Here is a 44,380-nt window from a genome sequence, read left to right as displayed (position 1 = left end):
AACGGCGATTCAACACAAAGTCGAAGAAATGGCCCATTATGCAGGTATACTATTTCTAGAGTCCATCCTCGAAATAAGAAAATCGCTTGTTTCTGCGAAGTAGCTCTAAGTAGCTTTCCTTCCTGCGATTACTCGGGGTAAAAACTCCGAAGATTACTCGATGAAGCTCTTTTGCTGGAGCTAGACAAATTTTATACTTTTCTTTTAAAAAAGACCTTGCCACGTTCACTATGGGCAAGGTCTATCATGCTGATCTGTCAGCTAGTTATAATATAGCAGCTCGTTATTTTATTCAGGCATATCAAAAATCCATGTCTGAAAATTCATGGTTGTCCTTGCAGACAAAAGTTCCTGTAGTGGCAAAAAGAACATCACAAACTTTATCTTCGTTAATTAGTCTTAATCGCGCTTGTTTTGCACTGTATTCAAGATAAGGGATGCTCCATCAAATTACGTAAGCAATTGGTTGGAGAGGTTCACTGGGACAAGTCTTTATACTGAATCATTAGATTGGATAGGGAGAATTATTATTCTTCCTCATCTTCCTCCATGATAGCATCAAATGCCTCCGATACTTTTTCAAATTCTTCTTCACTTTCAACAGCATCGAGGTCTCCCTCTTCGTCCACTTTTAAGAAGAAAACATCTATATCGTCTTCTTCTCCGACTTGTAGATCTTCAACAAAGCTGACTGCCACGTAATCTGTTCCTTCTAGAGTGACAACTGCTAGCACTTCAACCTCATTCTCTTCTCCATTTTCCTCTTCAATTGTAAAAACTTCACCGACTTCAATTTTTTCCATTTTAAAACCTCCCTGAATTAAAAACTATTCGTCGCCTTCTTCTTCCTCAATTTCAGTAAAAAGTTCATCAAAAGCCTGTGTTACTTTTTCGAATTCCTCATCACTATCGATTGAGTCTAGATCTCCGTTTTCATCTACCTTTAGAAAAAATACATCAACTTCTTCTTCTGCATCATCTTGTATGTCATCGACAAAACTAACGCCAACATAATCAGTACCTTCCATGGTGGCTACTGCTAGCACCTCTACCAATTGCTCTTCGTCTGATTCATCTGCAATTGTAAAAACTTCACCGACTTCAATTTTTTCCATGATTAAACCTCCAAATAAATTATGTAAAACACATATCCTTATGTTTTCTACCATTTATGAAAATCATACATGCAATGACCATAACACAAAAATTTTATATATGGTAATTTAGTTCAGTACAATTTAGTGTTTTTTTGGTAATGTCCAAAAATTACTTTACCTGTCGTAGTAGTTGTGACATTTTTAAATTAGAAGGGTGGATTTTGCAGATGGATACCATCATTAATTATCTGGACAATATGTTTGCACATTGGCAAAGACAAGGAAGTAGAGAATTTAAAACAAGAATTGCTAGCCAATATGGAAGACAAATATAACGAATTAAAGGAAAGTGGAAAACAGAAAATGAAGCTATCGGAATTGTCATTTTAGAATTTGGAAATATTGATGAGCTTATTCAGTTAGGAATTGAGGAGAATAATAGTTGATGTACTATAATAAAATGCCGAAATAGCTTGAGATGAACTCAAGCTTTTTATCGTCATAAAGCCATATATAGAACAAAGATCAAAATACCACCAAGGACAATTATGTACGTAAGAAAAACTGGGTTAAATATGCTGGATTTCTTAGCTAGTTCCGTTGCTTTCGTTTCGTAATCATATTCACTTTTTCTCCTCGCAACATTTCTGCCTATCCATATAGTCAATAGAAGACCTGTGACAAGAATTATAACGACCGCTAGTTGTAAAGTGTTCATTACGTAGCCCCTTTTTTAAGGGTATTTTTTGCACAAGGGCAATTAATATGCATATTTATTTGAACATGGTTAATATTGGGTTAATATTAATTAACATCTGTGAAGGTTGCTAATGAATACTACATCCTATCTCAATAAAATTAGACAAGAATATCCTAATCTTGTTATTACAGATTGGGAGAAGAATAAATTGGGTCAGAACAGTGATGTGATGATCACCAATGGCATACTTGTTTTTGGATTTCCAAAGTTTAGCCAAGGTGCTTTCCAACTGAAACAAGAAATGCCTAACCTAACTTCAAAACTAAATAGTTTTCCCTTTTTTCTTTGCATCGGCATCTAGGGATGTTCCTAGTGCTATTCCAAAGACCATTCCAATTGGTAGTCCAAGGGCAAGATTGTCGAATATAGTTAGACCAAAGACTAAGCCTATGCTCATCCCTAGTGTCATATAGATACTCATGTAATGACCTTCTTCTACAAGTTTGTGAGTACTTTGTAAATGTGAGACGCTTTTTTTGATTAATAAAGAATGATTTTTTTTATCAGTATCATTTGGAGAAGATGCTTTTTCATGGAGTTCAGAGAGTGCACTTTCCCATTCGTTAAGCAATTCAGTGCATTCCTCACATTCTGATGAATAAGCATCTAATCTAGCCAAGATTCGTTTGCTTTTGTCTAGTTGTAATTTCCTCTTTGTTTTATCATAGGTCTCCAGTTCTATTTTGTGGATTAAGTCTAGAAGCCTTTCCATTCTTGCTTTACTCATAAACAATCAACTCCGATCAATTTATATATAAAATATACGATTTACAAGGTAAAGTAGTTTCATAAGAAACCCTGCCAAAAGTGAGCAGGAATGGACAGGATTTTATTTTTTAGTGGAGATAGAATTGAAGTAAGGAGTGAAGGCCATGACGTTTATTGAGTCGTTGCAAAAATCTATTAATTATATGGAAGATCATTTGTTGGAGGATATCTCTCTTGAGGAGATAGCGGAACAATCGAATGTATCTCCGTTTCATTTTCAAAGAACGTTTACAATCTTAACGGACATTTCTGTGGGAGAGTATTTGAAACGGAGGAGGCTGACTTGTGCTGCGGAAGAATTAACAAGAACAGATATCAAAATTATTGATCTTGCCTACAAATATGGCTATGAAACTCCAGAAGCTTTCACTAAAGCTTTTCGTAGACTTCATGGTGTTTCACCAAGTGAAGCTCGAAAAGGAGAAGGAAAGCTACAATTCTATCAACGCCTGATGATTCAGGTGAATTTGAAGGGAGCAGATCCAATGAGGTACAGAATGGTGGAGAGAGAAGCATTTCAGGTTGTTGGGATTAGACGGGAGTTTTCTTTAGTAAATGAGGAAAACTTGGTGGGGATTCCAAAGTTTTGGGACGAGTTTAATGCAAGTGGATCATCTGATTCATTACTCCCGTTCATAAAAGGAGAGATCAAGGGGTTTTTGGGTGTCTGTGTGGACAAAACAACGCCACAGTCTAAGGTGATTGATTATTGGATTAGTGTGGAGCATGAAGGTGGGGATTCAGGAGAATATGAGCTTCTTGATATTCCAGCAGCTAAGTGGGCAGTTTTTGAAGTACATGGTGCTATGCCACATGCCATCCAAAAGGTATGGAAGCAAATATTTTCTGAATGGTTTCCGTCTAGTGGATATCAGCCAGCAGGCGGTCCTGAGTTAGAAGTTTATACAGATGGAGATACGTCTAGTTCAGATTATTATTCTGAAATTTGGATTCCGGTAAAGTAGTAGTTTTGAAAGAGTGCTTGGATTAACTTCTAAGCACTTTTTCCTGCTGAAGGGTGGATGAAACATATTTGGAAAAGAATCGTAGATAGAAAAGGTATCCATAAACGAATCTGTAAGCAAATTCCATATAGTGTTACAATTAATGGAATAGAATGAATCGAGCGTGTCAACTGACCAATAAAAGGAGAGATTTCTGATGGAAACCATTCAAAGGATGTTTAGCCATTTAAAATGGTCGAACGAGCGCATCTTAGGAAATTTTCAATCCCAAGATAATGACGAGGCTAGGAAGTTGTTTGCTCATATTCTCTGTGCTGAACAGGTTTGGTTGGCGAGGTTAGAAGAGAGGGATAGTTCAGAACTTCCCATATGGGCAGAGTTTAGTTTAACGGAGTGTCAAGGTCTTTCGGAAAAAAATCAAGAAGGATATCGCCAATACCTTAATCAGTTAACTTTTACGGATTTAGATCGTATTGTAAGCTACAGAAATAGTAGAGGAACAGAATTCCAAACGTCAGTTAAAGACATTCTTATTCATATAGCATTGCATGGTCAGTACCATCGAGGGCAGGTCAATAGGAAGTTAAGAGAAAATGACCTTGAACCCATTAACGTAGATTATATTACTTTTGTGAGATAAAGGGGGTAGGGTAGCATCATGGCTAAAAAAGCAGAAAAAACGAATGCAGTACGTTTGGTGGAGCAGAAAAAGGTTCCTTATGAACTGTTGAGATACGAAATTAAGGATGGGGAATCGGTAGATGGGATTTCTGTTTCTGAAAAAATTGGTTATTCTTATGAGTACGTTTATAAAACTTTGGTAGCTAGGGCAGGAAGAAATGACTTTTACGTCTTTGTTGTCCCAGTCGCAAAGGAACTTGATTTGAAAAAGGCAGCTAAAGTAGTGGGGCAAAAGAAAGTAGAAATGATTGCGGTAAAAGAACTCCTTGGAATCACTGGATATGTTCGTGGTGGCTGCTCGCCAATTGGAATGAAGAAGTCCTTCCCTACCTATATAGAAAAGACCGCAACAGCGCTTGATTTTATTATTGTTAGTGCAGGGAAAATTGGGATGCAATTAAAATTGAGCCCACAGGATTTAGCTGAAGTATCGCGAGCGGAATTTGCTGATATTGTATAAACCTTTTCTAAAATCAAACGAGCTTGGGAATATTCAAGCTCGTTTGAAGTCAAGACCTTTGTAGGTTGCTTTTACTGCGTAATAAAGTTAGCAATCGATTTTTGGATATCGTAGATGTTATCGTCTTTACGGAATTGCTTAGAGATTGGCTCAGGTGTTCCAGAAATCCAAATTTTCAGTTCTGCATCCATGTCAAATGTTCCAGCTGTCTCTACGCTAAAATGAGTAATAGACTTGTAGGGGATAGAGTGGTACTCTGCTTTTTTTCCAGTAACCCCTTGTTTGTCCACGAGAATTAACCGCTTGTTTGTAAAAATAAGCATGTCCCTGATGACTTGATAAGCTTTTTCAATCTTCTCGTGATCCGCGATAATACGCTCTAACTGTTTCTCTACATTTTTCAAATCAACTTCTGATGCATTCCCAATAAATCCATCTAGGAATCCCATAATATCACCTCTCCTGTTCTTAGTTTATCATAAAGTGAAACTTCAATCAGTGGCCGTCCCCACTGATTGTTAGCACCTAAGGGTATTACCTAAAGGCCCTTGAACCAATCGGACGTTAACGTTTTAGATGAAGAATGGTGATAAAAACATATGTTTCTCCACCTATGATACGAACACCCGGAGGGACAGGAACACCGGTAGGGGACAGGAACCAAAAGACCCAAAATAACCATAGGGATTTAATTCAGTAGTTAGGAAGACCCCGGGAAAAGGATTACCTTTTCCCTTTTTTTATTTATCAGAAGGATAAACTTCTTGTATCCAAATGAAATTTTTTATTTTCTAGTGGAGGAGGAATTACCATAGGGAGAGTAGAAATTAGGTATAAGTTAGATAGTATTCAATGACCACTTTAAAATGCCCCCAAAATTTTTTCTGTTCCTTTTGAACACTCAATTTCCCTCTATCCTTAGACTTTCTTTAGCTAATCCATTACTAATTAAATGTGGGACAGCAGTTCCTGACCCCAAATACCCAAAATAAAGTGAGGTGCATTTATGCCAAGAGGAGCAAGGAAGAAGAGTTGTAATGGTGTGTATCATATTATTTTTCGTGGTGTTAATCGGCAGGTTATTTTTGAGGGAGAGGAGGATAAGTTGAGGTTCTTGTCTACTGTTGTTCGCTACAAAAAAAGTTGTGGTTTTAAGCTATATGCGTATTGTTTAATGGATAATCACGTTCATTTATTGTTAAAAGAGTCAGAGGAGTCGGTATCGAGAATTGTCCAACGAATATGTGCAAGTTATGTTCTTTGGTATAACAATAAATATGATCGTAGTGGACATTTATTTCAAGAGAGATTTAGAAGTGAGAATGTCGAAAGCATACCATATTTTCTTTCAGTCCTTCGTTATATTCATCAAAATCCTGTCAAAGCTGGATTAAGTAAGGACGTATTCACTTGTCAATGGACAAGTATCCATGAATACTTCCACCATTCCACGATCATAGACACTTCATTAGCCCTTCAATTGTTATCTCCAGACCCAGAAAAAGCCATTTCTATGTTTAAAGAGAAGATGAAAGTATCTTTAGAAGATCAATTCTTAGATGATGTACCAACCCCTAAATTAACTGACCAGGAGGTCTTGGAAGAATTGAAATGTCTAGGAGTAGAAAATAAAAGTAATCTGCAAAAAATGAACAAACACCAAAGGGACTCGATAGTTTTAGAATTAACAAAATTAAATGGAATAACTACCCCTCAATTAACGAGAACCACTGGTCTATCCAAAACAACCATAAATCGGATAAAAAAAGAGGGGAGGCATCTGCTGGGTGAGAATGGTTACTCTGGGGACAGGAACAAGGAGACCAAGGTGGATGAGCCTCTAATATTTCAGGGCAATATGACTAACTAAAATCATCTTAATTGTGGAACCGTATTCTCTCAGTAAAGGTAAGAGGATAAAAATAAGAAGCAAGCATTTTCGATTAACCTCCATTATAATTTTCACAACAAAAAAGAGCTTGAATCCAAGCTCTTTTTTTATTATCTTAAATTCTTTGATAGAGAGTTTTTTGCATTGTTTTTGACGTAGGGACTATGAAAAGGATGGAAAATGAAACGCCCGTTCCTGTCCCTCCCGGTGTTCCTGTCCCCTAGGAACGGAAACGGCTCAGGAATGATTCGATTCGTTCGTTGTTGGAGTGTTCTAGTACTTGTTCAGGTGTTCCTTGTTGGGCGATAACGCCTTCGTCGAGGAATAATACTCTGTCTGCAACGTCGCGGGCAAAGTCCATTTCGTGAGTGACAAGGACCATGGCCATTTCACCTTCTTTGGCAATGTCACGAATAACTTCAAGAACCTCTCCTACTAGTTCAGGGTCAAGTGCGGATGTAACTTCGTCAAAAAGCATTACTTTTGGACGCATAACTAATGCACGAGCCATGGCCACACGCTGCTTTTGTCCCCCAGAAAGTTGATTCGGATAGTTTTCCAACTTATCACTTAAGCCGACTTTTTCTAGCATTTCAATCGCACGTGCTTGAACCTCATCCTTAGATTCTCCTTTTACGTGGATAGGCGCCGTCATACAATTTTCTAGAATGGTCATATGAGGGAAAAGGTTAAAGTGTTGAAAAACCATGCCAATATCTCCTCGAATGCTACGGAGATGCTTTTCGTTGGCTCGCACCATTTTACCCTTTCTCTCCATTTGCCACAAGTTTTGACCATCAACTTCGATCACGCCAGAGGTTGGTTCTTCTAATGTCATTAACATACGGATAATTGTTGTTTTACCTGATCCGCTGGGACCGATAACGGCAACTTTTTCTGCGGGTTTAATTTCTAAGTCGATGCCTTTTAATACCTCGACATCTCCAAAAGATTTATGAACGTCTTTGTATCTTACAATCGGTTCAGCCATGCATCAAGCCACTCCCTTACTAAGTTTTTTGGCGCCGCCAGAACTGTTCTTATCAAAGCGTCTGTTCATCTTAATTTCCAATCTCTTAATGAGAAGAGCAGATGGGTAGCTTAAGAGTAAGAATAAGAGCGCGACTAATGTGTATGGTTCTAAATAAGCATAGTGATCTGCTCCGAATTCTTTTGCCATTAATAGCATTCCAGCCACACTGACCGATGAAGTAAGTGGGATTTCCTTAAACATGATGATTAAGTAGTTTCCAAGCATCGGAATGGTTGGCGGGATGGCCTGCGGTAGAATAATTTTAAACCATTTATCTTTTGTTGATAGATTTAATGCGGTAGATGCTTCCCATTGCCCCTTGTCAACTGCCTCAATACCAGACCGATAGATTTCAGAAATATAGGTACTAAAATGCACACCTAATCCAAGGATAGCAACCGTAATGGGACTTAGTGTGATCCCTCCACCTGGAAGCATTGGTAGTCCAAAGAATAAGAAAAATAATTGAACAAGGGGAGGAGTAGAGCGAATAAACTCCAATACTAAAGCCACAAGCCATTGCAGTGGTTTAAAGGGTATTCTTTTCAAAATAACCCAAACAAATCCAAACAGCATAGCAAAAACATAACAGGCAATGGTTAAACCGAGCGTTACCCACATACCTTGAAAAACAGCAGGGAATGACTCCCAAAATAAATCCCAATTAAACTTTTCCATTAGCTAGCCACTCCTTTCGATGATTGCTTTTCGAACCATTTAGTCAGTCCAATGAAAGGAAGTGCAATGATAAAGTAGACTACTAGAATTAGAAAATAAACGGTAGGCGTTTGAGATAAATTGATATTTGTATATTTTTGCCCCTGAAAGACGATGTCAGATAGTCCTACTAGGGAAATAAGCGATGTTGCTTTTAATATTTGAATAAAATAGTTTCCGAACTCTGGAAGCATCATACGGACAGCTTGAGGGAAAATAACAATTCGCATCCGTTGAAACGAAGACATATTTAAAGCAATTCCAGCTTCTGTTTGGCCGGGAGCAACAGCAAGAATTGATCCACGAACCGTTTCAGACATATAACTTCCGTAGTTCATTGCAATTGCGATGACACACGACCAAAAGATGGAGTCGAATTGAATTCCAAAAAGAATAGGAACAGCATAGACAAACCAAAACAGTTGGACAATTAAGGATGTGCCTCGAAAAATTTCAATGATGATTCCTGAAATTGTTCGAATCAAGAATTTTTTAGACAAGCGCCCAAAGCCTAAGATAAAGGCAACGAGATAGGAAAAGATGGCAGAAACGATAAGAACTCTAAGTGTGATGTCTAGACCTTTGAGTAAAATGGGTAGAATTGTACCAATATCACTAATTGGACTCACCTCTCTCTAATTAGGAAAAAGGCCTCCCAGATAGGGAGGCCTGTTGTTGATGTTGTATTTCCCCTGTTGTTAGTTTAAATCTTCGATTACTTGTTCAGTTGTTAGATCATTCGGAACTAGGTTTCCTTCGCCAAATCCAGATGGGGTAATTAAATCAAGGATTTCTCCGCTTTCTTTTAACTTCTTAAGTTCAGCATTGTAAGCCTCTCTCAACGCATCACTATCAGGAGAAAAGGCAGCAGCTCCATAACTTGGCACACCTTTAATATCCGGCTGTTCAAAGTCCTCAACAAATTCTAAAGCATCTTGGTCAGAAGACTGAAGGGCCATTTTTACAGTCATTTCAGTACCAGTTGTTGCATCAGCACGACCAGATTGGACTGCAGAGAAAGTAGCAGGAATATCATCTACAGTGATAATTTGATCTTCACTAACTCCCATTTCCTTCAAGAAATCAACTTCTGTAGCACCAGACATAACAGCAACGGTTACATCAGGGTTATTCGCAATGTCAGCATAACTGTGGAGATCTAATGGATTCCCTTTTTTAACAATTAAACCTTCACCATATTGAATTTCTGGCTCACCAAAATCTACTTGCTCTGCACGTTCAGGAAGGATAGCCATAGCAGCTGTGACGACATCAAAGTTACCAGCTTTTACACCAGGAATGAGGTTATCCCATTTCGCAATGTTACCTTCGACATTTTCAATTCCCATGTTATGGAATACTTTTGTTGCAATTTCAACGGCAGCACCTTTAAGTTCACCGTTCTCATCTTCATATGCATAAGGAGCTTCGTTCGCAAAACCGATAGTCACCGTATTTTCTTCTTTAATCTGATCTAACAACGTTTGTTCGCCATCGGAGTTATTTGAATCATCGCCTGATGCACCTTCGTCAGACCCGCAAGCTGAAATAACTGCTAGTACTAAAACCATAAACAGAATGGATAGAATTTTTTTTATTTTCATGAATTAATTGACCTCCTAAGTATTTTATAAACATGTAGTGGTATGTTATTCATAGAACCTCATTCTACAAGTTATATAAAATCACCCCCTAAATTTAGACACTTTCATCCCATACCCTGAAAATCGCAGACAAAACCCTATTAAGTTTTCTGAATACATCTAAGGGTAATCGTGAAACAGAAAAGAAATGCGAAGGGTCGCGGATGCGGATGGGTAAGAATGATGCCTTTTCGACAGCTTGTACATAGCTATCAGGCAAATCAAAAGACTATGAAATTTTTAATCACAATTCTTCAAAAATAAGTATTTTAATCAGATAACTATTATGTTACAATTATATGTCATTTTTAACAAACGTAGTGAGGCGTGATATGGAATAATAATTCCTCAAATTATCTGATTATTTAACCTCATGTATAAAATCCTTACATATTGACCTATATACTCCCAGATTGTCATAAATCCTCCTTATTTGCTCATTCTAAACCAATTTTCTCCTCGACTATCGACCTGTGGGGACAGGAACCACAGGTCCACCAATACATGATCAGCTAGAATTCACTAACTGAAAATAATGAAAGCCAAATGAATGCATGGTTCGTCTAATAGATTAAGGGATGCAGGAGGTGGAGTTATTGTTAGATTTAGTTAAGAAAGCTCAAAAAGGTAATGATAAGGCGTTTACAACTTTATTTCAGCAATACGAACAAGATATTTATCGAATGGCTTTTGTATATATGAAAAATCAACCCGACGCACTAGATGTGGTTCAAGAAACGGCCTATCGCTCTTTTAAATCGATTAAAAGTCTAAAAGAACCTCAATACTTTAAAACCTGGCTCCTTAAGATTGCTATAAGCTGCTCGTTAGATTTACTAAGGCAGCAAAAAAAGGTTGTTTTCTTAAATCCAGTAATTGAGGACAGGTTAACTGATGAAATTAATGAAGATATTGATTTAGAATTGACCGTTCGTGACTTAATTGAACAGTTAAACGCAGAAGAGAAAAGTGTGGTTCTATTAAGATTCTATGAAGGTTTCACACTTAAAGAAGTATCAGAGACTCTAAATATTCCCTTAGGTACAGCTAAGACGATATTGTATCGAGCTTTAGCTAAGCTTCGTAAGAATTTGAAAAAGGGGGATGGGACGCATGAGTAACAAGGTGAAGCAGGAGATGGATCAGATTGAAATTCCAAAAGAAGTAAGTGAAAGAAGCAAAATGGGTATTGCTCAAGCGAAAGATGAAATGAGAAAGGAAAGAAAAAGTCTTCCTATGAAAGGTATCGGCATTGCGGCTGCTTTAACCATAACTCTTGGAACATATATGTTGTGGAGTAATGGTTTTGGGCCAAATGAATCAGCAGATAGTCCAAACCAAGTAGAAGTAACTGAAGATGGTGGAGTGGTGATCCCGGCTCTTGAACTGCCAGAGAATACGGAGACTGTGACTGCTGATATGATTGGCTTGATTGTCTATAATGGAAAAATTTACACCCAAACAGCAACGGAAATTAGTTCTGAAGCTGCAAAGGCAATGGTTGGTGAAAAACTCGGTACAACAAAAGGATCCATTGATGAATGGAGCGAGCAGGAAGCTTATGAAGAGGAGTTTGCTTCAACCGTTGGAGTTGCTGAAGTTTATTCAGTGAAAGGGTACGATAAAGATTTTCGCATCATGACTTATGCCGAAAGTGGCGGAGAAATTTACGCGGAATTTTTCGAGAACGTGAATGGCTTTACCGTATATAGTGGAGCGGACGTTTTTGGCAAATTAAATTTAACTGGAAATATTTCAGAGGTACAGTATAGGACATATAGCGACTGGAATAACAGCATTGATCAATTTCATCCAATCGAGGACACGGAATTAGTAAATGGTTTCGTGGAAGAACTGAATAATGCAAAACCTCTTCCGCGTAGCCAAAATTCGGACCCGATTGGCACCTCGCGAAGCGAAGAGCAATTTAAAGGGGTTAGTCTTTATTTAAACGATGGATCGGTCGTCAGATTAATCCTACTTAAAGAAGGATATATATACTACGGATTTGTGCCTGTCTATTTTGAAATGAGTGAGAAGGTATTTAATAGAATGTGGGATCAAATGGAATAGAGGGGTATACAATCATGGGCTCGCCAAGTGGCGGGCTTTTTCTCAAGAGAAAGATAAAATTTGTCTAGCTCCAGCGAAAAAGCTTCATCGAATTATCTTCGAGGCTTTTGCCCCGAGTAATCGCACGAAGGAAAGGTACTTAGAGCTTCTTCGCACGAAGAAAAGGCTTGCTTTTTCGAAGAGGATGACTTGGTTTGGATGGTTCTTATGGGGTGGGATTGGCATAAGGCAGTAGCTTTCTTTTTCGATAAAAAATTTCGAACCAAAGCTCCTGAGAAATCCCTCAATCAAGAGATGAGTGAATCATAAGCGGTAAAGTACAAAAACCTTCAACATTATAATGGTGGAAACGGAGGAGGGCTATCCTCACAATAAAAAGGGAACTTAAGAAGCTTTATTATAATAGAAGAAATGAAATATTCTATTTCGAAAATTTCGTGATCGTCAGTTGGGCGGTCTTTTTCTTTTTCATAAAAATGATATGGTACCATAAAGGGGAGGCGTATCATTTTTTCTCCATATTAAAGAGGTGTATAGAAATGTTTAGGTTGATAAGAAATGATAGAAATAAAATAGAGATAGAAAAGGAAATTATGAATTCTAACGAAGAGTACAATGTCATAGCATTTGATAAAAAGCATTTAGAGGATGAGGACATTTTAAAAGGGCATAGATTAGCGGAGGAATTAAATGTTGAGAGATTCCTAGTTAAAAAAGGAGAGGAGTATATAGGGATTCTGGATTATGGGATGTCTAGCCCAACACATAAAAGTCCTCGGATAAGTTTATTAGTTGTACATAAGGAATATCAAGGTTTAGGATATGCGAAGGAAATATATAAAGTATATGAAAGATTAATGGAGGAAAAGAAGGTAAGCAGCATTCATATCGCTGTTCATTCTACTAATAAAAAAGCTTTGCATTTTTGGACCTCACTGGGTTTTGTTAAATTTAATGAGAGAATCTATGAAGGTAAAGAAATTTACAGCTTTGAAAAGAAATTAATAAAATTGGGAGAGCTTAACTAGCACCTTTATGAGAAGTACGACAAGGTTTTCTACAATTAATGACACTGTGGGGACAGGAACAATAGGTTCAGGCGGGGTGGAGTCATCCCAAACAAAGAGCATTTTCCATAAAAGGAAAGTGCTTTTTATATGGATTGAAATTAAAAGGGTCATAAACAACAAAAATATAATAAAAATTGATAATAATTTATTGTGAAACGATATATATTGTATTAAAATCAAATTATTAATTAATATTAGGTGAGGTGCTTATCGAATGAAACAAGGATCAACGCTCTTTTTAAAGTTAGCTGTTATTCTTATGGGACTTCCAGTTCTTGCTTTATGTATCTTTCTTTTACCGATGATAGCAAAGGATGCGGCAGAAGGAAGTGTACAGATGGCCTATGTTCTCTACGGCATTTTAATCATCATGTATTTATCAGCAATTCCGTTTTACTGTGCTTTGTATCAAGCTTTTAAACTTTTAAGTTATATTGACCATAACAAAGCATTTTCAGAGCTATCCGTGAAAGCTTTAAAGAATATCAAAAACTTTGCCGCAACAATCAGCGCTTTGTACGTAGTGGGATTGCCACTCTTTTATATCGTTGGCGAGATAGATGATGCGCCCGGAGTTATCTTGGTTGGAATGGGCTTTATTTTTGCCCCAATGGTAATTGCGGTCTTTGCAGCTGTTCTCCAAAGGCTTTTGCAGGAAGCTATCGATATAAAATCTGAAAATGATTTAACGGTCTGAGGTGATAACAATGGCGATTATAATCAATATTGATGTAATGTTGGCAAAAAGAAAAATGAGTGTTACGGAGCTTTCGGAGAGGGTTGGAATTACAATGGCCAATCTTTCTATATTGAAAAATGGCAAGGCTAAGGCTATCCGATTATCAACGTTAGACGCAATTTGTAAAGCTTTAGATTGTCAGCCTGGAGATATTCTGGAATATCAAAGTGAGGAAGATACAGAAGCATAAAGGAAAAGGGGAAGGGAATATGCTCATGGATGTTACCATTCAAACGGCACAAGAGAAAAATTTGACTTCAAAATGCAAAAGAATAATGAAGCAACTTTTCCGGTTTGGATGGGAGCAGGCTCTTTCCTGTGTCTTTCCTGTTGTTATTTTTGCATCATTAGCCCTTACACAGGCTATCTCCCTTCCATTCCTACCTAGGTATGATTGGTTACTGATCATTTTTCTAGTGATGCAGTGGGGGATGGTGAAATCAGGACTTGAAACAAGGGATGAATTAAAAGTGATTACCCTTTTTCATCTGATTGGTCTCGCACTTGAAGTGTTTAAAGTACATATGGGGTCCTGGTCTTATCCTGAGGATGGATATTTTAAATTATTTGGAGTGCCTTTGTATAGTGGTTTCATGTATGCAAGTGTCGCAAGTTATCTTTGCCAGGCATGGAGGAGACTGGATGTTGAATTGGTGAAGTGGCCTCCTTTTCCGCTAGTTGGGATCGTTTTTTGGAAATCGCGGGTAAATTATGAGATTGGTGGAACGCGTTATCGAATGCCAATTGTATTTTCTTTCGTACTTATCGGATTTTTTATTTGGATAGCCGAAAATATTGCAACATACTTTGGAGCATGGGAATATCCAAACCAAACCGAGGCATGGAGTCTTGTTCATATAGGAAAAATTAGCTCTTGGCTTTTGTTAGTGATTGTCAGCTTTCTCATTGTAGCAACGTTGAAGCGGATGAAGGGCAAAAGTGACACTATGGGGATAGGAACCACAGTCCCATAATGGAGTTTGTATTCTAGAATGGTTTTCCAATTTGTGGCCTGGTTTAATAACAAATGATTTCAAAACATCCTTATCTATCTTTATGTTTCTTTTTTGTGTTGTATCCTCTTTTCGCCATTATTTCTTTGTGCGAACTATTTAATAAAAGGAAAGACAAAAAAACAAGAGTATTTGTCTTAATGATTATTCTAATCCCTCTATTAACAAATAAAGCTGTTTATAACCTTTTTGAATTTATCCCGCATTAACGGGCAGCCAATATCCCCACCTCAAGTCTTAAGTGAAACGAAAAGAGTAGGTGGGGGATGAACTGCCCGTAAATGTCCGATTGGTTCAAGGGCCTGTAGGTCATACCCTTGGGTACTAACAATCAATGGGCGACGGTCACTGAGTGAACTTTCACCTTTATTCCCTAAGTTTTCTGATAGGGTTAATTTATTTATGAGTTAATTGAAAAAGGAAGGTGGAAATTTAAATTTCTCTTGTTTCTTTCCTTATTTTATAGACTAAGTATTCCGTCTGGAGCAGCATGAAAACAAAAAACAATGGTATAGATATGATTAAAATCCGTCTATGCCAATCCAAGTTTCTTTTCATGAAAAATCCTGAGGTTAGGAAATTTATCATTAAATTTTGCATCAACATATAATCATCCTTTATTAAAATTTGTCACGTGAGGAGTTGTCTTTTTTGACAGCTCCTATTTCTATTATGTCTAAAAATACGTGATTATGATACTAATTTTCAGACTCATATTTCTTGTGTTATGTAAACGACTGTTAACAATTTACAATATATCGTTAATAACCATTTACAATCATATCGCAGTCAAACTTTATGGTGCGCTATTATGCTGTTGGCATGAATTTTGCATTATTTAAAACAGAAATGGAGGGAAGAGAATGATACCGGTAAAAGAAAAAGAAGAGGAAATTTCGTTATTGAAAAAATCAATTGAGTCTTTTGCAAAAAAAGAGATTGAGCCCTTCTATGATGAATGGGAACAGGATGGGAATGTTCCTGTCGGATTATGGACAAAACTTGGTGATGCTGGCTTTCTCTGTGTAGATATCCCGGAGCATTATGGCGGATTGGGAACGCCTTTACGTTATGCAACAACTATTATTGAAGAATTTAGCAGGCTTGGATACAGCTCGTTAGCTGTAAATTTATCTGTCCATTCCAATATAATAGCTCATTACATTCTGAGTGCAGGCACAGAAGAACAAAAGAATCACTACCTGCCGAAAATGGCTACTGGGGAATCAATAGGTGCGATTGCGATGACTGAGCCTGGTGCTGGAAGTGATTTACAAGGAATCAGCACAGCTGCAATTAAGAACGAAAGCACGGATGAATATGTCATAAATGGAACAAAAACGTTTATTTCAAATGGTCAGAATTTTGATTTTGTCATTGTAGTTGCACGAACAAACCGGAACGTAAAGGCATCAAAGGGAACTTCCTTGTTTATAGTTGACGCTGACAGTTCTGGACTCACTAAAGGTAAAAAATTAAAAAAGATTGGCCTTCACTCTGCTGATACATCTGAATTAATTCTAGAAGATGTATCTGTCCCATCTAGCCAAATACTGGGTGAACTGGATTATGGTTTTGTTGTGCTGATGACTGAATTACCGCGGGAAAGGCTGACTTTAGCCATTGGAGCATGTGGGGCAATGGAAGGTATTCTTGCTATAACCGTCAAATATCTTCATGAGCGGGAAGCTTTCGGAAAACATCTCAGTCAACTACAGGTTATCCGGCATAAAGTTGCTGAAATGACAACTGAGGCAAAGGTTAACCGTGCTTATGTTAACCAGTGTTTGAGCCAACTGGAGAATAACCAGCTTTCCACTGCGGATGCCAGTGTGGCAAAGCTATCAAGCACTGAAGCCCAAGGGCGAATTGCAGACGGTTGTTTACAACTATTTGGTGGTTACGGCTATATGCAGGAATATCCAATATCCAGAGCTTATACAGATGCGAGAGTTCAACGGATTTATGGTGGTACATCAGAAATTATGAAGGAAATCATCAGCAAAGATATTTTAGATAAATAATTACTTTATAAAGTTGGACAATTAATTAATTAGTTAGGGGATGGAATTATGGACTTGAAAGGGAAAGTAGCCGTAGTTACAGGTGGAGCGTCTGGATTAGGTTTGGCAACTGTTGAAAGACTTGCGGAAAACGGTGCTAAGGTTGTTATTTTTGACCTGAATGAAGAGAATGCGAAAGAAGCAGCTGAACGATTAGGTAACAATGTCACTTATGCAGTTGTAAATGTTACAGATGAGGATTCTGTACAAAATGGGATTGACGTTGCAATTAAAAACTTTGGGGCGATTCATATCTGTGTCAATTGCGCCGGGGTGGGGACACCAGGGAAAACAATTGGCAAAAAAGGTGTACTGCCATTGGAAAAATATAAGCAGGTTATCGATATTAATCTGATTGGAACATTTAATGTTTTACGATTATCTGCAAACAGGATGAAGGATAATGAACCAATCACAGATTCCGGTGAAAGAGGTGTCATTATTAATACAGCTTCTGTCGCAGCATTTGATGGTCAAATGGGCCAAGCCGCTTATGGTGCAAGCAAAGCAGGAGTGGTCGGGATGACATTACCAGTATCACGGGATTTATCCCAGTACGGAATACGTGTTAACACCATTGCACCAGGTTTGTTCATGACACCAATGGCAAATACCCTATCCGAAAATGTGATAGAGAAATTATCAGAAAGTGTTGAGTTTCCGAAGCGTTTGGGACATCCAAGCGAATTCGCTGAACTAGCAACCTTCCTTATGGAAAATGAATATTTAAACGGTGAGGTCATTCGGCTGGATGGTGGTATTCGGATGTCTCCAAGGTAAAAAGATAAGCATACGGGGGGATAGTAGGCAAAATGCCAGAGACCCTCTGTACATATGTTATCAAAAAATATTGAAGAAATTTTTGACATAACGAACTATTGAATAGGCAGTAAACAATATAAAAACCCGAATTTTATCTATTTGGATAAAATTCGGGTTTTTATTTCAAGATAAAGTATAAAATTTGTTTAGCGCAAGCGCCCTATCGACTAGAGTCGGTTCCCTCCTCTCCTTCGATAAGTCAACATCTGAAGGAGGTTCGGTTAAAAACGCGACATCCGATTACTCGGCCCACCGAAAACATTTGTTGCAACACCGAACTGACTCGCAGGATGCGAGCCCTCGTGAACCGTGTTTCCTTTATCTCGGAGGATCGTAGGCTAAAACCGCCACATCGTGTGGCAACGCCTACGTGACCCACATCCCGTGGGCCTCACCGTCTTACGTCGATGATCAAGGGTGCTTGCGCTTTTCTTATTAGTAGATAGAAAAGTATAAAACTTTCCTATCTACATAAGTTAACTCTTAGGGTTGAAAATTATTGCTTCAAAAATATTCGTGATTTCTATCAAACCTCAGGGTGATACAGGAAAGTTAAATTGGATGTTTGCGCATTCGTATCTATGATCGAACCATCAATAATGGAAACCTCACGGGAGGACCATGATGACAAAATCCTAAAAAAGGCGGACGGTACACTTGACTTAACTCCTGCAATTTTATAGAGATATTAATAACCTTTAAATTCAGGTGTTCTTTTTTCTGAAAAGGCGCTTAATCCTTCACTGAAATCATGTGAATGCGTATGATTTTTTAGTGAAAGCAGTTCTTGTCTTAATGAGGTGTCTAGTTTCTGATCTGCGCTGTCTCTCACCAAACGTTTCATTTCCCGTAGGACAAGCGGGCTTTTTGCTGATACTTTAGCTGCTATTTTCTGTGCGGTTTCATCGAGTTCTTCGGCAGGAACGACCTCATGCACAAATCCGTAGTCTTTCCATTCTTTAGCTGGAAACATGTCCCCTGTAAACAGTAGATATTTTGCGCGATTTACGCCAATTTCTTTATGCAACCTGACCGCTCCTCCACCGCCAGGAAGGACGCCGAAATTGGCGTGGCCGTCTCCTATTTTTGCTTTTTCGGAAGCGATAACAATATCTGCTGTCATGGCCAGTTCCAGTCCACCGGCAAGTGTAACTCCATTTAATGCCACGATTAGTGGTTTCGACAAATAATTTAATTTATTAAACAGTTGCTCGGCATAATCAAGAATACCCTTCTCACCATCGGGGTCTTTATTTAAATCCTTTAAAAGTTCTTTTAAATCGGCACCGGCACAGAATGCTTTACCTTTACCAGATAAAACGACGACCCGAATTTCGTTATCTTGCTCAATCTCCTCAAGTACTTGGAGGATCTCTACGATCATTTTTTTTGATAACGAGTTCATCTCCTCCGGACGATTTAAATAAATCCAGGAAGATTGCTGCTTTTTTTCATAAATAATAGCTTCATAAACCAAGTTATAAACACTCTCCTTTTGCGCTATTTAGAAACTAATGCGGATATTTCTGCTTGTAAAACTTGAATATCATCATGTTTGTAAGAAGTAAGTAATAATGTAACCTCACCGGATTTCTTTTTATCTGTTTTTTTAATCACTTTGGTCGTTACGTATAGCGTATCTTCGGGATAAACCGGTTTTGTGAATTGAAGATTATTAACGCCTGTTCCAGCAATTATATCTTCTCCAAAGATATTCATCTCAGTCCATAATTTAAAGCTTATGCACAAGGTGTGTAATCCTGAAGCAATGATGCCTTTGAATATACTCTGTTGCGCTTTCTCCTCATCAATATGCATGTATTGAGGATCGAATTGTGAAGCAAATTCCATGATTTCTTCTTTAGTCACTGTATAGGAAGCACTTTTATATTTTTCATCAATCATAATTTCATCATATTTCATTGGCTTACCTCAATTCCATATTATCCCGATGATTTTAACTCTTTTCCATTAATAAATCCTTGTATTCATCCTTCAGGGAACGCTTTAATAATTTTCCTGCAGAGGTTAACGGCAAATTATCCCGGAAAACAATGTGTTTCGGCGTTTTATAACTGGACAGTTTCCTCTTGCAATGAGCTATAATCTCTTCCTCGGTAAGTTTTGCCCCGTTTTTTGACACAACTGCGGCGATAACTGACTCCCCCCATTTTGGATCGGGTACACCGAAAACTGCACATTGATTTATTTCGGGGTGCTGATTAATAACGTCCTCCACCTCTTGGGTAGAGACGTTTTCTCCGCCTGATTTAACAATATCTTTTTTGCGATCTGCAAAATAATAATTGCCTTGATCATCGCGAATTAAAACGTCCCCGCTATGGTACCATCCATTTTGAAAGGCTTTATTATTTGCCGTTTCATTCTTGTAATAGCCGCTGGCAACAACAGGTCCACGGGCAATTTGTTCTCCTGGCACTCCATCCGGAACTTCATTGCCATCGTCATCAATTAATTTAATTTCACTGGTTGCGAGCACACTTCCTACATACCTTCCGTCGCCATTTGGAACTTCATCCCATGTTTTAAACCAACTGCCTGTTAAAGCGGTTGCTGTTGATTCACTGGAGCCTTGTATTGTGAAAAATTTTGCATCAGGTGCAATTTTATTCCACCCATCCACCATACTCCTTGGAATGGTACTCGACCATGTAATCAATTTGCGACAAGAAGATAAATCATACGCATCAGCAGCTCCCAGAATTCCTAAATACAGTGTAGGAGGGAGGGCGGTAAAATTAATTTGATGCTTTTCTATCAGCTCTGCCATTTGTGCGGGGATTGGTGTCTCCGTCATGATAATAGTTAATCCGACCATGTTGGCACTCAGCAAAAAGGTGAATCCGGCCATATGAATTAAAGGCAGAGATAATAGCAGTTTATCCTCTGGCTGAAACGTCCCTATTGACATATAGGCATAATTCGAATAGAAATAGTTTTTATGACTAGTCATCACACCTTTTGGAACGGACTCGGTGCCACTTGTGTAAAAGAGTGATAATACATCATCATCATACAATTCCGTTTCTGGTTCAGTCTTACTTCCATGCAGCAACTGGCTAAAATCTCCCCAACCAGCAGGCACATCCGCTGTACGAAGGCTGTATATCTTTTCAATTCCGGTTAATTTATCAGCAATGGACTTCACTAGGTCGACATGTGTTTTATCAACGAAAAACAGCCGGGGTTGTGACGTATGAAGCAGCTGGCGTACTTCTTCTGCCTTCAACATAAAGTTCAACGGCGTATACCAGGCTCCGATTTTTGCTAGGGCGTAGGCTAAAATAACAATCTCTGAGCTGTTTTTTCCAATGACTGCAATCCGGTCTCCTTTTTGAACCCCTTGTTCTCGAAGTGAATGGGCCACCTGATTGACTTGTTTATTTAACGCTTCATACGTGTACGTTCGCTGTTCGCCGTTTTCACTGTAAAAAACTAATGCAGCCTTATTCGGATAACGGTAACTTGCTCTCTTTAATCCATCACCAATAGTTGACCTTGTTTTCAAATTTTCATTTAGCAAATTTTTTACCCTCCTATTTTTGTTTCTCTCACTTCATTCAAATTTAATTTGAGCAACATGATTAATAACTGCAGTCTTATTTAGCTTAGATCAACTTCATTCCCTCCCTTTTTAAATTTTTTATAATTAAAGAAAATGCTTATTCCCCTTTAAATACTGCTTTTCTTTTTTCAATAAATGCCTGCTTCCCCTCTTTAAAATCCTGCGTTTGAAATATATTCGCCTGGCCCATCGCTTCCATTTCCAACACACTTTCCAGTGATGAATATGGTGCTTGGTGCATGATCCTTTTTGCTAATCCCAATGCTTTCGTTGGCCCTCTTGCTAATGATATGGCAAGTTTTTTGGCTTCCTCACCTGCTTGCCCTTCTGCTACAACCTGATTTATTAAGCCGTACTCCAACGCTGCATTCGCATCAATCGTTTTTCCAGTAAAAACTAGTTCTGCTGCCTTATGCATGCCGATTTTTTGTGGAAGGAGATACAAGCCTCCCATATCAGGTAAGGCACCCACTTTGGCGAAAATTTCAGCGAACGAAGCTGTTTCGTCGGCAATGATTATGTCACAGGCAAAAGCCAGGTTACTGCCCGCTCCAACTGCGGGGCCATGCACTGCAACGATTACCGGCTTCTCCATATTGTATAAACCGATCAATGCTTCATGGCCGCGTTGCAGAAATTCCTTTACTTCGATTGGATTCGTATCGTCCATTCCAAAATCCTTTAAATCGCCGCCTGCACAAAATGCTTTTCCTTCGCCATAAAGGAGTACCGATCGAATGGATGGATCTCTTTTTGCCTTATTTATCGCCTCTGTGAGTTCTGATAACAGGTCCGCATTTAGGGCATTCAACCTATCTGGACGATTTAGCCCGATCTCGAATACGCCTTGGTTACATGTTGTATTGACATTGGACATATTTACACCTCATTTTCAACAGATGTGTATTGTTGTCTAAGCTGATATTTCAGCAACTTTCCAGAAGGGTTTCTTGGCAAGACATCAACAAAAATCACTTTTTTCGGAGTTTTATAACTTGCTATATTTTCTTTGGCGAATGCGATCAAATCTTTTTCTGTTAGTTCAGAATCAGTTTTTTTGGAAATAATTGCAGTTACAAGCTCACCCCATTTTTCATCCGGTGTTCCAATTATAGCTGCCTCAAGCACTTCAGGGTGTGAAGATAATACATTTTCTACCTCAATGGAATATACATTTTCTCCTCCGCTGATAATCATATCTTTACTGCGATCAACTAATAGAATATAACCATCTTCATCCCGTATAGCCAAATCCCCCGAGTACACGTACCCATTGATAATCGTCTTGGCTGTTGCTTCCGGATTCTTATAATATTCTTTCATTGCGGAAGGTACTTTGATAATTAATTCCCCGACTTCCCCTATTTCCACAGACCTTCCATCTGGATCAACAAGATCTATCAATGTAAACGTCGTCGTCTCTCTCCCTGACATACCAGCATGTTCTTCATGGTCTTCCGGATAAAGCATGACTCCAGCCGGGCCTGTTTCCGTTTGACCACACAAACTGTAAAATTTATTGGTTCCAAAATAATCAATGGCCTTCCTTATATCAGATTCGGACATGGGGGCCGCACCGTAAAGCATCTTCTCAACGGATGTAAAATCGTAATCTTCTTCTTTGGGTACCTGGAGAAAAGCGTTATACATTGCAGGAACACCAAATACTGTTGTGATTTTATATTTGGAAATATCTCGCAAAATTACTTTTGGATTAAATTCCCGGTAAATAACTCCAAAACCTCCAAGATAGAATTGAGGCAGTAAGCAGATTGCAAGCTGTGCTGCATGGTATAATGGGGCGAAATGCATCCATTTCTCCTTCGGGTGATAACCTAACGACATACTCATTTGTAAAACTACGGATTTTACAGCGTCGTGGTCAAATAATGCTCCCTTTGGGTTGCCAGTTGTTCCTGAGGTATACAGCATATGACAATGATCTTTTCCTAAAATCTCCGTGCCCGGATTTTTCGTGTTCGCAGAGAGTATGTCTTGATAAGATGTAAATTTCTGATTGGTCGCTATAGGTACGGAAATGACGTTTTTAACCTTTTCATTCCCGTCAATAGATTTCAAGATTTCTTCTTCAAATTCAGTCTCTATAATCACATGCTGCGAATCGGAATTGTCGATTATATAAGAAAGTTCTTTTGCCACCAACCGAAAATTCATTGGAACAATAACCACTCCAATCTTTGCAAGGGCAAAATAGGTGATGGCAAAGTAATCAGAGTTCTTCATCAGCACTGCTGCATGGTCACCTTTCTTAACCCCTTGTTCCAACAATCCGTTTGCTAGTTTGTTAACGCTTTCATTAAATTCGAAATAATTGTAACGCCGGTCTTCATACTGTAAGGCTTTGTGAAGGGGTTGCCTTTCCGTGTTAATTTCTAACGCTTCTACAATATTCATCAACGAACACTCCTTTTTGTAAATTCTAATGCTTTTTTAAAATGGAATACTGTAGCCCTGGCCAGTTGCATCATCGTGCCGCATTATACCGTTTGATACATCGTAACTATGCAAGCTCCACCAAGACCCACATTATGCTGCAATCCAACTTTTGCTCCCTCAACTTGGCGGTTTCCCGCTTCTCCACGGAGGTGCCAAACAAGTTCAGTGCATTGTGCAAGCCCTGTTGCACCAAGTGGGTGTCCTTTAGACATCAGCCCACCTGAAGGATTAACGACAAATTTTCCGCCATAGGTATTATCCTGATCATAGATGAGCTTCTCTGCTTCCCCTTCTGCAACAAGTCCTAGTCCTTCATAGGTCATTACTTCATTAGGGGTAAAACAATCATGTAATTCCACAACATCAACATCTTCCGGGCCAACACCGGATTTTTCGTACACTTCTTTCGCAGCTTCTTCTGTCATTTTAAGACCAACCAGATGCATATTATTTTCCTTCGAATCCGGTTTATCTGTTCTCATCGATTGAGCAGTTATTTTCACTGCATTTTGGATATTATGTTTTTTGGCAAAGTCATCACTGCAAACAACTACTGCCGCTGCACCACAAGTTGGCGGACATGCCATCAATCTGTTAAGACCCGGATACACTTCCGGAGATTGCATTACTTCATCTAATGTGATCTCTTTGTTAAACAGGGAATAAGGGTTATTTACTGCGTGCTTCCTAGATTTTACAGCAACCTTTCCAAATATTTCTGGACTTGCGCCATATTTTTCAAGATACTCTATTGCGGCTGCACCAAATACTTTTAAGGCAACAGGTCCATCCGGTAATTCAGGGTTCAATGTTTCAAACTGATCGTAAATCCATTGAAATGGAGACATACGGTCGGTCCAATTTTCACCCAGTGCCCCCGGTTTCATTTCCTCAAATCCAAAAGCCAATACACATTCCTCTGCACCAGATTCTACTGCCTGGCGTGCCAAGTAGAGTGCTGTGGAGCCTGATGAGCAATTGTTGTTCACATTTATAATCGGAATGCCTGTCATGCCAACGCGATATAACGCGGTTTGACCGCTTGTGCTGTCCCCATAAACATAACTTGCATACGCCTGATTAACATCTGAAAGACCGATTCCCGCATCTTTCAAGGCGTTCGTAATTGCCTTCGAAGCCATGATTTCATACGGCTCATTTTTCCCTGGCTTTTCAAACTTCACCATACTAACACCAATAACGTTTGCGTTGTTTGTCATATTGTTTCCTCCCAATTTTTCGGGCTAATCTATATCTAGATCCATGGCCCTTTAATAATATCGTTTAGCCAAAAATTCCTTTTTCGGACAGTTCAGCTATTTTCGAATCATTCCAGCCTGCCTTTTTTAAAACCTCCTTTGTATGTGTTCCAGTCTGCACACCAGTATGGCGATAGGAAGCTGGTTGATTGGAAAACTTTATCGGAAACGCAATCTGATCCTGCGTGCCGCCATCTGGCATTGATACAGGAACAATCATCTCACGCGCTTTTATGTGTGGATGTTCAACTGTTTCAGCGAATTTTAAGACGGGTTCGACACATCCGTCAAAATCATCCCCAAGCAGCGCAAGCCATTCATCAAATGTTTTTTCTTTAAACGCGGTCTTCACTTTTTCCTTAAATTGCTGTTGGTCCGCTGCCTTTGTGCTACTGCTTAGGGTCAGTAACTCTGGTTCCCCAAGTAAATTACACAATTCTTTTTGAAATTTCGGCTCCAGGCTGCCGACAGAAAAATATCGTCCGTCTTTTGTCTCGTAATAATCGTAAAATGTTCCACCATTAAGCATCAGCGATTCCGCATCCGGATTTTCCCCACCAGCCAGATAACCGGATCCATATAATGCATTGAAAGCATATATATTGTCCGTAATACTTACATCAATATACTGGCCTTCCCCAGTCTGATTGCGGTGATAAACTGCAGCTAAAATACTGATTACCGCAGGCATAGAGCCACCGCCAATATCAGCCACTTGAATCCCTATCGGAATGGGTGCCTGATTCTTTCTCGATGAATAACTTGCAGCACCTGATAAAGCTAAATAATTAATATCGTGCCCGGCCTTATTACTCAGTGGTCCTGTTTGCCCATATCCGGTCAGAGAGCAATAGATAATGCTCGGGTTTACTTTTTTCAATGTTTTATAGTCAATTCCCAACCGTTCCATAGTACCCGGCCTGAATTGCTCAATAATGATGTCGTACTCCTTAATGAGGCTGGAAATCACTTCTTTTGCATCCTCTTGCTTTAAATCAAGTGCAACTGATCGCTTGGAGCGGTTGAGTTGCGCATATGCTGCCGATACTTCATCGATCATTGGTGGAAGATGCTTAGTCATATCCTCCCGGTGCGGAGATTCCACCTTCACGACATCTGCACCCATATCCGCCAGCATCATTGTTGCAAACGGACCCGGTAGCAGCGTCGTAAAATCCAATACTTTCAAGCCATTCAAAACACTCATCACGTTTCCTCCCTATCAACAATTGACTGATCCCATCAAGTCCTCCCCTGGGTTCCTATAACTTTACTTTTCTCACACTATATATAAGCAAAAAGCATGCCAACTTTTCATTGGGTCACAACAAGGGTATTTACAGTATATTGTTAATAATCGTTAACGGATAAATTGTAAAGTGATAAGATTAGTTAACAAAAGTTGACGAAATAATTTTAAATTTCTGATAATTATTGATACAATAGAGTAAAGATTTTTTTCGAAGGAGGAATGAATTTGCTAATCACAAACTATATGACAACCAATTTTTCAACATGTACATTGGGAGATACGTTAGATGATGTTCTTAAGGTGTTTTTAAAGGGACATTCAAAAATATTACCGATTGTAAATACGAATGGAGAATTGACCGGGATCACCACAAAAAATTCAGTTTTTCGCCTTCTGGTAAATAAAACACCACTAGAAACAACAATTGAAGAATTTTATAAAGCTGATCCAGTTTTTTTAATCGAAACAGATACACTGGAAGAGGCAAGAATTCATTTGCTGAATCATAATATAGGACATGTCCCTGTGGTGAATAAAGAGAAAAAACCTATTGGATTGCTCTCAACGCAGGAATTATTGGACTCCTATAATATTATCTATACTCAATTAAATTCGGTAATTGATTTTGCGTATGATGCGATGTTTGTCGTAAATAAAAATGCAGTCATTACCATGGTGAATAACAGTTTCTCTGATTTATTTCAATTAAGTAGCAAAGACGTTTTGTCCAAATCCGCTGCGGAGTTATTTCCTGAACTGGATATAGAAAATGTGATGAAGCGCGGAGCAAACATTAACAACACACCACAAATTATAAATGGCCAACAATGCCTCATTTCCATCAATTTGATCAAGGAAAATGGAGATTTGAACAGTGCCATTTGCAAAATTGCCTTCCGCGGCTTAACGCAACTGCAAGAGGCACTGACAAAAGTCAAAAGACTAGAGAAACAAGTTTCAGCCTATAAAGATGAAATCCATAACAGCAAAGGCACGAAATATACATTACATGATATTGCCGGCGAATCCAACCCAATTAAAAAAGTTAAGCATGAGGCCATACTTGCTTCAAAAAGCATTTCCACCGTTTTGATCACCGGCGAAACTGGCACAGGGAAAGAGATGTTTGCCCAAGGGATCCATGCTGCATCCAATCAACCAGGAAGATTTGTTGAAGTGAATTGTGCCGCAATACCGGCGGAACTGCTTGAATCAGAGTTTTTTGGTTACGTAGGCGGTGCGTTTACAGGCGCAAAACCAGGCGGGATGAAAGGTAAGTTTGAAGTAGCACAAAATGGAGCGATATTTTTGGATGAAATTGGTGATATGCCTCCCCAACTACAGGTGAAATTGTTGCGCGTTTTACAAGAGAAGGAATTCCAACCAATCGGCAGTTCGAAGACTATTCATTTAAACATGAAAATCATTGCCGCGACAAATCAGGATTTGGAAAAGTTAATTCGTACCGGTAAGTTTAGGGAAGATTTATATTATCGTTTAAATATTATGAGTATCCACATCCCACCTCTACGCGAAAGAATAGAAGACGTGCCGGAGATTGTAAATAGCATTATCAATAATCTGAATCAGAGTGGTTTCTATATTAAAGGTATAACACATTCAGCATTAACAAAATTAATGGAGTATTCATGGCCCGGCAATGTGCGTGAATTACAAAACACTCTCGAAAGAGCAGCAAATATACGAACAGGAGATTATATAGATGTTGATGACATTTCTCTCATGCCGCGGAATGTTGAGAAAACATCAGGCACGCCAAATAATGGTGGATATAATTTTAAAAACAGAATTAATATCACCGAAAAAGATACGATTGTAGAAGCGCTTCAGAAAACGGGTGGGAATAAAACACGGGCGAGTGAGCTACTTGAAATTAGCAGACCCTGGTTGTATAAGAAGATGAAGGAGTATGGGTTGTATTAACAACGGACACCTGCCATTCCTTTGTAAGTATTTGGTTTTAAATCTGGGAGGTAGCTAGGTAAAATAGGTATGGGTAATTTATAAAGTATTGTTGGGAGAAAAGGAGAAACATGACATTAATACTGTTAGTCATTATTTATTTGGCTTTTATAAGTTTAGGGTTACCAGACTCTTTATTAGGTGCTGCGTGGCCTGTCATGCAAGAGGATTTTGGAGCACCACTTGAGATAGCTGGATTTTTATTTATGACGATAGCTGGGGGCACCATACTTTCTAGTTTAGTTAGTGGAAGAATCATTGAGAGGTTTGGTACGGGGAAGGTCACATTTATTAGTGGGTTAATGACGGCAGGTGCTTTGCTTGGGTTTTATTTTGCCCCATCCATCCTTTGGCTGTTTGTATGGGCGATACCGCTAGGGTTGGGGGCTGGTGCGGTAGATGCTGCATTAAACAATTATGTAGCCTTACATTATAAAGCACACCATATGAGTTGGTTACATAGTTTTTGGGGAGTAGGGGCCACGTTAGGACCGGTCATTATGGCCCAGTTTATTTCAGGACAGTATTCGTGGAGAAGTGGATACTTAACCATTGCAGGAATTCAGTTCGTGTTAGCAGCCATTCTTTTATTTTCTTTACCATTGTGGAAGAGAGTATCAAAAATCAGTCCTGTAATAGAAGATGAAAAAAGGGAAGACATTCAGGATAAATTCCTTGATGAAAATAGCAGGGTGAACCCTTTACAAATTAGAGGAGTAAAACTTGCTTTATTGTCTTTTCTATTTTATTGCGCGACAGAAGCGACGGTCGGGCTTTGGGGAAGTAGTTTCCTTGTCAATGTGAAGGGGGTGTCCGCGGCTACTGCTGCTCAGTGGGTTTCCTTTTACTGGGGAGGATTAACGATTGGCCGATTTCTAACTGGGTTTATTACCTTTAAAATGAGTAATCGAAAGATCATTCGAATGGGCCAAATCATCGCGTTAGTAGGGGCTGTACTCTTGGTTCTGCCATTCCCATCTATTCTTTCACTCATAGGATTTATTGTCGTCGGACTAGGACTAGCACCTATTTTTCCAAGTATGTTACATGAAACACCAACACTATTTGGGAAGACTCATTCACAGAAGATTATGGGTTATCAAATGGCCGTGGCTTATACAGGCACTACATTCATGCCACCACTACTTGGATACATTGCCTCCCACACAACCATTGGAATCTTCCCGCTTTTCATTCTGACTTATGCAGCAGCCATGCTCCTAAGCTCTGAAAGGTTAAATCGGGTGATTTCATGGTAGATCTTTCCTCGTGGGGACGGTTCTCGCGTTGAATTTTCTTCGTTTATAAGGTTTTTTCCATAATAAAAGGCAATCATGAATTGGATTGGCTTTTATTTTAGCGGGAATAATTGGAATTTTATGTTGAAATCGGGATAAGGCATAAATAATGAAGTATTAAAAGAGTTAATTCTACAATCTATCAAATTTCCACAGGAGACCTACCCTAATCAAAACTGAGTTGAAGGCGAAGGAGCGAAAGGTTAATGACCATCCAATTAAAGAAGTGCACGATTGAGGATTCAAGCCGACTTCGAGAGATTAGTTATGTAACATTTGATGAGACATTCAAGGACCAAAATTCATCGGAAACTATGAAAGCTTATTTAGAAAAGGCTTTTACTATAGAGCAATTAGAAAAAGAACTCTCTCATCCATCCACCGAGTTTTATTTTATTTATAAAAATGATGAAGTTGCGGGATATTTAAAGGTTAATACGGACGATGCTCAAACAGAAGAAATGGGGAAGGAATCATTTGAAATTGAACGAATTTATATAAAGAACAAATTTCAAAAACAGGGACTCGGTAAATATCTTTTTAACAAAGCTATTGAACTAGCAGAGAATTATAATAAAAAGAGCGTTTGGTTAGGCGTATGGGAAAAAAATGAAAATGCAATTGCTTTCTATAAAAAAATGGGGTTTGTTCAAACGGGGGCTCATTCTTTTTATATGGGGGATGAGGAACAAACCGACTTTATCATGGTCAAATCACTTTCAGAGGGGGATGGACATGTATATTCCTAAGCATTTTCAAGTTACGGATTTTGATGAAATAAGGGAATTCATTCAAAAGTATCCTTTTGGCACAGTGGTAACGACGGACCAGGGGAAGCCAATTGCCATTCATTTGCCTTTGGTATTACATAAACAAGGAGGTAATTTTTATGTGACTGGCCATATGGCTGTGGGAATTCCCATTAGAAAACGTTCGAGGACAATAAGGATAGCGTCCTAGTTATGTTTCAGGGCCCTCATGCTTATATTTCATCTTCGTGGTATGAGTCTGAAAATGTTCCCTCATGGAATTATCAATCAGTTCATGTTTATGGAACAGTTAGTATAATGAGTGAAACTAAGTCAAAATCGAAAAGAAGAAGATTATCAAAACATTATTGAAAAAATTCGTGAAGAAAAGGGTCCACATGCAAAGGATTTGGCAGACGTTATGAAAAATAGGAAGTAGTTAAGTAGAGAGTATGCAAAAAAGAAGTGGTGCTAGAAAAGGCTAAAGCGTAATTTTTAGATTGTTAAGGGGGATAAATGTGCAAAAAGGATTATTACACCATATCGAGATCTATGTTTCGGATTTAGATCAGACCGTCGAATTCTGGGGGTGGCTTTTAGAAGAACTAGGGTACTCTTCATTCCAAAAATGGGATAGTGGCCATAGTTGGAAACTAAGCGATACATACATAGTTTTTGTTCAAGCAGAAGATAGGTTTCTAGATCCTGCCTACCATAGATGTCGAGTTGGACTAAATCATTTGGCATTTCATGCTTCCTCACGTCAACATGTAGATGAAATGACGAAAAAACTAAAAGAAAGAAACGTGAAAATTCTTTACCCAGATAGACACCCATTTGCTGGGGGAGATCACTATTATGCTGTTTTTTTCGAGGATCCAGATCGGATAAAAGTAGAGCTTGTGGCTCCTGAATAGTTTTGACTAGTCTTCATATTAGAAACGTTTGCGCCGGAGCCATCCCAACACGGGTGGTCTTTTTTCTATATTTTTTAATGATTTCGTCTAATTGAGACTTGTCTACAGCATGGAAAGAAATATGAACAGCATTAACACGGAATGCTGAGGCAATTTGTACCTCTTCCTCAAAACGAATTTCTCCCTTCCAATCTCCTCCATCAAAAAAAATGGGGAAGTCATCTGTTAGTTGTTCATCGTTAAGTTCTATGAAATAAGATTCCAGCGCGGTTAGTGGGATTCCTCTAAATTCTAGATTCATTGTCTCCATGTTAATCACCTCAGAATATTTTTATGTCATAACGTTGAGTGGAAAGAGTGCATATAGTACTTTTTTTATAATACCCAGAAATACCGAAATCATGATGAAATGACTATAAATGTATGCAATAAAAATTATGGTGATGTGAAAAGAAAACGTTCACTTTAAACAGTTTTTGGATTATTTTTGACAACAAAAAAACGAGCAAAATCCTTATGGGAGTATGCTCGTTCCTTTTTTATTATAACTACCGTTACTTTGTGAACACTACCTCACAGACTCGTGTTTTAATATAACAAACATCATTGCAGTTTTCCTAAGCCCTGATGTTAAACTTCAAAAGTATTAGATTAATTTCTTCTAAAAAAGCGATTGTTTTATTATGCAATCGCTCCCATTAATTAAGCAAACTTCCAAATATTAAAATAAAGCCCATAAAAGCTGATAAACCAAGTGTTAACACTACTGTGGATACACTTCTTGCCATACCTTGCCAGCCCCTAACACCTGAGAAACCAAACACACCAAATAAAAATGTAACTAACGTAACGAATAAAACAATTGTAAAAGGGTGAACACCCAATATAGAATTCGTAAACCAGCCTGAAAATGAAACGCTTAGAAACAAAACGACACAAATAATCGAAAAAACAAATGACCAAAAGTTGATTTTTTCTTGCATCCTAATGCTCCTCCTAATCTATTATTTTTCAATCAACCAACATGCTCCAATAGTGAAACAGTCTATCTGTTTATTATAGATACGCCCCCTTAGTTGAAGTGTAATCATTCACAAAATAACAAAAAATAAAGGGGAGTGACACAATGTATCATTCACCCTTTTCCTAATTTGTTATAAATTTTTTAAGTAACTTAATATCTGTTTCATGCTCAGCCACTTTTACAGCTATACTTTCGACACTAGTTTGTTTTTCGGTGTTGCTAGCAACTTGATTAGATACGTTATCTAATTTCTCTATAATAACTTGTTGCCCACCTTCAAGTCTCACCAAACGTTCGTTTAAAGGTTGTAACTTCTCGTCCAACAAGGATGAAAACATTTGAATTAACTCTTTATTTTCCATATCCTCACCACCTAGATTTAGTATAACAACTATTTTTTAGTTTGTCGTAATTATTTAAAGAAAGTTCCTTTTAGCTTATTGTTAATGCCCCCGTTACATCAATAAGAAATAACTCTTTATTTGCTTTTTAGAATAATTTCAACTACTTCTGGTCGGTTATTTATTCTAAGAGGAACTGGATTGTTACCCAAACCTCTACTTACAACCATTATTGAGTTTTCTTTATGAAACAAACCACCATCATATTCTGGGAAAAACCCCTCTGTTGAAACAATTCCTCCAATAAAGGGCAGGTTTATCATTCCTCCGTGAGTATCACCAGAAAAAACTATATCTGCTCCCAAATCAACATATTCATCAAAATAAAAAGGTCTATGCGAAAGTAAAATATTTACTTCGTTTTCACTCGTTACACCTAACCGTTTTTCAATTTGAATATCTCCTGACAAGTGTTCCTTTAAACCATATAAGTTAATCTTTGCATCTTGTTCTACGATTGTTGTTTTTTCATCATTTAGAATTGTAACACCAAGATTACTTAATTTTTCTTCGTATGCTTCTTTAGTACCTTCTTTTTGATACTTATTTCTATCTTCGTAATACAAACCTTCTTCGTGTTCACCAGTAACATAATAAGTCGGATAATTATTGTTCAGATTTTCAAGCAACTCTATTAGAACCTCACCGTTATTAGGTATGTCTTGCGAATTATTTAACATATCACCAGTTATAACAATTATGTCTGGCTTAATTTTATTGATTTTATTAACCAATCTCTTGTTTCCTTCTCCAAATTCTTTATTATGCAAATCCGATAACTGCACGATTTTAAAACCATCAAATTCCTCTGGCAAGTCTTCTAAAAGGACAGTTTCATTTGAAACCGAAATCCAATTAAGTTGTAAAAAGTAGTACACTACTAAAAAGATTAAAATTGCTAAGGTGATTACTAATTTTTTTCTACGTCTTTTAACCATTATTTCCTCCCTATAAAAACCAATGACTAACTTAAACTATCCTGCTTCATTTAAGATCACTAATACACAATATAGTTTTGCCTGTTAATTTAATTTTACCATAAATATCCTATAGTGTTTTGTTTACCAAAATGACCCCAAGCTTTTCCCTTGATATTATTAGATTTTGACGGCGAGAACCGTCCCTACCTTAAGCCAGGTTCATTTAATCATGGGATTATTAGTAATTGGTGATGGGAAAAATACATATACAATTATCAAAGAAGATAGGGAACATGTTATAATTATGTAACCAAAATCCATAAAATGGCGGTGATTATTATGTTATCGCAACAAGAAATTCTCAAGGAACTTTCAAAAAATTTGAAAGTATGGAAAGATAAATATGGAATAAAAAACATAGCATTATTTGGTTCATATTCTCGTGAAGAACAAAATGAATCGAGTGATATTGATCTATTAGTCGAATTTGAGAAAAGCACATTGACGTTTGATAATTATATGGATTTAAAAATAACCCTTGAAGATCTTTTTCAAAAAAAAGTTGATTTGGTCATTTTTGATGATATAAAGCCTGCACTCAAAGAAAGTATTGTTAGGAGCGCTAAGTATGCAGAGGGAGCCTAATGTCTTTCTAGAAGATATATATAATGCCTCATCAAAGATTCAGACATATACAAATGGACTTTCCTATGATGAGTTTATTGATAATGAAATGGTTGCTGACGCAGTAATCAAAAATATACTAGTTATTGGAGAAGCGGTAAAAAATATACCTGATGAAATAAGGAAGAATAACCCTCAAATTGAGTGGAGAAAGATGGCTGGAATGAGGGATATGGTGATTCATGGGTATTTCTCCATAAATTATCGAATGGTTTGGGATGTTGTGCAAAATAAGATTCCAGTATTAAAACAAGAAATCAGAAAGCTACTTTAGGTATTTTGTAATTCAAAGCCGTTATTTATTTCGGCTTTTTATTTTCGAATATAATGTTTCCTATGCGAGGAATACTGCATAGGAAACAATTTAGAAGCAACACTAAAATGAGGTGTTGTCTATGAAAAAATATATTTTATTACTGCTGATCATTTTTTGTATATACCATCCTAAAAATACTGGGGCTAGTTTAGAAGCTCATAAAGTAGTTTCGAATCAGAAACAAAAATATTCAATATAGATGATGAAGAAAAAGATGTAGAGAAATTTAGTAGATTTGCTACTTCGAATTCTCCTCAATATATTGAGGTAACGCTAGTTGTGCAAAAGAAATGAATGAAAGTGGCGAAAGCAGAGAAGGACTTATTGCTGAAACAATTGAGATAACTGAAAAGGGACCTGGTGATATTTCCAATTCACCCATTATTTCTCTGTATTTTTTCTTTCATGTTACAGATTTAACAACTCCGTTACATCTACTCATTCATGAACATTTTTAACTCTTTTTAAATTAATATAGAAAAAAGAAGAGTAAATGGAGAAGTAGGTGCCATCATGAAGAAGACAACAATCGTTTCCTCTATTTTTTTCCTATTCATTTTTTCTTGTTTGAACAGAATAGTGTTAGCTGAAGAAGAAATTGAACCCCCTTATATTTCGAGTGAAAGTGCTATATTAATAGATGCAAAATCTGGACAGGTCCTCTATGATAAATATTCAAATAATGAAATGTATCCTGCAAGCACAACCAAAATTGCCACCGCAATTTATGCTATCGAAAAAGGGGATTTAATGGACATTGTGACCATTAGTAAGAATGCCAGAGGGACTGTAGGTTCGAGTGTTTATCTAGATGAAGGAGAAGAAATAAGTTTAAAAAAGCTAATACAAGGATTAGTTATTAACTCAGGAAATGATGCAGCAGTAGCCATCGCCGAACACATCGATGGAACTGTGGAGCAATTTTCGGAGAGTATCAATAAGTATTTAAAAAATAAGGTTGGGGTCTCCAATACTCACTTCATAAATCCGCACGGACTGTTTGACCCTAGTCATACAACGACTGCCAGTGATTTAGCCAAGATTACGCAGTATGCCATGAAAAACGAAACATTTCGCGAAATTTTTGGGATCAAAGAACTGGAATGGAACGGGCAATCTTGGTCAACTACCTTATACACCCACCATAAGTTAATGCGAGAAGCCCCTTATGAAGGGGTGACTGGTGGGAAAACTGGATATGTCAATGAATCTAAGTTTACCTTAGTTACTACTGCGGAAAGAGAGAATATTAGTTTGATAGTTGTAGTATTAAAAGGTTCAAAAGAGGGTATTTACGATGATACGGTGGAATTGCTTGATTATGGATTTAATAACTTCGAGTCAACGGTAATTCCTAAGGGAAAAGAATTCGTGACAGATGAGAGTGAAATCTTTGTTTCGGAAGATAATCTTTACTTCACTCAACTTTTAGACGAGGAGACAAAACCAGAGTTGATGAATAGCGGAAAATTAGTGATAGACCAGACTTTTGACCAGTTAGACATCTCTTTTCATTTGGCTAAGAAACCCGTTGAAGTAGAAGAAATGAATGTCCCGCAAATAGTGAAGAAGAATGAACAAGAGGATGGAACAAGAACTCTATCAGGATTCTTCCTTATGATTGTGATAGTTGAAATTCTAGCGGTTTCAATCCTGTTTTCTTTAAAAAGATTCTTTAAGAGACCTAGTTGACTTTCCAAAGAAGGTTTGGCATGAGTAAAAAAGAGCTTGGAATCTAGTCCAAGCTCTTTTTTACTATTAATTTCCAATTCTCTAAATCACTGATTCCAGAAAAGCAGTAAGCTTTTCGTTGAAGAGATCTGCTTTTTCAATATGAGGGGAGTGACCGGTATCTTCCATCACAACTTCTTCGTACTGACCCCCATTTTCCTTGAATTGATCTAGTACGAACCTCATTTGTGATACCATAGGTTGAGGTGGCATAACGTCATCTCCAGGCCATCCTGGCACATAGCCACCTTTTCCAAGGAAACCTAAGTCCAAAAAGGACTGATCAGAAACAATTAAATCATTTTCTCCACGAAACCAAAGTACAGGAATAGAAGAATCTGTCTCAGCAAACACAGATAAATTTACGTATTTAGGAGATATGGAGTTGTTAATTCCTTTTCCACCAGGTGCAACCCCTGGCCATTCTGTACAAGTTTCCAAGTCACCTGGATAAAACCCTTCGCCAATACCAATAGAGCACATGGCTTTAACAAATCTATCTTCACGGTCTTTTTCTACGCGAAAAGGAGGTTTAAAGTAGAATTGGTTCATGACCATCATAGGACTATTAGCATCATCTTCACTTGTATCCTGTTCGGCTAGACGTTTCACAAAATCAGGGTTTGCCGCTCCACCGCCAGAACCAGCATAATTTGGATAACAAGGTGTACCTTGTACATCTTTTGTTCCGCCAAATCCAAAAGGAGACATTGGACTTTCGAAAACTAAAGAGGCAACGTCAGAGGGATAGTCAATGGCGAATTGCATGATGACAGACCCTCCAAGAGACCAGCCAATCAAATGTACTTTTTTAGATAAACCTAGGGCGTCCTTAAAGGATTTTAAATCGTCACTCCAATCTCTAACACCACGGGTTGCATCAATAGGGAGCATTTCTGTTTTGCCAAAACCACGTAAGTCAGGGGCGACAACATGATAATCCATAGCAAACGTTTGAATGGTTTCATCCCAAAATTCATTAGAAGAGACATTCCCATGAATTAAAAATAGAGTTGGATTTTCGGCACTCCCTGCTTCCAAATACGACATGGTAAGACGTTCTGTGATCACACTTTTTTCTTGAATAGTCATCCGATCGTTCCTCCTAAATTCATAGATTTCAAATCCTTTAAAGCTTGGCAAACGAATCTAGGGTGTATATCTAATTATAAGGGTAGCAGAGAGGAAACTGTCAACATTTAAATTAAAACGCTTTCAAAAATACTTCTGGTCCAATAAGTTTTCATTATTGAAAATTAATATTAGAATAAATAAAAAGATTTAAAAGATATGGGGATGAAAAATGAGGATACGTGAAATAGAAGAAAAGGACAACCAGGCCATGGAGCAAATTATCAAACGTTCCCTAGAGTCATTTGGCTTAAATATTCCTGGGACAGCCTATTTTGACTCGCAACTGAGTGGTCTAGCTCAATATTACAGGGAGAAACCAAATGCAAAGTATTGGGTTGTAGTGAACGAACAAGAAGAAGTGGTAGGCGGTGTAGGAATTGGGCCATTTGGCAAGGAAGAGGGAATTTGTGAGCTTCAGAAGCTTTATATCAAACCCGAAGCTCAAGGCAAGGGTCTCTCTAAAGAGCTTATGAAAGTAGCACTAGGCTTCGCCAAAGAACATTATACATACTGTTATTTAGAAACCTTAGAAAAGCTTCATGTAGCCAATCGTCTTTACGATAAATTAGGATTTGAGAAACTCGAAAAAGGCTTAGACGATTCGGAACATGGTGCTATGGATACGTGGTATATGAAGAAGTTATAGGGAAAAATGGAGGTGCTTTAATGGATTGTCAACCGATAAACTTAAAAGAAAAATTAACTAAATTCAATGATCACTGGTCCCCAAAAGTCATATGCGAAATGAATGACTACCAATTTAAACTTGTCAAAATTCAAGGGGACTTCGTATGGCATGACCATAAAGATACGGATGAGGTATTTTTCGTGATCGATGGTGAAATGTCTATTGTTTTTCGTGATGGAGAAGTAAAACTTTCAAAAGGAGAAATGTATGTGATCCCCAAAGGAGTGGAGCACAAAACAAATGCTGAAAAAGAATGTCAGGCCATGATTATAGAGCCAACGGGGGTGGTTAATACGGGTGATACGGATTCCGAGTTAACCGCGGATAATGATGTTTGGATTTAGAAAATCTTGGGTGTTTGTAGCAGTATATTTTTCTCCCACATGAACGGGTAGCCAACCATGAAGCAAGCTTCACCAACAAGGATGAAAAATTTAATGTTTTATTTTCATGGAGTAATATAAAGTCTTAAGTGAAACGAAAAGAGTAGGTGGGAGCGGCCATTGATTGAAGTTTTTATTAAAGAACGCTAGATTAGAGGGATATGTATGAAGAAAAAAATATATGTAGGGATAGTAATTCTTCTAGTAATTGTTATTGGGGTTTTATGGGGGTAGAAGTAAAAGGTAATCAACTTCTGAGGAAATCAGAATTAGAGCACTATGCAACAAAAGCTCTATACAATGAAGTTGAAACCATTCAGACCACACTTTTGCAATATGACAGAACTAATATCCCTTCAAATATATTGGAATTGTCTGTTAGCTCTTTAGAAAACTCTTATGACATGTATGCAGCAGCTATATATAGCTTAGAATTAGGAGAAACAAGGAGAGCAGAAAAAAACTTTGATATTCTCGTTTCAATAACGCATCTATTAACAAAGGACACCCTTTCAGAAGATGACCTCAATCGTTTAGATAATGAAATGGAATACATTAAAAGCAATTACATTATTGTAGAAAATAACCTTTCAAATATTAAAAATAAACAAAGCAACTACTGGTGGAAGTAAATGATTAAGTAATAGTTTTTGAAATTTCATATGAAGATGATCAATGGAAGTCAAAAGATGTGAGGCTGATTTGGATTAGTTGATTCTAGCCATGGACGTCCCTAATTTAAAGTACTTTATAGTGACACTTTGAAAAATGGTTACTATAGGGTACTTTTTTATTAGTAAGTTTAAATTTTTTTGTAACGAATCCAAAATAAAAGGGACTAACACAATGAGGGGGGGACGTATTGAAGGATTTTCAAGAGCTTTATCGACTGTATTCAAAGCCATTATATAATTATTTATTTTATCTAACTAGCGACCGAGCCTTGGCCGAGGAATTAGTCCAAGAGACTTTTTATCAGGCTTTCAAATCGATTCATCGTTTTAAGGGTGAATCATCCATAAAAACGTGGGTTTTTCAAATCGGAAGAAATGTGTACTATAAGCACCTTAAAAAGAATTTACATAAACACGATGAATTTGATGAAAATGATATGAAATTTGTTAGTCTTTCAACCCCTGATCGTGTGTTGGAGCAGGTGGAACAGGAAAGGATGCTACATCAAGCAATTCAAGAGTTAAAAGAACCTTACAAGCAAGTCTTGATTCTACGTAGCTTTAATGAGCTGAGTTTTAAAGAGATCGGTGAAATGTTTAGGGAGAGTGAGAACTGGTCAAGGGTGACTTTTCATAGAGGAAAATTGAAATTAAGAGAGATTTTGAAAAAGGGGGAAGATCAGTGAAGGTTACATGCGATGTAATACAAGATTTATTGCCTTCTTATATAGACGGATTAACGAGTGAAGCAAGCAATCATTTAGTAAAAACTCATTTAGAGGAATGTGAAAATTGCTGGGAAATGTATGATCAGATGAAACAGGATGTTCCGAACTCTAGTCAACAGGAAATGGGTCACCCTTCTGAGGCTATTGAGGAAAAACTGGTCAGTCGTATCAAAAGTAAAATTTTAACGGTGATTATGACGCTGATTGTGACCTTTACTCTAATAGGTTTTTTCATAGGGGCTTATGGATCCGTGGTTTTTCAAGAAGGAAATCCTATCCCCATTGTTACATCGATCCTAAAAATCGAATTTTCAGATTCAGAATATGTGAAATTCTCTTCTTCCCCAGACCGTTATATAACGGAGTTTGAGGAAGAAAGATATTCAGTTATGAAAGAGTATATGAAGGAGCGCGGATGGACGTTTAAGGAGCAAATGGGCTCAGGGTTTATTTTCGACAATGAGGGTGAACAATTGGTAGTTGAAACAAGGCAGTATACGAGAAATTATTATATTTGGGACGTGCCACCAAGAGAAACAAAACAGTAGGAAAGGAGATAGCTTTGTCACAAAATATTCGGTGAAATGTTGGAAAATATTTGTTATTCATTATATCCTTGGGTGATAGAATGAGTTGATAGACCATAAAAAACTTTGCCAACAAGGGAGAGTAACCCAAATGGAAATCACTTTTCTTTCTGTTTTATCCCTCGGATTTGTACTAGGAATTAAACATGCAGTTGAGCCTGATCATGTGATCGCTGTCTCTACTATTGCTAGTCAGAGTAAAAAGCTTTGGAAATCGGCTTTATCTGGTGTTTTTTGGGGTATAGGACATACTGCAACGATATTTATAGTTGGCATTGTTGTCATTTTATTAAAAGGGGATATTCCAGATAAATGGGCTATGTCCTTTGAATTTTTAGTGGGCATTATGCTTGTTTTTCTAGGAATTACAAGTATTTTTTCTTTTAGAAATATCCATGTGCATAAGCATAAGCACGATGGGGACCTACATAAACATGTCCACGCCCATCCACATGAAAAGGTTCATCACCATAAACATAAGCACCAATATGCTCCTTATATAAAATCAACAGTGATTGGTTTTGTACATGGCCTTGCAGGAAGTGCTGCCATGATCTTGCTTGCCATGAGCACAGCAAACACCGTTTTAGAAGGAGCTATCTATATTCTTGTTTTTGGTGCAGGAACTATTATTGGGATGCTTTTCTTTACAACTATTATTGGAATTCCATTTGTTTTGAGCAGCAAAAATTTGCATATGAATAAATACTTAATTCAGTCCACAGGTGTCATTAGTATGGTGTTTGGATTTTATTATATGTATAACTTAGGGATTACAGAAGGGTTATTTCAACTATGGTTTGGCTAGTTCCTTTTTGATTGAATCCTGCTGGAGATCGTACACAGGCTGTCGAGATTATTCGGCAACCTGTTTTTTATATTCTTCTTGCGTCCAACTAATGGGAGTGACGCGTATGAAGAATATTTGCATCTTCATTTTGTTTACAGGTTTTTAAAAGAAGTTGAGTCCAAATTTAGGACAAGTCCATTCAATTTAGTCAAAAAATCAGATGAACCATAGTAGAAGAATATTCTCAGGGAACTGCTATTGATATTGATAGCAGTTTTTTAATTGTTTCAAGGAACAAAAGGAACAAAATAGGGTTCTAAAAGAGTTAATAATTTAGAACAATCCCATATGAAACCTAAAAATTCAACGTGAGAACCGTCCCCACCAACACACCAATATACCAACAACATGAATGAGTTGTGGTGTTAGGGAAAGGATATTTGTAGAGGGGTTTCTATTCGCTTTTAGGATGATACAGTAGGAAGGAGAGATACAGAAGTCGTGAGAAAATTTTATTTATTTTTTGTTCTGATTACAACATTTATCATGTCAGCTTGTGGCACGCAAAATCATATGGATCAAACAGAGGTATTACAGCAGGCAAGTGAGGCCGTTGAAAAGCTGGAAAGTTATTCGTTTGATATGTTGATCAACATGAATGTGATGGATATGATGGAAACGACAATGGAAGGTACCGGGGATGTTACACACAACCCAGATACGATGTTCATGACCATGAGCATGGGAATGCCAGGTATGTCGATGAATTTCGAAACTTATGTACATGAAGAGGAAGCTTTCATGAGTATGTTTGGTGAATGGTTCACCATAGATAAGAAAGAAATGGGTTTAGATAGTTTCGATCAATTAAATAAAGAAGAAATGGAAAAACTCATTCGATTGGAAGACCAATTTGTCATGACGGAGGAAGATGATCAATATATTTTAACTTTGTCTGGAGAAGGAGATGAATTTAGCGAAATTGTTAAGCCGTATATTGAATCATCCTCAGGTAATCTCCCAGAAGATCCGGCGTTAGGTGAAGTGCAAGATATTTCGGTCAATAACCTTGATCTTGAGATAGGAATTAATAAAGAATCGATGATCATGACGTCTCAATCTGTTCAAGCTGACTTGGTAGTGGATGGAGAACCAATGCAGTTGGACGGGACAATCAACATTTCCGCTGTCAATGAAGTTGATCCGGTTGAAATTCCAGATGAAGTTAGGGAAACCGCAACGGAAGATTTTATGGGCGGGGCTTTTGGTTTAGAAGAGCCGATGACCTTTGAAGAAATTCAAGAAACTGTGGATTTTACAATTCCTCAAGTGACAGCCCTTCCAGAGGGTTATAGCATGGTCGACAGTTGGTATGAGGAAGAGAGCGAGATGATCATGCTCAATTATGAGAAGGATTTAGAAAATGGATTTGCGTTTAGCATTTATCCTTCTGCAGAAGCTTATGGAGAAGTTCCAGAGGACAAAACAACGGAAAGAGTAACCATTAATGAAAATGAAGGAATTTTGTCTGACATGGATGGTTTTATCATTCTGACGTGGGAACAGGATGGTCGATTTTTAGAGTTAATGGGTGGAGGCCCTGAATTAACAAGTGAAAACTTTATCGAATTTGCGGAAAGTGTGCAATAGAGGAGGAAGGCTAAGGCTTTTCTTCTTTTTTGTAGGAAGTTAGTCGTCAATTTTAATGAAATTTAGGGTAATGAGTTTAAGTTCTTAAAAATCGAAACCTTTTTACATTTCTTCCATCTATCCTAATAGGGAGTGATGGATATGAAAAATATTCATATAGGAATGGCTGGAATTATTTCATCGGCTATTATTTAAGGGTTTTATTTTAACAAAAACTAATTTTTGATGGTGTGTGATAAAATAAAGTTTCACTTTATAAGGAGGAGATATAGATGGCAAAAGTAAAAGCATTTGTGTTTGACGCTTATGGTACGTTGTTTGATGTTCATTCTGTAATAGAGGCTTGCAATGAACTTTTTCCTAGGAAAGGTCAGCAAATCAGCGAGGTATGGAGGCATAAACAGATTGAGTACAGTTTCTTACGGCAACTTATGGGCAGATACTGTACTTTTTATGAAATCACAAGAGATTCTTTACGATATGCTTGTCGTAGTCTAGAGGTTGATTTATCAAAAGAAAAGGAAGAACAGCTTCTAAATGAATATTTGCACCTGGCGCATTATGCAGAAGTGGAAGAGGTTCTTCAAAAGCTTCAAGGCAAAACAGTTGCGATCTTTTCCAATGGTTCCTATGATATGCTTCGGCCCCTTGTCGAAAATTCAACATTATCGGAGTTGTTTGATGCAGTTCTTAGTGTGGATGAAGTGAAGCAATATAAACCAACACCCATGTCCTATACACTTGTTTTGGAGAGACTGGACGTAAAACGGGAAGAAGTGCTGTTCATGTCATCGAACACCTGGGATATAACAGGTGCCAAGAGTTTTGGATTTCAGACCGCATGGATAAACCGGAAAGGCGTAACAGAAGAAGAACTAGGCATTTCCCCTGACTTTGAATACAAAAATTTAAGAGGAATTTTGGAACACATTTGAGTGTGTTGGTAGCTGTGTTGGTAGGGACGGTTCTCACCGTGAAAAAGAGTTTATCAATGAATGGATAAGTCTCTTCTGACATCACAACTAAGAGAAGTGAATTATAATTAAAGCCGTTATTTTTGATCTAGATGGCACGTTATTAGAAAGGGATGCATCACTAAGAAGATTTGTAGAGAGGCACTTACTTTTGAGGATGGGACAAAACCGGAATTTTCGATTTTTGAGGAGGGCATCGAGGGTGGCCTGCAATGATTCCATTAAAGTTCGTGAAGAAAATAAATTGAAATAAGAAGTGGCAGTCGAGATGAGTGTTGATAGGGTCGGTGCTTACGAGGAAAAATCACGGTTTATAGACATTTTAAAAAAAGAAATAAAAATTTAGAAATGACATTGGAAATTTAAGAAGAACGAAATCGCTACGCGATGGCTCTGGGGA

The 44,380-nt window shown here is 37.8% G+C and carries 49 protein-coding genes and 1 pseudogene; 29 read left to right on the top strand and 21 right to left on the bottom strand.

Features of this window, described 5'->3' with window-relative positions; translation table 11 throughout:
* Nucleotides 1-527: 527 nt before the first annotated feature.
* The 4 genes from RZN25_11810 to RZN25_11795 all read right to left on the bottom strand — a co-directional run bounded on the left by RZN25_11810 (nucleotide 528) and on the right by RZN25_11795 (nucleotide 2,584).
* On the bottom strand, nucleotides 528-803 hold the full coding sequence (locus RZN25_11810; protein ID MEQ6377503.1) for a DUF1292 domain-containing protein: 276 nt from the start codon (nucleotides 801-803) through the stop codon (nucleotides 528-530).
* A gap of 24 nt (nucleotides 804-827) precedes the next feature.
* A complete protein-coding gene (locus tag RZN25_11805; protein MEQ6377502.1) occupies nucleotides 828-1,115 on the bottom strand; it encodes a DUF1292 domain-containing protein in 288 nt (95 codons plus the stop codon).
* A 481-nt stretch (nucleotides 1,116-1,596) separates the two neighbouring features.
* On the bottom strand, nucleotides 1,597-1,815 hold the full coding sequence (locus RZN25_11800; GenBank protein ID MEQ6377501.1) for a hypothetical protein: 219 nt from the start codon (nucleotides 1,813-1,815) through the stop codon (nucleotides 1,597-1,599).
* Nucleotides 1,816-2,119: 304 nt separating this feature from the next.
* Nucleotides 2,120-2,584 carry a hypothetical protein gene (locus tag RZN25_11795; GenBank protein ID MEQ6377500.1) on the bottom strand — a complete coding sequence of 155 codons (465 nt, stop codon included), beginning with the start codon at nucleotides 2,582-2,584 and terminating at the stop codon, nucleotides 2,120-2,122.
* Between the two features lie 145 nt (nucleotides 2,585-2,729).
* On the opposite strand from RZN25_11795, the gene RZN25_11790 reads away from it, so the two are divergent.
* The 3 genes from RZN25_11790 to ybaK all read left to right on the top strand — a co-directional run bounded on the left by RZN25_11790 (nucleotide 2,730) and on the right by ybaK (nucleotide 4,731).
* Nucleotides 2,730-3,590 carry an AraC family transcriptional regulator gene (locus RZN25_11790; GenBank protein MEQ6377499.1) on the top strand — a complete coding sequence of 287 codons (861 nt, stop codon included), beginning with the start codon at nucleotides 2,730-2,732 and terminating at the stop codon, nucleotides 3,588-3,590.
* 196 nt (nucleotides 3,591-3,786) lie between these two features.
* A complete protein-coding gene (locus RZN25_11785) occupies nucleotides 3,787-4,230 on the top strand; it encodes a DinB family protein (GenBank protein ID MEQ6377498.1) in 444 nt (147 codons plus the stop codon).
* An 18-nt stretch (nucleotides 4,231-4,248) separates the two neighbouring features.
* Complete coding sequence (gene ybaK, locus RZN25_11780; GenBank protein ID MEQ6377497.1) at nucleotides 4,249-4,731, top strand: Cys-tRNA(Pro) deacylase; 483 nt, start codon at nucleotides 4,249-4,251, stop codon at nucleotides 4,729-4,731.
* Between the two features lie 71 nt (nucleotides 4,732-4,802).
* Here the strand turns inward: ybaK and RZN25_11775 are convergent, their stop codons facing one another.
* Nucleotides 4,803-5,180 carry a PH domain-containing protein gene (locus RZN25_11775; protein ID MEQ6377496.1) on the bottom strand — a complete coding sequence of 126 codons (378 nt, stop codon included), beginning with the start codon at nucleotides 5,178-5,180 and terminating at the stop codon, nucleotides 4,803-4,805.
* Between the two features lie 557 nt (nucleotides 5,181-5,737).
* Between RZN25_11775 and RZN25_11770 the strand changes: the two genes are divergently transcribed.
* The gene (locus tag RZN25_11770; protein ID MEQ6377495.1) at nucleotides 5,738-6,601 is read left to right on the top strand and encodes a transposase; all 864 of its coding nucleotides are present in this window, start codon (nucleotides 5,738-5,740) and stop codon (nucleotides 6,599-6,601) included.
* A 241-nt stretch (nucleotides 6,602-6,842) separates the two neighbouring features.
* Here RZN25_11770 and ehuA read toward each other — a convergent pair whose 3' ends face one another.
* From ehuA to ehuB, 4 genes are all read right to left on the bottom strand, one after another.
* Complete coding sequence (gene ehuA / locus RZN25_11765; protein ID MEQ6377494.1) at nucleotides 6,843-7,613, bottom strand: ectoine/hydroxyectoine ABC transporter ATP-binding protein EhuA; 771 nt, start codon at nucleotides 7,611-7,613, stop codon at nucleotides 6,843-6,845.
* A 3-nt stretch (nucleotides 7,614-7,616) separates the two neighbouring features.
* A complete protein-coding gene (ehuD, locus tag RZN25_11760; GenBank protein MEQ6377493.1) occupies nucleotides 7,617-8,333 on the bottom strand; it encodes an ectoine/hydroxyectoine ABC transporter permease subunit EhuD in 717 nt (238 codons plus the stop codon).
* Nucleotides 8,333-9,001, bottom strand: a complete 669-nt coding sequence (locus RZN25_11755; GenBank protein MEQ6377492.1) for an amino acid ABC transporter permease — start codon at nucleotides 8,999-9,001, stop codon at nucleotides 8,333-8,335. Before RZN25_11755 ends, ehuD begins: the two co-directional genes overlap by 1 nt.
* Before the next feature lie 69 nt (nucleotides 9,002-9,070).
* Nucleotides 9,071-9,976 (bottom strand): ectoine/hydroxyectoine ABC transporter substrate-binding protein EhuB, encoded by a 906-nt coding sequence (gene ehuB / locus RZN25_11750; protein MEQ6377491.1) that lies wholly within the window; start codon nucleotides 9,974-9,976, stop codon nucleotides 9,071-9,073.
* 635 nt (nucleotides 9,977-10,611) lie between these two features.
* On the opposite strand from ehuB, the gene RZN25_11745 reads away from it, so the two are divergent.
* The 8 genes from RZN25_11745 to RZN25_11710 all read left to right on the top strand — a co-directional run bounded on the left by RZN25_11745 (nucleotide 10,612) and on the right by RZN25_11710 (nucleotide 17,753).
* Nucleotides 10,612-11,136, top strand: coding sequence for a sigma-70 family RNA polymerase sigma factor (locus tag RZN25_11745; protein ID MEQ6377490.1), 525 nt, complete (start codon nucleotides 10,612-10,614; stop codon nucleotides 11,134-11,136).
* Entirely contained in the window at nucleotides 11,129-12,088 is a 960-nt protein-coding gene (locus tag RZN25_11740) for a hypothetical protein (GenBank protein ID MEQ6377489.1), read from the top strand. Before RZN25_11745 ends, RZN25_11740 begins: the two co-directional genes overlap by 8 nt.
* Before the next feature lie 539 nt (nucleotides 12,089-12,627).
* Entirely contained in the window at nucleotides 12,628-13,116 is a 489-nt protein-coding gene (locus tag RZN25_11735) for a GNAT family N-acetyltransferase (GenBank protein ID MEQ6377488.1), read from the top strand.
* Nucleotides 13,117-13,372: 256 nt separating this feature from the next.
* The gene (locus RZN25_11730) at nucleotides 13,373-13,855 is read left to right on the top strand and encodes a DUF2975 domain-containing protein (GenBank protein ID MEQ6377487.1); all 483 of its coding nucleotides are present in this window, start codon (nucleotides 13,373-13,375) and stop codon (nucleotides 13,853-13,855) included.
* Nucleotides 13,856-13,865: 10 nt separating this feature from the next.
* Nucleotides 13,866-14,087: a helix-turn-helix transcriptional regulator gene (locus RZN25_11725; protein MEQ6377486.1), complete on the top strand. Its 222-nt coding sequence runs from the start codon at nucleotides 13,866-13,868 to the stop codon at nucleotides 14,085-14,087.
* 25 nt (nucleotides 14,088-14,112) lie between these two features.
* Nucleotides 14,113-14,871: a DUF817 domain-containing protein gene (locus RZN25_11720; protein MEQ6377485.1), complete on the top strand. Its 759-nt coding sequence runs from the start codon at nucleotides 14,113-14,115 to the stop codon at nucleotides 14,869-14,871.
* Nucleotides 14,872-15,773: 902 nt separating this feature from the next.
* Nucleotides 15,774-16,934 (top strand): acyl-CoA dehydrogenase family protein, encoded by a 1,161-nt coding sequence (locus RZN25_11715; GenBank protein MEQ6377484.1) that lies wholly within the window; start codon nucleotides 15,774-15,776, stop codon nucleotides 16,932-16,934.
* Nucleotides 16,935-16,982: 48 nt separating this feature from the next.
* Entirely contained in the window at nucleotides 16,983-17,753 is a 771-nt protein-coding gene (locus RZN25_11710) for a 3-hydroxyacyl-CoA dehydrogenase (GenBank protein ID MEQ6377483.1), read from the top strand.
* A gap of 730 nt (nucleotides 17,754-18,483) precedes the next feature.
* On the opposite strand, the gene RZN25_11705 is transcribed toward RZN25_11710, so the two are convergent.
* The 7 genes from RZN25_11705 to RZN25_11675 form a co-directional block, all read right to left on the bottom strand.
* A complete protein-coding gene (locus RZN25_11705; GenBank protein ID MEQ6377482.1) occupies nucleotides 18,484-19,272 on the bottom strand; it encodes an enoyl-CoA hydratase/isomerase family protein in 789 nt (262 codons plus the stop codon).
* Nucleotides 19,273-19,295: 23 nt separating this feature from the next.
* Nucleotides 19,296-19,718: a MaoC/PaaZ C-terminal domain-containing protein gene (locus RZN25_11700; GenBank protein ID MEQ6377481.1), complete on the bottom strand. Its 423-nt coding sequence runs from the start codon at nucleotides 19,716-19,718 to the stop codon at nucleotides 19,296-19,298.
* Between the two features lie 34 nt (nucleotides 19,719-19,752).
* Nucleotides 19,753-21,339 carry an AMP-binding protein gene (locus RZN25_11695; GenBank protein MEQ6377480.1) on the bottom strand — a complete coding sequence of 529 codons (1,587 nt, stop codon included), beginning with the start codon at nucleotides 21,337-21,339 and terminating at the stop codon, nucleotides 19,753-19,755.
* Between the two features lie 139 nt (nucleotides 21,340-21,478).
* Nucleotides 21,479-22,258, bottom strand: coding sequence for an enoyl-CoA hydratase (locus RZN25_11690; protein MEQ6377479.1), 780 nt, complete (start codon nucleotides 22,256-22,258; stop codon nucleotides 21,479-21,481).
* Nucleotides 22,259-22,260: 2 nt separating this feature from the next.
* On the bottom strand, nucleotides 22,261-23,796 hold the full coding sequence (locus RZN25_11685) for a long-chain-fatty-acid--CoA ligase (protein ID MEQ6377478.1): 1,536 nt from the start codon (nucleotides 23,794-23,796) through the stop codon (nucleotides 22,261-22,263).
* An 83-nt stretch (nucleotides 23,797-23,879) separates the two neighbouring features.
* Complete coding sequence (locus tag RZN25_11680; GenBank protein MEQ6377477.1) at nucleotides 23,880-25,058, bottom strand: lipid-transfer protein; 1,179 nt, start codon at nucleotides 25,056-25,058, stop codon at nucleotides 23,880-23,882.
* Between the two features lie 64 nt (nucleotides 25,059-25,122).
* On the bottom strand, nucleotides 25,123-26,304 hold the full coding sequence (locus RZN25_11675; GenBank protein ID MEQ6377476.1) for a CaiB/BaiF CoA-transferase family protein: 1,182 nt from the start codon (nucleotides 26,302-26,304) through the stop codon (nucleotides 25,123-25,125).
* Between the two features lie 270 nt (nucleotides 26,305-26,574).
* On the opposite strand from RZN25_11675, the gene RZN25_11670 reads away from it, so the two are divergent.
* The 5 genes and pseudogenes from RZN25_11670 (at nucleotide 26,575) to RZN25_11650 (ending at nucleotide 31,296) form a co-directional block, all read left to right on the top strand.
* Entirely contained in the window at nucleotides 26,575-28,293 is a 1,719-nt protein-coding gene (locus RZN25_11670) for a sigma 54-interacting transcriptional regulator (GenBank protein MEQ6377475.1), read from the top strand.
* Between the two features lie 110 nt (nucleotides 28,294-28,403).
* Nucleotides 28,404-29,591, top strand: a complete 1,188-nt coding sequence (locus tag RZN25_11665) for an MFS transporter (protein ID MEQ6377474.1) — start codon at nucleotides 28,404-28,406, stop codon at nucleotides 29,589-29,591.
* A gap of 245 nt (nucleotides 29,592-29,836) precedes the next feature.
* Nucleotides 29,837-30,379: a GNAT family N-acetyltransferase gene (locus RZN25_11660; GenBank protein ID MEQ6377473.1), complete on the top strand. Its 543-nt coding sequence runs from the start codon at nucleotides 29,837-29,839 to the stop codon at nucleotides 30,377-30,379.
* Nucleotides 30,366-30,818, top strand: a pseudogene (locus tag RZN25_11655) (FMN-binding negative transcriptional regulator). Before RZN25_11660 ends, RZN25_11655 begins: the two are co-directional and overlap by 14 nt.
* 79 nt (nucleotides 30,819-30,897) lie before the next feature.
* The gene (locus RZN25_11650; GenBank protein MEQ6377472.1) at nucleotides 30,898-31,296 is read left to right on the top strand and encodes a VOC family protein; all 399 of its coding nucleotides are present in this window, start codon (nucleotides 30,898-30,900) and stop codon (nucleotides 31,294-31,296) included.
* A 13-nt stretch (nucleotides 31,297-31,309) separates the two neighbouring features.
* Here the strand turns inward: RZN25_11650 and RZN25_11645 are convergent, their stop codons facing one another.
* The 4 genes from RZN25_11645 to RZN25_11630 form a co-directional block, all read right to left on the bottom strand.
* Nucleotides 31,310-31,606 (bottom strand): hypothetical protein, encoded by a 297-nt coding sequence (locus tag RZN25_11645; protein MEQ6377471.1) that lies wholly within the window; start codon nucleotides 31,604-31,606, stop codon nucleotides 31,310-31,312.
* Between the two features lie 388 nt (nucleotides 31,607-31,994).
* Nucleotides 31,995-32,279 (bottom strand): hypothetical protein, encoded by a 285-nt coding sequence (locus RZN25_11640; protein ID MEQ6377470.1) that lies wholly within the window; start codon nucleotides 32,277-32,279, stop codon nucleotides 31,995-31,997.
* 163 nt (nucleotides 32,280-32,442) lie between these two features.
* Nucleotides 32,443-32,682, bottom strand: a complete 240-nt coding sequence (locus RZN25_11635) for a hypothetical protein (GenBank protein ID MEQ6377469.1) — start codon at nucleotides 32,680-32,682, stop codon at nucleotides 32,443-32,445.
* 116 nt (nucleotides 32,683-32,798) lie between these two features.
* Nucleotides 32,799-33,659: a metallophosphoesterase gene (locus RZN25_11630; protein MEQ6377468.1), complete on the bottom strand. Its 861-nt coding sequence runs from the start codon at nucleotides 33,657-33,659 to the stop codon at nucleotides 32,799-32,801.
* Between the two features lie 321 nt (nucleotides 33,660-33,980).
* Between RZN25_11630 and RZN25_11625 the strand changes: the two genes are divergently transcribed.
* The 4 genes from RZN25_11625 (at nucleotide 33,981) to RZN25_11610 (ending at nucleotide 36,333) form a co-directional block, all read left to right on the top strand.
* Nucleotides 33,981-34,286, top strand: a complete 306-nt coding sequence (locus tag RZN25_11625; GenBank protein ID MEQ6377467.1) for a nucleotidyltransferase family protein — start codon at nucleotides 33,981-33,983, stop codon at nucleotides 34,284-34,286.
* Nucleotides 34,270-34,599 (top strand): DUF86 domain-containing protein, encoded by a 330-nt coding sequence (locus RZN25_11620; GenBank protein MEQ6377466.1) that lies wholly within the window; start codon nucleotides 34,270-34,272, stop codon nucleotides 34,597-34,599. Before RZN25_11625 ends, RZN25_11620 begins: the two co-directional genes overlap by 17 nt.
* 332 nt (nucleotides 34,600-34,931) lie before the next feature.
* Nucleotides 34,932-35,099: a hypothetical protein gene (locus RZN25_11615; protein ID MEQ6377465.1), complete on the top strand. Its 168-nt coding sequence runs from the start codon at nucleotides 34,932-34,934 to the stop codon at nucleotides 35,097-35,099.
* 55 nt (nucleotides 35,100-35,154) lie between these two features.
* Entirely contained in the window at nucleotides 35,155-36,333 is a 1,179-nt protein-coding gene (locus tag RZN25_11610) for a D-alanyl-D-alanine carboxypeptidase family protein (GenBank protein ID MEQ6377464.1), read from the top strand.
* 81 nt (nucleotides 36,334-36,414) lie between these two features.
* On the opposite strand, the gene RZN25_11605 is transcribed toward RZN25_11610, so the two are convergent.
* On the bottom strand, nucleotides 36,415-37,464 hold the full coding sequence (locus RZN25_11605) for an alpha/beta hydrolase (protein ID MEQ6377463.1): 1,050 nt from the start codon (nucleotides 37,462-37,464) through the stop codon (nucleotides 36,415-36,417).
* Nucleotides 37,465-37,675: 211 nt separating this feature from the next.
* Between RZN25_11605 and RZN25_11600 the strand changes: the two genes are divergently transcribed.
* The 8 genes from RZN25_11600 to RZN25_11565 all read left to right on the top strand — a co-directional run bounded on the left by RZN25_11600 (nucleotide 37,676) and on the right by RZN25_11565 (nucleotide 43,941).
* The gene (locus RZN25_11600) at nucleotides 37,676-38,152 is read left to right on the top strand and encodes a GNAT family N-acetyltransferase (protein MEQ6377462.1); all 477 of its coding nucleotides are present in this window, start codon (nucleotides 37,676-37,678) and stop codon (nucleotides 38,150-38,152) included.
* 20 nt (nucleotides 38,153-38,172) lie between these two features.
* On the top strand, nucleotides 38,173-38,538 hold the full coding sequence (locus RZN25_11595; GenBank protein ID MEQ6377461.1) for a cupin domain-containing protein: 366 nt from the start codon (nucleotides 38,173-38,175) through the stop codon (nucleotides 38,536-38,538).
* A 200-nt stretch (nucleotides 38,539-38,738) separates the two neighbouring features.
* Nucleotides 38,739-39,209 carry a hypothetical protein gene (locus RZN25_11590; protein MEQ6377460.1) on the top strand — a complete coding sequence of 157 codons (471 nt, stop codon included), beginning with the start codon at nucleotides 38,739-38,741 and terminating at the stop codon, nucleotides 39,207-39,209.
* Nucleotides 39,210-39,439: 230 nt separating this feature from the next.
* Complete coding sequence (locus tag RZN25_11585) at nucleotides 39,440-39,937, top strand: RNA polymerase sigma factor (GenBank protein MEQ6377459.1); 498 nt, start codon at nucleotides 39,440-39,442, stop codon at nucleotides 39,935-39,937.
* Nucleotides 39,934-40,527: a zf-HC2 domain-containing protein gene (locus tag RZN25_11580; GenBank protein ID MEQ6377458.1), complete on the top strand. Its 594-nt coding sequence runs from the start codon at nucleotides 39,934-39,936 to the stop codon at nucleotides 40,525-40,527. The genes RZN25_11585 and RZN25_11580 overlap by 4 nt, the downstream gene beginning before the upstream one ends.
* A gap of 130 nt (nucleotides 40,528-40,657) precedes the next feature.
* Nucleotides 40,658-41,374, top strand: a complete 717-nt coding sequence (locus RZN25_11575) for a sulfite exporter TauE/SafE family protein (GenBank protein MEQ6377457.1) — start codon at nucleotides 40,658-40,660, stop codon at nucleotides 41,372-41,374.
* Between the two features lie 483 nt (nucleotides 41,375-41,857).
* The gene (locus RZN25_11570; GenBank protein MEQ6377456.1) at nucleotides 41,858-43,006 is read left to right on the top strand and encodes a DUF4367 domain-containing protein; all 1,149 of its coding nucleotides are present in this window, start codon (nucleotides 41,858-41,860) and stop codon (nucleotides 43,004-43,006) included.
* 272 nt (nucleotides 43,007-43,278) lie between these two features.
* A complete protein-coding gene (locus RZN25_11565) occupies nucleotides 43,279-43,941 on the top strand; it encodes a haloacid dehalogenase type II (GenBank protein ID MEQ6377455.1) in 663 nt (220 codons plus the stop codon).
* Nucleotides 43,942-44,380: the final 439 nt, after the last annotated feature.

Source organism: Bacillaceae bacterium S4-13-56 (assembly GCA_040191315.1).
In the GTDB taxonomy this organism is placed as follows: domain Bacteria; phylum Bacillota; class Bacilli; order Bacillales; family JAWJLM01; genus JAWJLM01.
This window is presented reverse-complemented; position numbering and strand designations above follow the sequence as displayed.

What these genes read in the sequence shown, in the direction of transcription:
- RZN25_11800 (MEQ6377501.1), bottom strand. Translation starts at nt 1,815, where the DNA reads ATGAACACTTTACAACTAGCGGTCGTTATAATTCTTGTCACAGGTCTT.
- RZN25_11630 (MEQ6377468.1), bottom strand. Translation starts at nt 33,659, where the DNA reads ATGGTTAAAAGACGTAGAAAAAAATTAGTAATCACCTTAGCAATTTTA.
- RZN25_11610 (MEQ6377464.1), top strand. Translation starts at nt 35,155, where the DNA reads ATGAAGAAGACAACAATCGTTTCCTCTATTTTTTTCCTATTCATTTTT.
- RZN25_11805 (MEQ6377502.1), bottom strand. Translation starts at nt 1,115, where the DNA reads ATGGAAAAAATTGAAGTCGGTGAAGTTTTTACAATTGCAGATGAATCA.
- RZN25_11680 (MEQ6377477.1), bottom strand. Translation starts at nt 25,058, where the DNA reads ATGACAAACAACGCAAACGTTATTGGTGTTAGTATGGTGAAGTTTGAA.
- RZN25_11605 (MEQ6377463.1), bottom strand. Translation starts at nt 37,464, where the DNA reads ATGACTATTCAAGAAAAAAGTGTGATCACAGAACGTCTTACCATGTCG.
- RZN25_11790 (MEQ6377499.1), top strand. Translation starts at nt 2,730, where the DNA reads ATGACGTTTATTGAGTCGTTGCAAAAATCTATTAATTATATGGAAGAT.
- ehuA (MEQ6377494.1), bottom strand. Translation starts at nt 7,613, where the DNA reads ATGGCTGAACCGATTGTAAGATACAAAGACGTTCATAAATCTTTTGGA.
- RZN25_11640 (MEQ6377470.1), bottom strand. Translation starts at nt 32,279, where the DNA reads ATGCAAGAAAAAATCAACTTTTGGTCATTTGTTTTTTCGATTATTTGT.
- RZN25_11595 (MEQ6377461.1), top strand. Translation starts at nt 38,173, where the DNA reads ATGGATTGTCAACCGATAAACTTAAAAGAAAAATTAACTAAATTCAAT.
- RZN25_11600 (MEQ6377462.1), top strand. Translation starts at nt 37,676, where the DNA reads ATGAGGATACGTGAAATAGAAGAAAAGGACAACCAGGCCATGGAGCAA.
- RZN25_11730 (MEQ6377487.1), top strand. Translation starts at nt 13,373, where the DNA reads ATGAAACAAGGATCAACGCTCTTTTTAAAGTTAGCTGTTATTCTTATG.
- RZN25_11660 (MEQ6377473.1), top strand. Translation starts at nt 29,837, where the DNA reads ATGACCATCCAATTAAAGAAGTGCACGATTGAGGATTCAAGCCGACTT.
- ehuD (MEQ6377493.1), bottom strand. Translation starts at nt 8,333, where the DNA reads ATGGAAAAGTTTAATTGGGATTTATTTTGGGAGTCATTCCCTGCTGTT.
- RZN25_11615 (MEQ6377465.1), top strand. Translation starts at nt 34,932, where the DNA reads ATGAATGAAAGTGGCGAAAGCAGAGAAGGACTTATTGCTGAAACAATT.
- ehuB (MEQ6377491.1), bottom strand. Translation starts at nt 9,976, where the DNA reads ATGAAAATAAAAAAAATTCTATCCATTCTGTTTATGGTTTTAGTACTA.
- RZN25_11590 (MEQ6377460.1), top strand. Translation starts at nt 38,739, where the DNA reads ATGTATGAAGAAAAAAATATATGTAGGGATAGTAATTCTTCTAGTAAT.
- RZN25_11625 (MEQ6377467.1), top strand. Translation starts at nt 33,981, where the DNA reads ATGTTATCGCAACAAGAAATTCTCAAGGAACTTTCAAAAAATTTGAAA.
- RZN25_11740 (MEQ6377489.1), top strand. Translation starts at nt 11,129, where the DNA reads ATGAGTAACAAGGTGAAGCAGGAGATGGATCAGATTGAAATTCCAAAA.
- RZN25_11645 (MEQ6377471.1), bottom strand. Translation starts at nt 31,606, where the DNA reads ATGGAGACAATGAATCTAGAATTTAGAGGAATCCCACTAACCGCGCTG.
- RZN25_11685 (MEQ6377478.1), bottom strand. Translation starts at nt 23,796, where the DNA reads ATGAATATTGTAGAAGCGTTAGAAATTAACACGGAAAGGCAACCCCTT.
- RZN25_11675 (MEQ6377476.1), bottom strand. Translation starts at nt 26,304, where the DNA reads ATGAGTGTTTTGAATGGCTTGAAAGTATTGGATTTTACGACGCTGCTA.
- RZN25_11635 (MEQ6377469.1), bottom strand. Translation starts at nt 32,682, where the DNA reads ATGGAAAATAAAGAGTTAATTCAAATGTTTTCATCCTTGTTGGACGAG.
- RZN25_11785 (MEQ6377498.1), top strand. Translation starts at nt 3,787, where the DNA reads ATGGAAACCATTCAAAGGATGTTTAGCCATTTAAAATGGTCGAACGAG.
- RZN25_11565 (MEQ6377455.1), top strand. Translation starts at nt 43,279, where the DNA reads ATGGCAAAAGTAAAAGCATTTGTGTTTGACGCTTATGGTACGTTGTTT.
- RZN25_11715 (MEQ6377484.1), top strand. Translation starts at nt 15,774, where the DNA reads ATGATACCGGTAAAAGAAAAAGAAGAGGAAATTTCGTTATTGAAAAAA.
- RZN25_11710 (MEQ6377483.1), top strand. Translation starts at nt 16,983, where the DNA reads ATGGACTTGAAAGGGAAAGTAGCCGTAGTTACAGGTGGAGCGTCTGGA.
- RZN25_11575 (MEQ6377457.1), top strand. Translation starts at nt 40,658, where the DNA reads ATGGAAATCACTTTTCTTTCTGTTTTATCCCTCGGATTTGTACTAGGA.
- RZN25_11700 (MEQ6377481.1), bottom strand. Translation starts at nt 19,718, where the DNA reads ATGAAATATGATGAAATTATGATTGATGAAAAATATAAAAGTGCTTCC.
- RZN25_11665 (MEQ6377474.1), top strand. Translation starts at nt 28,404, where the DNA reads ATGACATTAATACTGTTAGTCATTATTTATTTGGCTTTTATAAGTTTA.
- RZN25_11810 (MEQ6377503.1), bottom strand. Translation starts at nt 803, where the DNA reads ATGGAAAAAATTGAAGTCGGTGAAGTTTTTACAATTGAAGAGGAAAAT.
- RZN25_11795 (MEQ6377500.1), bottom strand. Translation starts at nt 2,584, where the DNA reads ATGAGTAAAGCAAGAATGGAAAGGCTTCTAGACTTAATCCACAAAATA.
- ybaK (MEQ6377497.1), top strand. Translation starts at nt 4,249, where the DNA reads ATGGCTAAAAAAGCAGAAAAAACGAATGCAGTACGTTTGGTGGAGCAG.
- RZN25_11735 (MEQ6377488.1), top strand. Translation starts at nt 12,628, where the DNA reads ATGTTTAGGTTGATAAGAAATGATAGAAATAAAATAGAGATAGAAAAG.
- RZN25_11770 (MEQ6377495.1), top strand. Translation starts at nt 5,738, where the DNA reads ATGCCAAGAGGAGCAAGGAAGAAGAGTTGTAATGGTGTGTATCATATT.
- RZN25_11725 (MEQ6377486.1), top strand. Translation starts at nt 13,866, where the DNA reads ATGGCGATTATAATCAATATTGATGTAATGTTGGCAAAAAGAAAAATG.
- RZN25_11720 (MEQ6377485.1), top strand. Translation starts at nt 14,113, where the DNA reads ATGGATGTTACCATTCAAACGGCACAAGAGAAAAATTTGACTTCAAAA.
- RZN25_11620 (MEQ6377466.1), top strand. Translation starts at nt 34,270, where the DNA reads ATGCAGAGGGAGCCTAATGTCTTTCTAGAAGATATATATAATGCCTCA.
- RZN25_11690 (MEQ6377479.1), bottom strand. Translation starts at nt 22,258, where the DNA reads ATGTCCAATGTCAATACAACATGTAACCAAGGCGTATTCGAGATCGGG.
- RZN25_11775 (MEQ6377496.1), bottom strand. Translation starts at nt 5,180, where the DNA reads ATGGGATTCCTAGATGGATTTATTGGGAATGCATCAGAAGTTGATTTG.